Origin of the sequence: Spiroplasma corruscae, from assembly GCF_002237575.1 — a bacterium.
Taxonomy (GTDB): Bacteria; Bacillota_I; Bacilli_A; order Mycoplasmatales; family Mycoplasmataceae; genus Spiroplasma_A; species Spiroplasma_A corruscae.
Genome location: NZ_CP022535.1, coordinates 461,371 through 519,041 on the forward strand (window position 1 = coordinate 461,371; position 57,671 = coordinate 519,041).

The following is a 57,671-nucleotide window of genomic DNA, read 5'->3' on the forward strand; positions in this document are numbered from 1 at the left end:
AAGTAAAAAGAATGCAAAAAGAATATTTAGAATACAAAAAAATAGTCTAGATTAATAGGTATGATATGTTAAATAAATTAGTAGAACAAATAAAAAAACACAATAAGATAATTTTATTAAGGCATATTTTCCCTGATTTTGATGCTATTGGTTCTCAAATGGCTTTATATCATTTTATAATAGATAATTTTGAGAATAAGATTATAAAAATCGGTGGAAAAGTTCCGAATGAATATAAAAAAATTGCTTTTAATCATAAACTTAGAAAAGAAGATTTTGTTGATGCATTAGTTATAGTAACCGATACCGCGAATAGACAAAGGATTGATATTGATGATATTGATTATTTAAAAGAAGCGAATATCATATTTAAAATTGATCATCATGTAAATGTTGATAATTATGCTAATTTAGAAATAGTGGATTCTACTTTTCCTGCTACTTGTGAACTATTAACTATTCTATTTAAAAACAGTAATTATATTTTTTCAAAAGAAGTTGCATTTAAATTATTTCACGGATTAGTAACTGATACAGAAAGATTTTTGTATAGAAACGTAACGAAACGAACATTTGATAGTGCATCAATTCTAATATCAAAAGGGATTGAAATTAAAGATGTATATGAAAATGTCTATAATCTTAGTGAAAGTGCACTTAGACTAAAAGGTTATATATTATCCAATTTTGTTTTATTAAATAATAATTTAGCATATATAAAGTTGGATAAAAATATATTAACCAAGTTTGGAATTTATGATGTGAATCAGGTAGCTTTATGGGTTAATATACTTGGTGAAATTAGCAGTGCAATGATTTGGATATTTTTTATAGAAACTGATGATGGTTGTAGAGTTGAGTTAAGATCAAGATATATTTCTGTTAGAGAAATAGCTACTAAATTTGGTGGTGGGGGACATGAAACAGCTTCAGGAGCTAAGTTAAACAATATAGAAGAATATAAACAAGTAGTTAATTATTGTATTAAAGTATTAAGTGAAAATAACACAAATAGTAATATATAAGTAAATAGAAATTGAACCTTTCGCACTGGTTATATTACATTTATACTGGGTTTTTGGTATAATATTACTATATTTTCCAGTTAAGAGGTGTTATTATGAAAAAAGAAGTTTATAAAATTCCTAATTTTGATTTACCTGCCCCAATTAGGAAGCGAATAAATGATCTTGTAAAACTAAATATCAACCCAACTACAATAAATTTAATAACTGGAGAGTTTTCAAAAGCTAGTGATGAAACTAAAGAGAATATTGGTAGATACATTGCAAGATTAATAGAAGTTCAAAACGAAATACTTGAAAAACACTATGAAGATATAAAATTAAATGGTGGAGTTTTGAACCTTAAACAGGAACTTAATATAACAAAAACAAAATCTAATCTTTTAAGAATTCAACAGATATTTATGAAAAAAGATATTGAAGAAGATAGAATAAATAAGCATAGAATGGCTTCAGCTGCAATTAACTCTGAACAAACATTAGAAAATTTAAACTTTAGGGATGCTATGTTTATAGACAATAGTTTTTCATCAAAAGAAGATGAAAGAAAAGAGTGACTTAAAAAAATCTCAATACAAAAAACAAGAATTGATAATGCGATTAGTTTAGAGAAATCGAAACTACGTAAAGCAAAACTTTTATTCATGGATAGTGAAAAAAACAACGATTTTGAAAAATCTGAAATAATAAAAGAATATATTAAAAAGACAGTTAATAGAATTAAAACAATATTAGATGCTAAAAAAAGTTACAAAAACATACTTGATATTCCAGATGAAATAATAAATGGAGAAATAGATACAGGTAATTCATTTAAAACTAATAGTGATAATTCAAGTAATGCATTTTTAAAAATAAAAGAAACTATGAAAAAATCAACTAATAACGGAACATTAAATATTGACTTAAAAACTTTTTTTGAAGTTCCAGAATTTGATGAAAAAAAAAATCTTTTAACTAGTGATTCAAGTTTGTTAGATAAAAAATTTTCTAATAATTCAAAGGAAAAAAATTTTCATAATAATCTAGATGATGATCTAATAAAATTAAGAGATATTAAGAAACCAGAAGGCTTATCTAGTAATAAAAAATCCTTAGTCAAAGACTTAGATGATGATTGAAAAGAAAAAGTAATTCAAAAGATTAAAAAAAAGTCTAAAGCTAAAGATAGAAAAATTGAGCAAGTTGAAAATGATAAAAGAATGATTGAAGAGCAATTGAAGCAATTAAAAAAAGATCTCAAAGTTGAAGAGCTTCGTAATCTTGAAATGCATAGAAAAAAATCAATCGAAAATACAGAAAAAGTTATTAAAAGAGATAGACAGAAATATGAAACATCATTTAATATTTTAGAAAAAAAATGAAAAGCATCAATTATTAGTGATTTTTTATCTTCTAAACAAAAAGCATTTAATGTAATGACAAATATTAAATTAAAAGCAAAAAAAGATGTTAATAATGATGAAAACAATAATTAAATTTTTTAAGACCCTATTATTGGGTTTTTTTTATAGACCTATTGTCATTAACTAAAATTTTATATAACATATTTATATGAATAAAAACAAAAGAACAATTAAAAGTATGTTTACAATAAGTAAAAATACAAAATTGAGAATGAAGTCTTTTTTACAAAAGTTATCCTCTTCATTTGGATTTGTCATAATCTTGATGCCGATTTTTGGTATCTTTTACTCAATTGGTTCATTATTTGAGAACAATATAACAGGAGAGCTTTTTAAGAACTTTGGAAAAATATTGTTTTCAAATATAGGGTTATGATTTTGTTTATCGATTATAATCGGCTTTACAAATAATAAAGGTGCGGCTGTTTACAGTGGAATAATTTCATATTTTGTTTTTAATATTTTTATTTCGGTATTTATTGTTAGTGAAAACTACTACTTTAACATATGATTTTGAAAAAGCCTTGAAACTAAAATTTTTTTAACAAGCTTCTTATTTGGGAATATACAAACTTTCAATACGGGAGTTGTTGGTGGAATATCAATAGGTGCTGTAATTACCATTTTATATAATAAATTCAAGAACCAAAATCTAATAAAAAGTCTAACTTTTTTTTCTAAGGAAAAATTTGTAATATTGCTTACTCCTTTTGTTTCAATGATTTTGGCAACGATATTTATTATAGTTTGACCAATTATTGGTTATTTTATGATGGTGATTGGTAAAGTAGTATCAAAATCACCAATTGGTTTGGACGCATTTATTTTTAGAACGTTCCAAAGAATGTTGATTCCATTTGGCTCAAGTTTATTATGACAAGCACCGATGTGATATAGTTCAATCGGAGGAAGTGTCTCAGATTATGAATTGCCTTTATTGGTTGAATATATCTATAGAACAAATCCAAATCTATCCGCTGATGCAATAGAAAAGATAAGAGGTGCTTTATCACAATATAAAAATTATGCAGATTTCTTTGATTATTTAAATACTAATTTATCAACAGAAATAAATAATTTATTAGATATTAATAGTAGTTGAAAACCAGCTTTTGATAGTTTTTCTAAAATAGAAGGTGATCAATTTCTTTCTTATGCGGCATTGAATAGTAAGTATATAACAATTGATGATTGTTGAAATGTTGGACTTAGATTTTCGAGATTTATTACTGGCGGATTTATTAATTCAATGTTTACATTACCAACTATCGGATTTACAATGCTAATTTTTGTAAAAAAAGGTGAAAGAAAAAAAGAACTAGGTGTATATTTAACTGCTGCATTAACCGCCTTCCTATTAGGGATTACAGAACCAATAGAGTATATGTTTTGTTATACTATGCCATTATTCTTCTTTGCTATTTATGCACCATTTAATGGAATTATTGCTATGGTTACATCATTATTAAAAATTAAAGTAGGGACTATGTTCTCTACTGGTCTATTTGATTTTACATTTAGTGGTATTATACCAACTGTAAATGGTCAAGAAACTAATATATGATTGTTACCTATAGTAGGGATATTTGCATCAATACTAATTTTTATAATTACCTATGTTTATATTAAATATTATTCAAGTAAAAAAATAAAAAACGATGTTAATAAAGAAGAAGGTTTAAATTCTTCCACTATATAATATCGTTTATTTTTTCAATTATTTTTAAAGCAACATCACTTTTATTTAAATTTTCATATTCGTATAAATTATTATCTTTTGTCAATATTTTTATAGTATTACTATCAGAATTTAAGGCATTTGTTAAGTTAATAACAATCATGTCTAAATTCTTTTCTAATAGCTTATTTCTTGCCTTATCTAAATTAAAGTCGTTTGCTAATGAGAAACCAACTAAGAACTGTTTTGTTTTTTTCCTAGATAGTTCTTTTAGTACATCTAATGATTCTTTAAATTTGATTTCATTAATATTTTTATCAACTCTTTTTTCTATTTTACGATCTAGGGGATTTGTTACTTCAAAATCAGTTAATGCCCCACAACATATTACTATATCCATATCATTAAAATGCTTTATCATTTCTTCATACATTTTAACATTTGTATTTGCATAAATATTGTTTGCATTTTGAATCACATTAAAATCAGTATCACCGAATATACTTACTAACTTATTACATTTACTTATTAAACTTTTTTTAAGTTCATTACCCATCTTACCACTACTGGCATTAGTGATATATCTCACCTTATCAATATAACTTCTTGTTCTACCAAAATTAAGTAATATGTTTTTGTCTATTAAATTACTAAATTTATTAAAATAGTTATCTACTATACTTACAACCTCAATTGGTTCATAAGCTCTACCAATGCCATAATCTCCACTGGCAAGTTTTCCAAATTTTGGTTCAAATCATTGCGTATTACTTAAATTAGTAATTATTTTCTTGTTTTTTTGTAATATTTCATTATTGTACATATTTGTATTCATGCTTGGAAAAAATAAACTATCGAAAGTACATACAGCAAGTAATAATGATGGTAAATCATCACTTATGCCACTAGCAACTTTACCTATAAAGTTATATGTGGCTGGGTAAATTATGTTTAAATCACTATTAAAAGCAAGTTTAATATGATCGGCATAATGATGCCCATTTTCATAAAATTCCTTATCGAATATTTCATTGTAAGTAATAAGTCCTTCGGTATCTACAAATTTATAAGCATTTTTAGTCATTATTATATTTACTTCATATTTTTTGATTAACAAATTATATAATTCTTTTGCCTTAGTAGCAGCAATCCCTCCTGTTATAATTAAGTTAATTATCTTCATAAATACCTCCAATATATCAAATATAATGCTATTTTATAACAAAATATTATAAAATAAGGTTTAGTTAGGTTATTTATCATATATTTTTATAAAAAACTTTTACTTTTTTATAAAAATATATAGACAGAACCAAAAACATTATTTATAATTTATATGAATTGGAGTTGAAAAATTAGATGGCAAGCATCGTTGTAAAAGAAGGAGAGCCTATTGAAAAAGCTCTTAAGCGTTTCCAAAAAGTAGCTGCAGCAAATAAATCTGAAGCTAGAAGACGTGAATATCACTTAAGTAAAAAAGAGAAACGTATTTACAAACAAAACCAAAATAAAAAGTTTGGTTAAATTATAAATAAATACTTATTATTTGTGTCAAAATTCCTTTAAAAGGGTTTTTTTATTTTGGACATATTTTTTATTTTTATTAGTTTATTACTTTCTAAAATTATCTATATATTATATAATTAATTTAATAATACTTTGAGAGGAAGCACAATATGGGATATGATGATAACCAATATTTTAGTTCAAATGTTGAATTTAGTGATAATGTAGGGACAAAAAATGATACAAAGTTAAAAGCTGTTGTAAGACCAAAAATTCTTGCAGAAAACTTTAATAAAACTGAACTTATAAAACAAGCAAGGGTAACTATGTCTAGTAAGGCTGGTAAGGCAAACGTAAATGAAATGCCAGCTGGTATGAGAATATCATTAGCTAATAAAGACAGAATTGAGAAAATAATTCATAATAAAGAACAAAATTCAGCTGATGAAATTAGAAAAAGACTAAACATCGAGGGCAAACCATTAAATAAAAAAAGAGCAGAAGAATTAAAAGTTGAAAGATTAGCATTTTTTCAAAAAAATATTAATAAAAGTAAATCAGGATCTTTAAATAAAATATCAGATTTATCAAAACCACCAGCAATTAAAGCTAAAACAAATACTGTTAGTTTTAGAGATAAAAAAATTGATGATATTAATAAAGCAGAGATAAAAACTGTAAAAAAAGAAGTAAAAGCAACTAAATCTGCTCCAACTACTAAAAAAGTGTCAGTTAAAGCAGAAAAAAATGTGCCTCAAAAAAATAAAAAAACACCTTCAAAAAACACTTCAACTACTAAAAAGTAACAAAATAAGAATGTAACCATTATTTAATTAATAATAAATATGGTTATTTTTTATTTACTCATTAGTTTATGTTTGTTAGAATAGTTATATAAGAGGGTATTATGAAAGAAAGTATTTATAATAAAATAGATTTTTTATTTAAAAAAGATGTAGATTTTATTAAGTCTATTAAATGATATTCCAATGTTTTATTAGCCTTTAGATTTTTCTTTTATTTTGGCACACTATGTACTTTATTAGGAGTTAGTTTATTAATAGTATTTTTATATGGGTCAGAATCATTATCTAATTATGTACTTATAATAATTATTTTTATTAGTTTTGGTGTTATTTTTTTATTAACGTCATATATTCTAAAGTTATTAATAAGTAAAAAAAATAGAAAAAAAAGACTAGTTGGTAAGCAATTTTCAAATGATAAAATGAAAATAATATACACAGAATTATTTAATGAAAATTACACTAATATAGACATAACAGATTTTGACTTAGTTTTTGATTTTAATACAAGGGTTCTTAATAATCTACACTTAAAATATAAAGGTAATAAGATTGTCTTTTATATTGAAAAACCATTAATAATAAATAAAAAGGATTTCTTATTATTAGATTCAATTGGAGATGGATTTTTATTTGGATTAGTAATTGTATTATTTTATTGAATGTTCAAGCCAAGATATAAATGTAATGATACAACATTGGCAGAAAATAAAAAGTTTGATAAAACATTTAATGGTTTAAAGGTCACAAAAGGTAAAAAAAGGGATAAAAACTTTCAATCGGAGTCAATAGAATTTAATAAATTGTATGATATTAATATTGATAAAGATGACTTAAGAGCACCATTATTTTTATCTCCAAAATTAATTGATAAGTTAGTTGATTTTAACGAACCAGAATTTGTCTCGTTAGGTATCGATGATAAAATTTATTATAATAGATCTAGAGTAATTAAAGGTTTTCCAATGGATGAAGTTGGTATACCAACTTATGAAAGAATTAAAAATTATAAAACTTTTAGAAAAGAACTATATAAAAAAATAATAGAAGATTTAAATTTATTATCAAATAGTTTAGCAATTTTATTCACTACATTAGATTAAAAAAATCAACATTTAATGCTGATTTTCTAAATATGTTAATTGCTTTTATTTTCTTCTTTTACTACTTGATTTTGAACTATGTCACCTTTATTAACTAAGTAATTATTAGATAATTCTTCTGCTCAAGTACCTTTTTTTGAACAAATCATGATCAATTGGATAAAAGCTATTTTAAATAATAAACAAACTAATCCACCCGATATTCTATTTAAGAATAATGGTGCTTGATTTCTTGTTAGATAATCAGTGTTGTTGCTTTCATCCCTAAACTAGACTTAGATTGAAAAATCATATAATTAAAAATATTACGTATATTCCACTTGAAACAAAAATTAATGGTACATTAACTAAGTTTATTAATACTCTTCTTCAAAATCCAATTGCTTTAACGTCTTTAATATATTTACTCCGTGTAAAATACAATTTTGTATTATATTATACTTACTTTAAGTTTACTATTGATGTTTTCAACTAATTTTATAAATAAATAACAGTTTTTTAGTCAAAAATTCATTTTATTTATATTTGTGATTTTATATACTTGAAAATATTATATGTTAAGTACAAATATGCTTATAAAAATAAAAATAAAAATATTGTTTTTATACTTTTTTAAGTTTATAATTATATTAGTTGGTTAATCCAACGAGGAGGAAAAGAAAGATGAAAAAATTATTAGGTATATTAGCAGCTACGGGGTTAGTTGCAACCACTGGAGCAACAGTGGTATCGTGTGGGGACAAAGCTTCAGCATTTAGTGAAGTTAAAGATTTATCAATGAAAGTTGGAGATGCTGATAAAGTAGTTGAAGTTACTGTAAGTAACCCAGTTAAAGATACTGCATTTAGTGCAACTTCTGCAACTGTTGCAGCTGCAACAGTAAGTGTTGCACCTGCTAAAGATGATGGTACAGGTAAATTTAAAGTAACTGTAAAAGCAGTTGCTGAAGGTACTTCAGACATTACTCTAAAATATGGAGATAGTTTAACTAAGACATTCAAAGTTGCTGTATCAGCTGCAGAAGCTGCTGCTAAAAAAGATTTAAGTACTACAATTTCAACAAAAGCATTAGGTGAATTTAAAGGTGCTGGAGATAATCCAACATTAGAAGAATTGGTTGCTCAAGTTAATTCAAAAAATAGTGATTTAGGTTTAGCTGCTAGTGATGTTGAACTAGATGGATCAGCTACAACATCAGCAGCAAAACTTAAAGCAAAATCAGAATCAGAAAAATTTACTGGTAGTGTTGATTTAACATATTCATATTCAAAAAAAGAAGCTGTTGCTAAAAAAGATTTAAGTACAATTACATTAGCATTAGGTGCATTTCAAGGTGCAGGAGATAATCCAATAATTGGTGAATTGGTTGATCAAGTTAATGCTGTAAATGAGGGTTTAGGTTTATCTGTAAATGATGTTCAACTAAATGGATCTCCTACAACATCAGCAGCAAAACTTGATGCAAAAGCATTATCAGAAAAATTTACTGGTAGTGCTTCATTAACATATACATATACAAAAAAAGAAGCTTCAAAATAATAAAATATTATTAATAACAATTATCAAATTTAATATAAAAAGAAACTAATTTATTTTAGTTTCTTTTTATATTAAATTATCATTAAAATATATATAATAACTTTTATTATTAATGAATAATATAATCACTGTATATATAACTTGTCATTTAGTAATATAATATTAATGTTAATAATAAAGTTAACAAGGAGGATTCTCGAATGAGTAATATTTTAAAAGAAAAGTATAAAATGAATAATGGTATTATGATACCAAAAGTTGGTTTAGGTACATATAAATTAACTAGTGAACAAGAATGTATTGATGTAATAAAAGAAGCTATTAATATTGGTTATCAATTAATAGATACAGCTAAAATTTATGAAAACCATAAAACAATTGCTAAGGCATTAAAAGAATGTAATTATAAAAGAGAAGATTTATTTATAACTTCAAAAATATGAAACTCAGATCACAAATACGAAGATACTAAAAAAGCAATAGATTTAATTTTAGAAGAGTTAAATCTAGATTATATTGATTTATTATTAATTCATTGACCTACTGAATATCGTTTAGAATGTTATAAAGCACTTGAAGAAGCTGTTGATGATGGTAAAGTAAAATCAATTGGTGTAAGTAACTTCCAAAAACATCATTTAGACGAATTAATGCAAAATTGTAGAATTAAACCAGTAATTAATCAAATTGAATTGCACCCTGCATTAAGAAACAAAGAAGTTGTTGATGCTTGTAAAAAATATAATATATTAGTTGAATCATGAGGAACAATGATTCGTGGTAAATGTTTTGAAATAAAAGAGATTCAAGATATAGCAAAAAAATATAATAAAACAGAAGCTCAAGTATGTTTACGATGAGCATATGAATTAGGTTATATAATTATTCCAAAATCAAGTAAATTAAAAAGAATATTAGAAAATATTCAAATTGAAGACTTTAGTTTAACAAAAGAAGATTTATTATTAATTGAAGGTATTGAGGAATTTAGAGACGGTCCTGACCCTGATAATTTTAATTTTTAATTTGTATTTATTGTAATATCAATAATATAGATCATAACTTTAGTGATATAAATCATATATTAATGAACTTATGAGAAGTTAGTTTATTAGTTAAAGTTAATGGTGGTTATTTATCTAAGGATAAAATAATTAGCATAGCTTTTGAAAATGTTGCAGTTATAAAAGTATGTGTATTAATTGCTAAAGATGATGTTACAGGAAATTCAAAGCAACTTTAACACTATTAAATAATAACCAATAAATGATATTTATAATTAAAATACTGATGTTGCTAAATAAGATGTAAGGAACTAATTTTAGTTTAATTTCAACTATCACAACATTATTACTTTAATAATTGTTAATAAACATGTTGAAAAGGTTACTAGCTTAGTTTTAGTAGTGGTTATAATACCAAATGTTAACATTTAACCATTATTGAAGTAACATTTGATTTATTAACAAAGTGGTTGAAAACAATATTAAAAACTAAAGTAGAAAATAATAATATCTTATTATATAAATGTTGACACTAACTAATGTTAGTGTTTTTTTGTAAAGTATTTAAAAAATTTAACATAAAATTTAATTAATATTTTGTAATCTAGTAGCAATATATTTTCATATTTATATGATTATCATTATTTTATTAAAATTAATTAGTTTTTAACATATGTATCAATATGAAATTTATTTTACTTCATAAAACTAATTTCAAAATGTATTTATTGATCAAAAACACCATAAAAATAATGAAATTATTTATTGTAAAGTTTATAATTTACTTAGTTGGAAATTCCAACGAAAGGGGAAAAAATATGAAAAAATTATTAGGAATATTAGCAGCTACAGGGTTAGTTGCAACCACAGGAGCAACAGTTGTTTCTTGTGGTAATGATACAAAAGAAACTACAAAAACAGATTTAAGTAAAATATCTACAAAAGAATTAGGTGATATTAGTGGAGAAGGAATAACACCATCACTTAGTGATTTAGTTAAAGCTATTAATTTAAAAAATGATAAATTAAGTTTAACTGATAATGATGTTACTTTAAATGAAGGTGCTACTACTGAAAAAGCTACTATAACAGCTAAAGAAGAATCTACTAAATTTACAGGTTCAGTTGAAGTAACATATAAATATACAAAATCAGAAGCTGTAGAAAAAAAAGACTTAAAAGATTTAGAAGTAAAAGAATTAGGTGATATTAGTGGAGAAGGAGTAACACCATCACTTAGTGATTTAGTTAAAGCTATTAATTTAAAAAATGATAAATTAAGTTTAACTGATAATGATGTTACTTTAAATGAAGGTGCTACTACTGAAAAAGCTACTATAACAGCTAAAGAAGAATCTACTAAATTTACAGGTTCAGTTGAAGTAACATATAAATATACAAAATCAGATACAGTAGAAAAATAAGACTAAAAATATTTAGATAATAGAATTAAATAATATTATTAAAAATTATCCACTTTAATAAAAGTGGTTTTTTTTAATATTTATATTAATAAAAAATAACTATTTATAAACTATATTTTAATGCCTAGAAGAATTTCATTTTGATAATAATTTTGGTTATAATAACTTATATTAATAAAAAAGGGGGATAAAATGAAAAAAATATTAACATTTTTAGCTGCAACAGGGATTGTAGCTTCGACAGCGTCAACAGTAGTGTCATGTGATGATGATTTTGGATATAAAGTTGATTCAAATTTAGTGGTCAGTTCAAAGGATGAACTAATTGGATATGATGATCAAATTGCACTATTTTTTATTATACCAAATAGCTTATACTTACAAAAACTATTAACTTTTGAAGTTAAAGCAACTATGTATGTAAATGATTTATCCACTACTGCTGTCAATTATTTTAAATTAGAAAATATAAGTAAAAATAATTCAGATGATCACATATATTCAGCTAATTTAGTTTTAAACTTTTCATCAAATGATGAAAAACCATCTAATGAAACAAAATATGAATTAGTATTTAACATAAAGGATGATACAACAACATTTGGAAATTTCACAATTACTTATAAAGACAAAACAGTATAATTGTTAGAATAATTAATTATTAGTTTTAAATTACTGTAAGGAGGTAATGAAAATGAAAAGATTTTTAGTAATATTATCTGGTTTATCAATTGTTACAACTACCATTTCAACAGTAGTATCATGTGGTGATGAAATTAGTAATACATTTCATACTTATAATAACATGGCATTTACTGATAAAAATAATTTAGTAGGTCTAGATGATAGAATAAATGTATTATTAGTTCTAGGAAACGATTATGTATTAGGTAAAGATATTAATATAGATTACGTATTAAGAGTTTTTGAAGAGAATAGTGGTTGATGAGTTACAAGTACTAAATTATTTAATTTCACAAATCCAACTAAAAAAGAAAAAAACAATAGGTTATACACATTAAGCTTTAGTATTAATGAAGAAGAGTTTAAAAATTATAAATTTGATGATAGTAAAAAATTTAAGATTACTTTTTCAGTTAAAGGTTTATTTGAATTTAATGATTTTGAAACAGGTGTCATTAATTGTAAATTAAATATATAAAAAAATGAACAATATTGTTCATTTTTATGTTTAAATTTAATACTATTCTAGGGTTTTTTATTTAATCTATGATCAGAATCTTCGTTTAAATTATTATTAGATGATTCGATATAATCAATCTTTAAATCTTTAGTTATAGGTTTATCAATATGAATTTCATTAATTTCACTACTATTATTATCGATTGAACCACCATTTTTTCTTTCTTTTCTTTCAACATTAATTCAGTAAGCTAGCATTCCTGTTCCCATAAAGAAGACACAACCTCCAAAAATAAATACAAAGTTTATTGCAGCTTTACCTGGATCTTCTTGTCATTTATTTGGACTTGGAACACAACCAAAGAAGAATGCTATCAAAAGAATAATAAGAGTAATCGAACAAATAATAATTGGAAAGATTTTATTTTTAAAGAATCGGGTTCCTCTTTCCGTATCATCCATTTTTAGTCTTAAGCGGATATATCCTCAAAAGTAGAAAAACATTTGTACAATCGCTAATGTAGTTGTAGCATCAATTGATTTTACTAAGAATTCACTTGAACTTTCTAATTCACCATCTGTACTTGCTGTACTGGTAACACCAACAATTGTAAGTATTACAGTAACAACAATTGCTTGTGCAAGCAATGCGTTATGTGGCATTCCATTTTCATCTGTTTTAGATAATCATTTTCCCATTACATTTTTTGGTGTTTCAGAGAAAAATACTTTTGTTGGCGCGGCAGTTCAAAAGAATAGGGAACCAATCCCATTTAAAGCCGTAACTAAACCGGCTATATGGATAATTGCCTTACCACCTGCTGAATTTTCTGATAATCCAATCATTTTAGGGAAAACTAAAAAGTCAGCGTTTGGTATTTTTCAATCACTAATTTGTTGTTGATCAATTGTTAATGATAGCACCAATCCACCAATAACCATTAAACTTATAACTATACTCATACCAATAATTGATGCTATTTTAAATGCTTTTATTCCTTTTTTAGTATCTTTTATGAAAACACTCATTGTTTCGATACCATTATAACCAAATAATAATCAAGGAAATGCTGATAAGAATGATCACCAATCACCATCGAATCCATTTTTTGAATCAACAGCATTTAAATCTGATCAACCTTTAAAATTTGATTGAATTCCATTAACAGGTATTGTGTAAAATAATGCAAATAATATGAATACTACTCCAAGTATTAAACTAGCAGTACCACCTATATTTGTAACTCACCCTAATCATTTTGGACCTTTTTTTGAAATAAAAGTTCCTACTCAAAATAATAAAATTGCAAACATTGCTAATACACATGCACTTGCCCTTGCAGATCCATCTGCTGAAAGCATATTTTCATCAACGAAGTATCTTGTTAATTCATCAAATCCATTAGCTCCATATAATCCATAACTTAATGCAATTATTGTAAATGGTGCAAGTGTAGCAAAGAAGAATAAGTTACCAAAATAACTTGATCAACTTGCAAGAAATCCTCCTTTTTCGCCTAAAGCAAATACACAGAAACTTCCTAACCCAGCTTCTTGATTTTTTAATTTTTTTATACTTCCAAACTCTGCTGTGATAAGAACCATTGGTATTGCATAAATTGCACCTCCAACAAGAAATAACACACAAGCTAGTAAACCAAATTGATTTTGATTATTTACAATATTTCTAAAACCAAATATGATTGCAAAACTCATAAATATTATTGTCATTTTGGTTAAAGACTTAGCCCGAGATCTTTTCGACGACATTTTTTTCACCTTCTTTTTCTTTCTATTAATTGCTATAAAAAAAAATAATACAAAAAGTATGTAAATACTAAATTATATTATTTTAAATGCACACCAAAATCCTCTAGCTCAAGATTTTTTTGTGCTAAAGTTTTCGACTCCCACGTATTAAATTTAAATTTATGATATTATTCATAACTTCCTCACTTTTTATTAAAAATATTATATTTTAAAATACAGTAAAAATTCACTTTTTTTTAAATATTTCAACTACTATTTTTAATTATTGTATGTAACCAAACCTGTAATTATAAATACGCTAGTTAAAGTGTTTTAAAATATAACTATTTATGTTATAATATATGAGTTATTGAGATTTATCTCGGTATTTTTTTTATAGGAGGTAATTTTTGAGCAAATCTAAATTAACAGTTGTATCATCATCGGGTTGTATTGCATTAATGGGATTCATTTTAGCAATATTAGTTATATTTACAGGAAGTGCATTAACTATAGTGATACCTTCATTAATATTGGGGTTATTAATAATTGCATTTTCATTAATAAATATATTATTCTGCTTTAGAGAAGTTTCGAAATTGAAAGTTTCTTTAGTTTTGTCAGCATCTTATACAATATTGGTGATTATATTAACACTTGTATATTTAAAACTTACATCTTTCTCATCAGAAAGTTTATACATTTTATCAGCAATTCTATTATTTACAATAATATTCTATACAATATTAATTGTTGTGAATTTCTCAGATAAAATCAGAACACTTGAATATTAATTTGAGTTTATTTTTTCATAAAAAATCATTTAAAATAATGATTTTTTTTTGTTTAAAATTTAATAATTAAATTACTAATCAATATGTAAAATATATAATAAGAAATTGTTTGATTTAGTTTTATATCAAAATAAATTAGCTCATATAAATAAATTGATCTTTTTTAAAAAAGTTTTATATTTTTTAATTTAAGCAGTACATATATATATTTTTTTTATAAATATAATAACTTTATAAAAAAAATTAATAAACTTTTAGTATATAAATGAAAGAATAAAATTATATATAAAAAAAATAAATTGAAAGTAAGTTAAATTATTTTGTTTCATAAATGAACTAAATAAGTTCTTAAAAAAACTAATAAAACTTTAAATAATAAATTAAAAATTAATTTATTGATTTTAATCAAAAGTATAAAATAAAATAGTAAATAATAATAAAGACAAAAATTATTAAAGAAAATCTTTAGTATAAAAACAATGGCCTTAATTGATTTATTGATAATGTTATTTAAATTTTATTTTTATTTTTAATAATTATTAGTTGTGAAGATGGTTTTAATGAACCAACTATGGTTCTTATTTTATTTATTAGACTAAGTTTTATTCATTTGTTTATTATAATGACAAGTCATGTTGGAATAACTCATATTAGCAGTTATAAATTATATTTAAGAAATAATATATGCTTAAACAGTTTTCTTTATTATATGTTGGTGTTATTATTGTGTGTGGTTCACAATATATAATTGTTTCTTAGATTAATAAAAAATATTAAAAGTAGATGAGATTTTCATTAAATTGGATTTAAATGATTAAGTATATTTGTAATCTTATTTTTTTGTTTTTTTTACTAGTTACATTTAATTATATTTAAACAAAAGAAAACTAATTAGTAAGTTTATATAGCAGAAAGGTATTTTAATATAAAATTTCGAATAATTATCTTTAACATATTTTAATAACAGTATATTAACTAATAATAATTAATTAATACTGATGTGAACTTAAAAGGGTATAAAAATTTTAGAATATATTAAGATTTTAAAATTAAATGATATAATTTTTAAAGCAAAAGAAAGTGGAGTAAGAATATGGAAGATTATCTTTCGTTAGACGCAAAGAAAATTGAAAAAAACTATGATGTTAATTTAGAAGATGGATTGACTGATAAACAAGTTGAAGAAAATTATCAAAAATATGGTAAAAATGAGATTAAAACAAAGAAAAATGAACATTGATTCATAATTTTTTTAAAAGCACTAGTAGAGCCAATTTTATTGGTATTAATATTGGCTGCTATATTTTCAATTACTGCACAATTAATTAGTAATAAGGGTAAAGTAGAACCCGAAGAATTTATTGATGCTATTGTTATTGTTACAATAGTATTGATTGACGCTATTTTAGAGACAGTACAAAAGATGAAGGCCAGAAAATCAACTAATGCTCTAAAGAATTTATCCAAACCTAGGGCTGTTGTAATAAGAAATGGTCAACAACAAGAAATCGATGCTAGTGAACTTACTATTGGAGATGTTGTAGTTTTAGAAGCTGGTAGATATGTTCCTGCAGATCTAAGAATTATTGAACAAAGTGATTTATATGTTGATGAGTCAATTTTAACAGGAGAATCAATTCCTGTATTAAAAACACATCATCCATTAAAACAAAAAACAGATATATTAGCAGAAATGAAAAATATTGCTTTTATGTCTACTTTTACAACTAATGGTAGAGCAATTGGTGTAGTTGTTAGAATTGCAAAAGAAACTGAAATCGGTAAAATATCAGAATCAATTACTAATAATAGTGAGGAATTAACTCCATTAGAAAAAAAACTTAATAAATTTACTTACTGAGTAGCTGGGTTAAGTTTTATAATTGGGATTATTATATTTTTAACATTGTTCTTTAGTGGTAACCAAGAAGCTTGAGCAAACTATTTAATGGTTGGAATTACTTTAGCAATTGGTGTAATACCCGAATGTTTAGCGGCAATCGTTTCTATAACTTTAAGTTTAAGTACAAAAAAAATGGCTTCAGAAAATGTTATAGTAAAAAAATTACAAGCAGTTGAAACATTAGGAAGTGTAAATTATATTTGTACTGATAAAACTGGAACACTTACTCAAAATAGGATGACAGTTAAAAGATTAATTATTAATAATGCTATCCAAGATGCAACCAATTTTGAATATAAGAGTAGTAAACAAAAAGATTTATTCTTAAAAGCGATGGTGTTGTGTAACGACTCTATTGTTGAAGGTGGAGAAAGAATTGGTGACCCAACTGAATTAGCTTTAGTTGATTATTCAGAAATACACGAGTATGACGATAAAATAGTACGTAAAAAATGAAAAAGAGTTTTTGAAGTACCTTTTGATAGCGAACGTAAAATGATGACAACAGTTAATATAATTGATGATCAAAATCATGTATTTACAAAAGGTGCAATTGATGAATTATTAAAAAAATGTAATAAAATAATGATTAATGATGAAATTAGACCAATTACTCCTGAAGATATTGACTCGATGATGTCTTTATATCAAGATTTATCAGAACACGCTTTAAGGGTGCTTGGTTTTGCATATAAAATAGCAGATAGTGATAATAATAAAAAAGAACTTGAAAATAATCTTACTTTTATTGGAGCGGTAGCAATGATTGACCCTGTTAGAGATAGCGCTGTAAGAGCAGTTCAATTAGCTCATGATGCAGGTATTAGAGTTGTTATGATAACTGGTGACCATGCGTCAACTGCATTAGCAATTGCACGAGATCTTGATTTAGCGCATAGTAAAGACGAAGTTTTAAGTTCTGATGATCTAAACAAAATGAATGATGATGAACTTGCTAAAATAATAGAACAAATTAGAGTTTTTGCTAGAGTTAATCCAGAACATAAAGTAAGGATAGTGGATGCTTTAAAGAAACACAATTACATAGTTTCTATGACAGGTGATGGAGTTAATGATGCACCGAGTTTAGCAAAAGCTGATATTGGTGTTGCTATGGGTATTACCGGAACTGATGTTGCAAAAGATGCTGCTGATGTTATATTAACTGATGATAACTTTGAAACCATTATAAAAGGTGTTAATGAAGGAAGAAATGTTTATCAAAAAATTAAGCGAGCAATATCTTTTATTATTGGAGTTAATTTAGCAAATGTATTATCAATATTTATTCTTTCATCAATAAATACAATTTCACCATTAGATGCTACAAATATTTTATGAATGAATTTAATTGTAGAATCAATTATTGCATTAGCAATTGGTATGGGTGGTAATGATAATACATTAATGAAAGTAAAACCAATAAAAGGAAAGAATCCTATATTGCAAGGTTTATGGTATACATTGGCCAAAATTATTTTTTTTACTTCAATAGCAACAATTGGTGGTTTCTATTTAGGAATGATATATACAACTAATCAAGAAGTTAGTGATTTAACTGACGGTAAGTATACTTCATGATTTGAAGCGCTTAGAGCAAAAGACATAAGTTATAGTACTAAAACTTCATTACAAAGTCATGGTAGATTAACAATGTTTATTACTATTACAAGTGCACCTTGTTTCTTTGCTAATTTTATAAAGTTATCTAATTGAAAAGCAAGCAAGAAAATAAATTTAATATTTAATAAAACACTTTGAATTGCAAGTTTTTGTTCAATTATGATTAATATAATTATTATATTTATACCTGTATTTAATAGCGAAGTTATGAAACTACCAACACTTGATGAATACACAACTAAAAATTGATATTTAATTGCATTTTCAGTGCTTATAGCTATGCTACCTGGTATTGCGATGTTAATACTTGATGGAATTGTATTCTTTAGTTATCATTACTTACCAGATCCTTGAAGAAGAAATCAACTAATTTCTAGTGAATTTGTAAGTGAAGATATTAAAGCAAAAAAATTGAAAAAGAAACAAAAAAGAAAAAGTTTATAGATTAATTAAAAACTATACATTTATAACAATTATTGTTAATTAATTTGTATAGTTTTTTATTATTTTTATTAGAAAATAAAAAATGTTTTTTAATAACCTTATAAAATTTAATTGTTACACTAAAAAAGTAGTATTTAATTTTTATACTTTTCTGTTTTTATTAAAAAAAATTAATTATTATATTTCAAAACTTTCTATGTTTGGAAGTATTATCTTAATAAAGTGTTTTTTATCACTATATAATTTATTTTCTTTGATTACATAGTCTTTAATTTCATTAATATTATAAAAATAATTTTAAATCAAAATAATAGTAATTATTATTTTGTATTTTCATAATTATAACTTTTAATTTAAGTTTCAAATATAATGGTTCAATCCAAAAAACACCGTTTATTTTATTATTGAAATAGATGCTTGACCCATTATTAAAGATATTGTTAAACTATATAAGAAATTATTATTAGGTACTTTACTAAATTTTAAAATAATATATTTAGAATAATTAATAGAAGCAGAAATGATTAATTAAATTTTTAAATTAGCATTATAATATGTTTTTCATATCTTGAGTCACTATAATATTTTTTACTTTTAATTTTTTTGTTCATTATCATTAAAGTGAAAAAAATAATTTACTAATGCTTTCTTTTGTGTTGTTAAAGTTATATTAGACAAAAAAATATATAGATGTGTTTTGAACATTATATTAATTCATGAAATTTAATATTTTGTTTCTTAACATAATTTTTTTATTTTTATTAATTATTAAAATAACTTTGTTATATTTATTAATAATGATTAACTGACTTTGTTATTAAAATATATTTCTTAATACTTAAACACGATGAATTATGTTACATATAGTTTTAAATTCCCGTTTATTAGTACTTTAATATATTTCATTTCTGGTTATTATCTTTTTTTGAACAATAATACTAGTAGCAAATTTATATTTTTTACTTGCTTTTAAATGTATTTAATCTAAATTAGCCAAGTTTTTGAGTATATTTTATATATTTTTATTTATTAATATATAATATTATTAATAAGGATGAAATACACAATGAAAAAAACTAATAAATATCCATTAACTAAATTAGGAAATTTAAAAATTAAAAAGAAAATCACTTTAAATAAAAAGGATTATAAAATTGACATCGATGAATTTAATAATAGTTCTAAAAATGACGGATAAATCTTAAAATTATTATTATAATTATTGAATTATAAATATTTGTATATAATAATTAATTTTTTGCTAATTATTTTTTTTGAGTATTAATTTTATTACTTTACTTACAATTTAATATATAAGGATATAAAATTTAATATAGATTGTAGGATAATACTCATAGCTCTTATTTTAGGTTCTAAATAAGTATTCCAAACACAAAACGCACAATTCATTTTTATATTAAATAGGTATTTGAACCATTATTAAAAAATATTGCTATCTAAATGATAAAGAATAATAGGATTTTCTGTAAATTTTTAATAACCAATTTCTAATAATTAATATGAACTTAAAATAATTTATTATATTTTAAATATTAATTTAAGATATTTACTAAACATTTCGATTTTTATACAATTTAAAATAATAAAAATAAACTTCATTTGATTTTAAGAGCTCGATAACTTTCTCGTTCTCTATGTATTTAAGATCTAAGTACATTTTATTAGCTATTACATTTTTATTGGAACACCTTATTTAATAAATCATTCTCTATTTATTTGATTATAACTTTCTGTAGTTTGTGCACAATTAAATAATCTACTTATATTTTTACATTATATTTGTCAATCACACTGTTTAGATGTTCTATAAAACACTTTATTAATTTATTATTATAAATATTACTTAAAAATAAAGTTAGAAATTTTATTATCTTTTTGAGATTGTTGAGTATGTTTTATAGCAGTAAAATCGGGGAACTAATTATTTACAATTTATATGTGAAAATTAAGGCATATTTTTAATATAATTTTTTTTTATAATTAAAATCCTTAGGAACAATATTTATATACTCATAAGTTTACGATTTGTATGTCTTTTATATCAACTAAGTTTCAGTTTACTGGTATTAATATCATTTAATTTATTTTATAAGCCACTAATTACGTACAATTTTATCTGTTTCATTATGTCTAAATTAATCGTTTCTAAGATTACCTCTAGGTAAAATATACTTGTGACATAATCGCTTACTACTCATAATTTTTTCAAAAAAAATATAAAAATAGTATGTAAATGTTAACTTATAGTGTATACTTTTATTATTATGAGGGTTCAATAATGATAATTAAAAACGCAAAATTAATTAAAAATAATATTAATAAAACTATGTTTATAAACATTTTTATTTTTTATTAGTTAAAGTTTTCTAAAAATATGATATTTATAAAAGCTTCTAACTATAGAAGCTTTTTTTAAATAAATGTAATACATTATTTTGTTTTTAGATAATTATTAATAAATATTAAAACATTAATAAGGACCAGCATAATAAAATTAAAATATATGAAAGGAAAATATGAATTTACGAAAAAAAATATCAGTTATATTAGTTTTTATATTTATAACATTTTTATCAACACTTTTTATAAATATAAGTAATACTAAAAGTAATAACAAAAATGAATTTAATTTTGAGAATGTTACTTTTAAGGATTCTGCGTCTAATAATAAATATATAATGTGAAGCGGAAGATCACTACAATATTTTTTGTGAAAGCATTCTGACATATCTCAAAATAAGTATGTACAAGAAATAGAACAATCTTATATAGATAGTTATAAAACTGAGGACAATAAAAATCAGAAGTTGATGGAACTTTTGGAAAATAGTAAAAGTTTATTTGAAATAAATCTAAGCTCAAGTATAACAAACTTATCTTTATATGGAATGTCAAATTATAAAGAGTTTTTTGCTGAAAGTTATGCAAGATGACAATCTACTAGTGATAAAATGAAAAACAAAGCTTGAGAAATTATAAATTATTATTTTTTACATATTTATAATAAATTAAAAAATAAATTTGATGGTGGAATTTCAGAAGAAGATTGACCAGAAGTTGAATCAATAATAAATGAAGATTTTAACAAAGAAAGTAATAAAGATAATTTAATTTTAAAAACATCTTTACAATCAAAACCCACTGACCTTACAAATGAAGATCTATTATTTGATAATGATAACTTTGGAATGTTAGATTTAGAAGGTGTTAAAAATAATACAGGTTCATATGGAGCTAATGCATTGTATTCTTCATTACAAGCATGATTATTTACTTTAAGATATAGTGGCGTAACACAAAATGACTTTAGTTATTCTAGCGGAAGATTTTCTGAACAAGTAATAACTCAATTAGAAAATGATGTATTTAATCTTAAAAGTCCGTTTGATAAAAATGAGTTAGCTAGATTAAACTATGATTTATACACTAAGGCTAGTGAATCTTCAATTTTAGAATATTCAAATCTTATAGAAGGTAAAACTGGTAAACTATCATTTAATTCATTTGATGAATTAAGCGATTATTATAAAAAAGAAACAGAATTTGAATTAAATAATGAAAGTATTTCTACAATTGATTTAAAATCTACATTTAATACTTTTGGGAAATTTTATAGTTTTACAGATAGCAAACTAAATTTAATTAAAAAACAAGTTTTAGATATGTTTAATACTTCTTTGTATATTGGAAGAGTAAAAGATAGTGATTACTTGTTGCATTATCTAACAGCTTTTATTATTACACCAGACTATCCATTGGCCGATAACAAAGAAGGGGTAATGGCTTACACTTCAACCGTAAATGCCGATACATATAGTACAAGATACTCTTATTTAGTTTACACTGGTAAATCATTAACTATGTATAAAAGTGATTCAGAAAATAGTGAGTATAAACAAAATTGGTGAAGTACAGCAAATATATGAGGTACTTTAAATCATGAGTTTGGTCATGTTATGGATGGGTTTTTAAGTCAATCACAAAGTCAAGCTGAGTTTTGTGAGAATAATTATTCTGATATAATGCCTTCAGTATATCCAAAAGATATTTATAAAGGTGTAGTATTTGGAATTGATATTAAAGATAACGAAACTTCTAATCAAAGTGCATCAACTCCATCATGAGTTTTACCTACTTCAATAACACTTACTGCTGTTTTATGTTTAGGAGTAGGACTAGGTGTTGGTATATTAATACAAAAAAAATTTTTAAAATAGCATACAGTTAAAATTAAATATTTGAGTGAGTATAATAATTAAAACCAGTTCAAAATACTGGTTTTTTATAATTTTTAACCAGAATTTATCAAGTATTTTTGCAAACATTATAATTACAGTATCGTTGTATTTTATTAAATAAAAGTAATGAAAATAATATTTTGACGTAATTATATTTGATAATTTAAATTCATTATTGGGTTTATTTTGATCTTTAAAATAACTAAAACAAAATTACTCACTAGATTTTTAATGACATCTATTTTTATTTTCTTGCATCTTAATAATATTTTCTTTATTAATAGTAAATTTATTTCGAATTATTCAATTTTTAAATCCAAAAATGCTATAAACATAATAATTAATAATAGTTAAATTAATTCAACATATTCATGAATTAATGTTGAATTATTTTTATTAAGTTTGCCAAAAGTATTTTCATCAAATTTTTTCTTGTGTTATTAAAGTTTTTTTTGATGCAGTTTTTAAAGAATAAAAAATAAATTGCAAATGGGTATAAAACCATAAATTATCTTCATATTATCTATATATTTTAGTTAATTTCATTTTGATTATAATTTACATTTTTAATTGATAGTATATTTAATAAAAGCCAATTTCTATATTTTATAATATCTTGTGTAGTTGCATAGTCTCTAAAATAACCTGCTAATATTTTCAGCATATTTGACAATTACAATTCTAAATAAGTTATAAATACTCTACTAATTATTTATTTAAGTATTATATTAAAAAAACAGTACGAAATTTTTGTTATTTTTTTTAGTTATAAGTTGCTATTACAATATATGCATCGGGATATAATATTATTATTAAATTCACTCATGAAATTTAAGTTTTTATCACTTAATTTAATTTATCTTTTTATTTTTTGGTATATTTTTTAATTATTGATAACTAACTTAATTTTTATACGATTTCTCATAATCAAAGATAATAAAGACAAAAATCTTTATTTATAAAGCTTATAATTTATCCTTAGGACTTTGATTTATTAAATTATTTGGTATTGTATTACCACTGTTTTTATATATAGCAACATCAACACTGATTTTGTGTTATTTATATAAAAAATAAAAAAAGCAAAAAAAACTATACAAAACTTAAAAATTTTGTTATTATAAAAGTGTTATGGAGGAAACGATAATGTATAAAATGTGTAAAAATTCTACCAAGTTTATTTTGAATAATAATGATAGATACATTATTATTTTTGCATATTTAAAAAGCATTAAAGTTTAACAATTATTAGGTATAGAATGACTATAATAAAACCCTATTGTGAAAACTTCATAATAGGGTTTTTTATTAAAGTCATCCTTCATACAAAGAAAGGAGTATAGTTCAGTTCCGATAAGAGAACTATTTATTGAAAAAAAATGAGAAAAAAGACATATTTATTTAAATGTGAAAATAAAAATTATACTAATAATTAGTAAAATTAAAGAAGTAAATAAAATTATTTTAATAATTCTTCTAAATAAACCTTCTTCTTCTGTCATAGTAGTCTGATATCTTCTTCTTTTATCATTAAAGAATTTGGCTACAAGATTATTCTTAAGTCATCCAGTTACTATTGCGGAAAATAAACAAATTAATGTAAAAGCTGATGTAACTCAACTTACCATATTAATATCTTTTATAATAAAAATTGAAATTATAAAAGATAGTCCAATCATTAAAAGTGCAAGAGTTACAATAATAAAATAATCATATAATCTTAGTTTTCTAGATTTATCAAAGTTCATTTGCCTTTGAATAGGATTTTCAAACATTTGATCAATCTTATTATTTACATATTGGTTATGTTCATCTTTTATAGCTTTTCTTACTTCTTTAATTTGACTTCTTGTTTTTTTACTCATAATACCCCCTAATAAATAGTTTATATTTATTATATCTTATTTATAACTTGTGAATATAGAAAGAAAATATATGAAAAAAAACGGTTTAAGTTCTTCAGAAAAAAAATTTCAAAATAAAAGTTTACCAATAATTGAAGAATTAAATAATAAATTAAATAACTCTTACAAAAAGCGTGCGCATTTTGAGAGATTTAAATATCTTTTTAGTAAGTTTAATACTATAAATAGAGATTTTATAAAAAAAACACCATTATTGACGTATTCTTTAAAAAGAATAATATATGCATTTATAAGCTTATATTTAGCAATAGGAACAGTTTATATACTTATTGCATTATCTATAAATGATATTTCAATAATGAATGATTTTGATTTTCAGAAACCAACTGTAAGGCCTTACAGTCCTGAATGAAATGCTGTTGTAAATAATAGAAAAGAAGCGTTAGGGTTAAACGGACCAATTTTAAAACAGGTTTTAATATATTGAAGAAATATAACACCATTTATTCCAAAGCAAATTCAGTTACCTTTATCTGTTAGTCAAGTAAAGGTTGTCTGAGGTGAACCACAAACTAAGTGGTTTTGATTAGGTTTAATAATGAATAAATCAAATGGTATTATTAATTATCCTGTATATGATCAATTTAAAACTGCGATGCCAATTTCATTTACAATTGGTTTTAGTTCAATTATCTTATCGTTTGCATTAGGAATTCCATTAGGTATAATATGTGCAAAAAATAAAGAAAAGTCATTAGATAACTCATTAAGTTGATTATTTTTAATAATGATTTCAGCCCCAGCAACAATATTGATATCGGTATTCTGACTATTGTCAGTACAGTATTTAGGAAATGCTGGTATTTGAGGTGTTGATGATTGAACGAACTTTATGGCTGTTATAGCTTTATCGATTATTACAATTCCAGGTATTGTCATTGAAACTAGAAGATATATTATAGATGAAATGACCGCTGACTATACTAAGTTTGCTGAATCAAAAGGTTTAAGCTCAACTTATATTTTCTATGTACATATTTTTAGAAATGCTGGAGTAAGAATTATTAGAGTTATACCAGGTGCATTAATTCTATCATTATTTGGTTCAAGTCTTTTAATTGAGAGGTTCTGAGGTGCGCCAGGAATGAGTAAATATATACTAACTGGTGTCGCAACAAATGATATATTCATTGTATTAGGTTTTATAACATTATCAGCTGGTGTTGGTGTATTCTCATCACTGGTAAGTGATTTAATACTTGTACTAATGGACCCAAGAGTTAAATTAAGTTAGAAAAGGAAAATTATGAAATTTAAATATATAAATAAAAATTTTGATATTAGTAAGATCGATAAATTATTATTTAAGTATATAGATAATGAGAATGAAAAAAAGGCTGAAGTTATAGATTCAAAACCTTACAGTTATTGAAAATCAGTATTTAAGTCTTTATTTACTAAAAAAATCTTTATGATTACACTCGTTATTATGATAATTTATATAATTATGACAATTACAGTTGCAAGAGGTGAGGTACCCGTACCTTCTGATAAAACAACTTCAAGACCAGCTTCTCCTAGTAGTGAACATTGATTTGGATTAGGTTTACTTGGTGAAGATCTTTGAAATAAAATTTGAATTGGATCAAGAACTACATTAGTTTTTGCAGCAGCTATTTCATCAATAGAAATAGTAGTTGGTATTATATTAGGATTAATTTGAGGATATTTTTCAAAACTTGATATTATATTTATTGAAATTATTAGATATATCTCATTAATACCATCAATTGTATTATGATTATTAATTATATTGTTGTTTGGTGGTGTTGCAACTATGCCAATTTTAATTCTTGCAATATCTATAACAAGTTGAATGGGAATTGCTTCGGTAATTAGAGTACAAACAATTTTAATAAGACATGCAGAGTATAATGTTGCATCTAAAATCTTGGGAACAAGAGGGTTTAGAATCATGTTTAAAAATATTTTGCCTAAAATATTACCAATAGTAGTACAAACTGCATCATATTCAATTCCTGGAGCAATTGCATTAGATTCAACATTAACTTACTATAATTTTGGATTTGTTAAAGATTTAATAAGTGAAGCTTCATTAGGTTCTATTTTAAATTCTGCATTAATTGATACTACTTGACAAGTATATCCTCACTTATTATATATTCCAATTGGAATTATAAGTGGAATGTCCTTATTGTTTTTCGTAACTGGTAAAATAATTTCTGATTCACTAGATCCAAAACTACATAGATAATGAAGAATAAAATACTATCATTAAATAATGTTGAGGTAAAATTTAGAATCAGAAAAAATATTTTAACAGCTATTAGAAATGTTTCTCTTGATGTTTATGATCAGGAAATATTAGCTATTGTTGGAGAATCGGGTAGTGGAAAATCAGTTATAACAAAAACCTTTACAGGAATGTTGGAAATGAATGGTTATATTTCAGATGGTTCAATCATTTATTTTCCAAACGAAGAATCTAAAACTACGAATGAATCTTATTTTAAAGAACCAATTGATTTAGTTAGATTACAAAAAAATATAATTGATAAATATACAATTAAAGCGGTTACTAAATCATTTAATAAAGAAATTAAGTTAAATAGAAAGTATAAAAATAAGTTAAAAAAATTAAATGAAATTAAATTAAACAAAAAAATTAATTATTTTCAGTCGAAGCTAGAAAATTTAATTAATTCTAATAATAAACTTGGTTTAGATTTTTCGAAAAAATCAAGTATTAAAATATATAAAGATAAAATTGATATCTTAAAAGATGAATTAAAATATATTAATAATATTGAGTATAGAAATAAAAAAAATGATGATATTGAATATGATTATTTTCAATTATCTTCAAATAAAAGAAAAATAAAAGGACCTAGTTTATTTGATAAATATAATCTTTTTAAGATAATAAGATTTTTAAAACTTTTAAATAGATCCAATTTGGTACTTAATATAGACAGTCTAATAATATTTTTTAAATTAAATCATCTTAAGTTATTATTAAAAAATGTAAAAAATAAAACTTTTATAGAAAATCAAAGTCTGTATATAAAAAATACTTTTATTGAATTTTATGAAGAAATATTTACAGAGGAATTTAGCAAATCTTCTTTAAAAATACTTATAGAAAAGTACACTTTATTATCGAAAAAACTTGTAATCGATGAAAAAGAATTAATGTTTTATAAAAATAAAAGTTTTAATAGTTTTATTTGTTATTATGCTTCAAAAACATATAACTTTGAATTAGAAATTTTAATTGAAAATTACATTATAAATTTATTTAATAATAAAACCCTAGATTTAGACAAAATATTTAAAGTTTGAAATACAATTAAATCTATAAATATATTTAAAAAGTTTAAAGCTTTAAAAGATATTAGAAACTTAAGAGGGAAGACAATTTCTACAATATTTCAAGATCCAATGACTTCGTTAAACCCATTGCTATCAGTAGGTTTTCAAATTTCAGAGGTTTTAAGAAAAAAAATAAAAATGTCTAAGAAAAAAGCTAAAAAAGAAGCAATAGAACTCCTAAAAAAAGTAGGTATTCCAGATGCTGAAAGAAGGTATAAAGATATACCTGGTCAATATTCTGGAGGGATGAGACAAAGGGTTGTTATTGCGATTGCATTAGCATGTAGACCAAAAATATTAATATGTGATGAACCAACAACTGCACTAGATGTTACCATTCAAGCACAAATACTTGATTTAATAAAGGAACTACAAGAAGAGTACAGGTTTACTGTTATATTTATTACACATGATTTAGGAGTTGTTGCAAAACTTGCTGATAGAATTGCTGTTATGTATTCAGGTCAAATAATTGAGTTTGGAAAAACAGATGAGATATTCCATGATCCAAAACATCCATATACGTGAGCTTTATTATCATCACTCCCACAACTAGGAGAGAAGGGAAAAGATTTATATTCAATAAAGGGGTCTCCACCTTCCTTGTTTAAAAAAATAAAAGGGGATGCATTTTCTTTAAGAAGTGATTTTGCACTAGAAGTTGATAGAGTGTATGAACCACCTATGTTTAAAATTAGTGAAACTCACTATGCTAAAACTTGATTACTTGATGATAGAGCACCAAAAACTCTTAAACCAGAAATTCTTAATGATTTAAGAAGTAAGATTGAAGATTAATAATAGAAAGAGAATTATTATGACAAATATAAAAAAGAGTAATCCTTTTCTGAAAATTCGAGATATTAGTATTGTTTTTAGGAACAAAGGAAAAAAACTTAAGGCTGTTAATGAGACAACAATTGATATATTTAAAGGAGAAATCTTTGGATTAGTTGGTGAGTCTGGTAGTGGTAAAACTACAATAGCAAGATCTATAGTTGGTGTTCAAGGTTTAAATGATGGTGCAATTTATATGGATGACGTGATAGTTGCAGGAAAAGCGGAAAGTTTATATAAATTAAACATTTCGATTACGAAAAAATTACAGGACTTTGAAAACAAAATCTATTCCATAACAAAGAATTTAAAATATTTGTTTGAAGATTTAAAAAAAATATATTCAAATAATGATGCATCTAAAAAAATAAAGAAAGAAGACTTTATAAATAAATTAAATATTAATAAAATAATTTACATTGATGAAATGTATAAGTATAGTTTAGAAATTATTAATAGAATGAGTAAAAAACAAGAAAGAATAGTAAGATTTGTAAAAAATATTACGAAACAAATACCTGAGATTTCTTTGGAACTTGAAAACTCAATATTAACAAAGCAATATCAAATAAATAAATTAATATTTGAGCTTAAAAAAAATGTTGAAGAAATATTTCTATTAACAAACGGAATCTTAAATAAGTCTAAAGTTGATCTGAAAAAACTGTACGTATTTTCAGATTTAATAGAACCATTGTTTAATAGTTTAGATAACGTAATTACAAAGAATTTATATTTAATTGATTGCATTGAAATATGTAAGAAAATTCAATATGAAAATACATTATTAGTAGCTCCTTCAAAAATTAAAGATAAAAAATTACCATTATATTACAAAATGATTTATATTAAAAGAACAGATTTCATTAATGAATGTAATAACCAACTTAATATACTTTATAGTCTAGGAGAAGAAGCTGATAAGAATTATATTGAAAAACTTGAATATTTTAAAAGAGACTTTTGGTCTAAAAAAAATATGAACATAAGTGTTTGTAAAAGTATATTGGATTCATTTAGTAATAATAATTATGATTATAAGAAGTTGGATATTTATTATAAAAAATTACAAAATACCGACTTTGAAAATACATTAAAGGAGTTGATTACAAGTAGAAAAAAATTGGATGATGAAAGTATAGATTCATTAAAAATAGAATTAAACTATATTAAAAAAATTGTAAAAAGAAATATTGTAAAAGATGCCGAACTGATTGAGCACTATTATAAGTGAAAATCAATTGAGAATAATTATACAAAAAGCGACTATGAAAATATAGTTGAGTTTATTGAATTCTTAGAATTACCTTCTATAGATAATCTGGTAAGAAAGTCATTTTTCTTTAAACCAATGAGTAAAAAAGATGTAAGAGAAAATAGAAGGAATATTCAAATGATTTTTCAAGATCCAGGTTCATCTTTAAATGATAGAATGGCAATTGAAGAAATTGTAGGTGAAGGATTATGTAATTTCAAAAAATTATATAAATCAGAAGAATCTAAAAAAGAATATATGGACTATTATAATTTACATAATTCAAATAAAATAAGTGATATTAAAAGTATAAAACCAAAAGATGTTAAAAAATACTTAATTCTAAAAACTATTAAATCTGTTGGTTTGTTACCAGAACATTTATCAAGATATCCACATGAATTTTCAGGTGGTCAGAGGCAAAGAATTGGTATAGCAAGATCGCTTATAATGAAACCTAAAATTATTGTAGCGGATGAACCAATTTCGGCATTAGATGTTTCGATTAGAGCTCAGGTTCTAAATTTATTTAAAAAGTTTCAGCAAGAACAAGATATTACATTTATATTTGTAGCACATGATTTAAGTGTTGTTAGATTTATAACTGATAGAATAGCAGTTATATATCACGGGCAAATATTAGAAATGGCTGAAGCTGATGAACTATTCAAAAACCCTATTCACCCATATACTAAATCTCTATTATCAGCAATACCTCAACCTGAGCCGTCACTTGCAAGAAATATAAAGAGCTTTGTATATGAGCCTGATAAAGAACATTATGACTATATTTTTGACTTACCATCATTTAAAAAGTTGGAAGAAGGACATTATGTTTATATAAACAATAGGGAATATAACGAGTATAAAGCTAAAATAAAAAATATAAAATAGAATAAATGAAAGGTTAAAAAAATGAAAAGATTATTAATATCATTAATGTCATTATCATTGGTATCTACACTATCAACTGGCTTAGTTGTTTCTTGTGGTAAAGATATAGACCCTGACAGTACATATAAGACTGTATTGACTAATGTCGAACATTGAGTGACAGCAAAAACAATGTCTGAAGGAGATTATTATACTTTAGCCAATACTAACGCAACACCTTTAGCGGGTGATGAGTATGGTAGAGTATTTGGTGATTTATTTTTACCTAAAAAGGAATATTCAAATAGTGATCCAACAATAGGTTGGCATGATGAAGCTAAAAAGGAATGAAAATATCAATTAAGATCAGATGCAAAGTGATATAGATATAATGGTGAAGTTGTAAGAAATATTACTGTTAATGATTTTGTCAATACAGCAAGATTTGTTTTAAATCCAATGAATGCATCACCTGTATATAACTTATGAGCTGACTTTATTAAAGGTGCTAAAGAGATAAATACAGAAGCGCTTGCACAAAAAGATAAAGATGATTATGATTTTGATAAAATATTTGATAATATGTCAAAATCAGGAGGATTGGGTATAGAGGCTAATTCAAATGACAATACTGTTAAGTTTACATTAACTAAAAACACTCCTTATTTTGAGTCATTATTAACATATGGTGTTTTTGCTCCACTACATGATGAAGTATTAGTAAATCCAAATATTGATAAAGATTATAAATTAGGGTACTACTCAGGGGCATTTTTACCAACAAACTATGTACAAGATTCAACTTTAATATTGGATAAAAATAATGATTATTATTTCGCAAATAAAACAGAAGTAAACAGAATTAGAGAGTTAAAAGTGTCTAACGTTACACCTTCAACAGCTAGAACATTGTTTGAATCAAATCAAAAAACATTAAGTGGTTTTGTGGTTAGTATAAATGATGCACAAGGTTGAGAAAAATATGTAGGTGATCCGGAAAATCCTAATAAGTCTGATGGTATGACTAGATACCCAGATAGAGGTGGAGGTTTAGGTTCTTGATTCTTAATGTTTAACTACTTAAACCAAGATTATTATGGTGCTGATCCAACTAAACAAAAAGAAGCAATTCTAAAATCTAAATTACTTCAAATGAAAGAAGTTAGAGCATATATTTCTGAAACATTAGACAGATCTCAATGAGCAAAATATTACTCTTCAATATATGATGGAACTAGTGATATTTCAAGTCAATTAAGAAATACTTTTGTTCCACCTACTTTTGTTAGTGGTGAAGATGGTAAAGATTATATCGATTATTTTGTTGATTCATTAAATAGTCAAGAAGGATTCGATGCTGATAAAACACAAGAAGGTAAACAGGAGGCTACAAGAGAATTGCTTCTAGATGGTTCTGATTTTACTAGATCTATGGGACTTGGTGCAAGCTCACTTAAAGATGCATCAAAATTAAGTAGTCAATTAACTAAAAAAGCACAAGAGCTAAGAAAATTACTAAAAGAAAGTAAGGATGAAGATATAAAATCATACTTTGCAAACGATAATGCCAGCGTTCAATTAATTGATTATGAAAGTCCGGATATAAAAACTTCAGTTGGACAAAACATAGGGTTAATGTATCAAAAATTTAATGATATAGAAAACAACCCACTTAAAGTAAATGTAACTTATGCAGCTTCTGATCAAGAATATACATCAAAATCTACATCAGGTTATTCAGATATTTCTCTAAGTGGTTGAAACCCTGATTATGCAGATCCTATGACATATTTATCAACTATAAAAATGGATGGTGATTATGAAGGATATTTAAGAATGGGAAAACTATTTAATTATAGTACTTATGAAGAAGCTTCAAATGGTGGAAAACTAGATGCTTCTGCAGCATTCCAAGCATTATCAAATGCTGCAAGTTTAAATGTAAATAGTGCAATTAAAGAATTATATAGTAAAGTAATATTGAAAGATAAAAATGATAGTGGTAGTGGGCAAGCAATTTCTTCACTATTTGAAGACAGATTTAATTATACAAAACAGTTAGTTGAAGCTGATAATAAATTAACTAGTGTAAACTCTGATAGATATAAAGAATTTAGTAAATTAGAAGCACAAACATTCTATAGTGATTATTATGCAATTCCATTATTAAAAACTAAACCAAAATATCAATTCCAAGTAACTTATACATTACCATATCAATTATCAAGTTATGCATATGGTGTAAGTTCAAATAAATACTTTAACATGAAAATGACATCTGTCTTATTACCATATGACGAGTTAGCAAAAAAACAAGAAGTATTCTTTAAAGAACTTGATGAAGTTAAATCAGATAAATTATCACACATAGACTCATATGTATGAGATAAAAAAGCAGATTTTTAATATTATTTAAACCTATTCAAAATTGAATAGGTTTTTTTTATGAAACTTATAATCATAGGTATATAACTTTCTAAAAATATGTTATTAAATATAAATAACATATTAGACTAAATAATCAATATCTTTTATAACTTATTCATTAATGTATAATTATATTAATATTAAGGATAAAACGGTATGGATAAAAAATGAGAGATTGTTTTTGATTATTTGATGTATTTAATTAGAGAAAATAAAGTACATCCTGGTGAAGTTCTACCAAGTCAAAATATGTTAAAAACAAAATTTAAGTACTCAGAACAACCTATAAGAATAGCATTTAATAAATTAATTGAATTAAAAATAGTAAAATCTGTTAATGGAAAAGGATTTGTAGTTCAAGATAAAATTAAAAATAATTTATTATTTAGTTTTAGAGAGTTATTTCCTGATTCAATAAACAAATATACTTATTTTAATGAAATTAATTGTGATACTAAGTTTTCTAAAATAAGTGGGTATCAAGAAGGTAGTGTTTTATTGGAATTTCATTGTACTAGAATGTCAAATGATAAAAAAGTAATATTATTCCAAATTAGCTATTTATTAAAAGAAAAGTTTATAGGTTTAACCCTAGAAAAATTAAATAATAACGGCTTAATGCATTACATTGAAAATAATACTAATTCTATTGTTAGTCATGCAACAAAAAAAATTAATTATGTTAAAAACGTTGAAGATATATTAGATAAGTTTGACCATTTTGATGAATCAATCGATGCATTGATTCTTGATGAGGGCAAAGTTTATGATATTTTCGGAGAAGTATTAGAGTATAGAAAAAGTTATTATAAACCAGAAGAGTTTGAGTGAAATTTTATAGAGTGACGAAAATAAAATTACATAGAAAGGTATATTATGAAGAAAGTTAATTATGCAATTGAAGCACAAAGGTTTTATGATGCTGTTGGTGGTAAAGATAATATTGATAATTACTTACATTGCGTTACTAGACTTCGTTTCAATATTAAAGATAAAGAAAAAGTTAATATTAGTGCGATTAAGGAGTCTCCGATTGCCAAAGGTACTAATTGAACACAAAATCAATTACAAATAATATTGGGAACCGGTGTTGTTGAATCAGTTTACGCTGAGGTACAAAAGATTTATAATAAAACAGAAAAAACTTCAACAGAAGATTTGCAAAAAAGTAAAAAAGAATCATTTGAAGAATTCAAACTTAAAGCTAAAGAGTCAAAAGAAGCAATTAGAAATAGGGGAGGAAAGTTTGCTTGAATACAATTAAGTATGAAAGCATTAGGTGATATTTTCTTACCAATTGTACCAGCTATAGTTGCTGCTGGACTTGCAATGGGATTTGCAGCGTTATTTCAAAATATATTTCATTATGATACAGAATCTTTATTAGGAAAAATACTTGATATTATTACTAAAACAGCTTTTAGCTCGTTATCAGTACTAGTATGTTGATCAACTGTAAAAAAATTTGGTGGAAGCCCTGTTTTAGGGATAATAGTAGGATTAATGTTAATAAGTCCTTTGTTACCAGATAAGGGTTCAATTGCAACTTGAAATGCTCAACAAGATTTTGCAAGTTCATTTGACGCAAGTAAATTTGATGGTAAAGATATGCAAACTGTTTGAAAAGAAGCAACAGGATTGGGTTGAATGACTAATCCAGTTGTTCCAATTAAATTGTGAATTATTCCAATAACAGGTTATCAAGGATCTGTTTTACCTGCATTAGTAATTGGTATAGGAGTTGCATATTTAGAAAAATGAATAAAAACTTGAATGCCAAAGGCTGTTAACATAATATTTACACCATTTTTAACTATTGTAGTTTCATTATTAGTAGCTTTATTTGTATTGGGACCAATATTATTAATGGTTGAAGAAGGTATTTTAATAGCAACACAAGCAATTTTAAGTATTCCATTTGGTTTTGGTACAGGTTTAATAGCTGGTATTTTACAAGCTATCGTCATCACTGGATGTCATCAAATATTACAAGGATTAGAAATGCAACTTGTAATTAAAGGTAACACACCAGATGCAGCAGGGCACTTAAGTGGTTCAATCTTTAATGCAATATGAACAGCATCAATTATTTCACAAGGTGGAGCTGCAATGGCTGTTGCGATAAAAGCGAAATCTAAACAACAAAGAAACTTAGGTATATCATCTGCAACTTCTACATTTTTCGGAATAACTGAACCAGCAATATTTGGTGTCAATTTACCAGCAATAAAACCATTTATATTTGCATCAGTTGGTGGATTCGTTGGTGGTTTATTTGCTGGAATATTTAGTGTAACATGCAAAGGAATGGGTGTTACAGTAATACCAGGACTTATATTATATACAAATGATATTAAAAATTTATTATTAATGATTGCATTAAATGTAATTTCATTTGGAGTAGCTTTCTCTCTTACTTTCTTCTTTTATTGAGAAGCTGGTAGAAAAGTTACACAAAAAGCATTAGATGCATTTAATAAAAAAATAAATGAATTCAAAGTAAAATTAAGTAATATTAAAAATCAAGTATCTGAAGTAAAAAGCGAAGTAATTTTAAAAAGAATGGAAATAAGACTTGAAAAACTACACAAAAAAGAGGATAAATTAAAAGAAGATAAATTAAAGTATGATAATTATTTAATAGAAGTTAAAGAGTTAAGAGCGAAAGATAAAGCAGAAGCTCTAAAATTAAAACAAGAGAAAAGTGATCATAAAAAAATGATAAATGATTTAAAATCAGATCCAATTAAATGGAAAGAGTACAAAGAAAAAATTAAACAAGAAAGTAAGTCTAAATAGTTTAGATATGGAGTTGAATTATGAAATGAGAAAAACACGATAAAATTGATTCAAGTCATCTTAGATTCTTTGAGGATTGACATGATAAAAAAGAAAGTGATTGATACAATAACCAATTTCATCTATCTGGCTTTTGTGGTTCGGTAAATGACCCAAATGGACTAGTATTTCATGATAATAAATATTTTATTTTCATTCAGAATTGTCCATTTAGTATCTTGCATTATAATAAGTCTTGAGCTTTATACACAACTACTGATTTTATAAATTATACATATGAAGGGATTACACTAACTCCTTCAAATAAATATGATAAGGATGGTGTGTTTTCAGGAAGTGCAAGAGTTAATGATAAAGGCGAAATGGAAATATACTATACTGGAAATATTAAGTTTAATGATATCGATAGAACAAGTTATACATTAAAAGCTTTTATTGATTTAAAGAAAAAACTAGTTACTAAAGAGTTATTATTTGAATGTGATAAAACAAAATATACAGGTCATTTTAGAGATCCAATTGTATTTGAAAAAAATAATAAACTATTTATGATGAATGGTGCTCAAACATATGATAAAAAGGGAACTTTAAGCATTCATGGATTTGAAAATAATCAATGAAAATTTATTAAAGATGTAAATCTAGATGAAGGTTTCGAACAACATTCTTATATGGTAGAATGCCCTAATCATTTCTATATTGATGATAAAGAGTTTGTATTTGCTTGTTTCGAACAAGATGCAAAATTAAAAGATGGTAGTCACTTTGTTAAATATAGACAAGTTGAAATTGATAATAATCTCAATATAAAATTCTTAACAGATTTAAGAAAAATAGATTTAGGATTCGATTTCTATGCACCTCAGGTTTTTTCAAATATTAAAGATAGAACTATTATGCTTGGTTGATTAGGTAACTCAAAATCAAACCCATTCCCAAAAGAACTTAATACTTGAAGTAATCATTTAACTGTTCCAAGACAATTAACAGTTAAAGGTGATAAGATGTATCAATATCCAATAAAAGAAATGGATGAATTAAGATTTCAACTAATAAAACCTTCAAAAGATTCATATTTTTATGATAATGGTATTGTTGAAGTTTTAGCTTCAGATATTAATAATAATGATTTTAATTTATCAATTGGAAATGAAAAAAAATCAATTTTATTAAAAGTAGAAAACAATAAGTTTATAGTTGATAGAACTAATATGGATTATAAAAGCGAAGAAGATTTACCATCAATTTTAGATTTTGGAAATCTCAAAGTTAATGATTTAAGAGTTCTTATCGACAGAAGCTGTTTAGAAATATTCGTAAATAGTGGTGAACACGCAATATCTGTTAGATTCTTTATAAAAGATCATAGTAAAATTAAAACTAATTTAAATAAATTGAATGTATATCAATTAGAAGGTTATAATTATGAATGACATAATAGAATTTTCAAAAACGAGTTAAAGGAAAAATAAAACATGAAAAATATTGTTTCAATTGGTGAAGTATTAATGGATGTATATCCAAGTGAAGATGGCATAAAAGAAGAAGTTGGTGGAGCTAGCTTTAATGTATCTTGTTCAATAGCAGCATTAGAAACAAATAATAGTTATTTTATGGGTAGTATCGGAAATGATGACTATAAAGATAAAATATATAATTTTATTAATAAATATAATATTAAAAAAGATTTTATACAATTATCAAATAAACCAACTACTGTTGCAAAGGTAACTTTAGATGAAAACAAGGAGAGGTTCTTTAAGTTTATTAGAAATAGTGATGCTGATTTTAAATTAAATCAATTTAGTGATGAAAAACTAAACGAAATTGATTTTATTCATTTTGGTAGTGCAACAGGGTTTTTACCAGGAGATTTACAAAAATCATACTCTGATTTATATGATTTTGCATTGCATAAATCAATTAAGTTCTCATTTGACCCAAACTTTAGAGATAAGTTGTGATTTACTAATAATGAAGTGGATTCATTTAAGAAATATTGTGAAAAGTATTTATTAAATGCGGATTTAATAAAATTAAGCGATGATGAATTAAAACTAATAACAGGTATTCCTGATCAAGAAGAAGCATTAAAATCATTAATGGTTCAAAATACTAAAGCACTTATATGTATTACAAGAGGTTGTGAAGATACAATGTGTGCCTGAAATAATGAAATAATTTATGTACCAGTAGTTTTATGTGATAATTTAGTTGATACAACAGGGGCTGGAGATGCTTTCATTTCAAATCTAATTAATGAATTTGTTAATGAAAGTGTTAACCCTAAAACTCCAAAGAGCGAAATAATAAAGATTGTAAAAAATTCAAATAATTTTGCAAATAATGCAGTAAGATATATTGGCGCTATTAGTTTCCTTGATCATTTGAAAAAATAAAGGTTTTAAAACCTTTATTTTTTTATGCTAAAATACCTATATATGAGGAGTCTACAACTTGAGAATTATTCCCCCTGAAATATTTAAATACACACCTGATAATTCCTTAACAGCATTAAGAAAAGAGTTTGGTATGTATGATTATTGTTTAAATGTAAATCCTAATAATAAAGCCATGCAATTATATTTAGATTTAGGAAGAAATTATTTTAATTATTCATTATTTGAATGGATAAAGGAAATGATGAATAGAAATCATTATGTAAATACTTTTCATTATTTTTATGCAAAAAATAATAAATTTAATGTAGTTGATACAGATACATTTTTAATTATAGAATGTATTATTCAATGAGATTTGAAAGAGTTTGAACCATATAATACAGATAAAAGTTGGTATGATTTAGCAAATGTATATTTATATAATAGTAAATATAAAATTGACCTGTCATTAGATATTTACAATTTTTTATGTGAATATTATAAAGATAATTATATGAATTTAAATGATAAAGGTAAGTTAAAAACTAAACAATTAGATATAATTAAAGTAATTGAATATTTTAAACAAGTTGTTTTAAATAAATAGCGAAATTATAGAATAAGGTTTAAATGGTAAAATACAAAGCAAATGTTTCTAAGTTAATAAATGACATTGGTTGAAAGAATTTCTCTACAATATTTGGTGAGTTATTTTATGAGGCTCAAAAAGGAGAGATGAAATCTTGAGATGTTTCGTTAAAGGAGTTTTGAAAGGTATTATTACTAACTAATTTAAATGATAATGTTGATATTTATTTAGAGTATACTTTTGATTTTGCTTCATCTAGATGTGATGTAATAATAACAGGTAAAATAAATGGTGTTGATAAAATTATGATTATTGAACTTAAGCAGCATTCAAGAGTTATAGATATAACTAATAAAAATGATTTATTGATTTATAAGAGTAGTAAATCATCAGGAACATTATCAAATCAAATTAAAAGGTATATTAACTTTTTTCAGGCTTTTATTGAAATAAATAATATTAAAAATACAAATATTATTGGTGTAGGATTTCTTCATGATATGTGAGATATAAAACTAGAAGAAAAAAAAGTTATAGAAGATAATAATGATTGAATTGTTGATAATCTAAAATTTAAGTTATTTATAAAAAATCAATACATTGAATTTGCCAATTATATTACAGAAGAATTTAAAAATGCTGAAAATAGTAATTTTATCGATGATTTTGAAAAAAGTTTAAGTATACGTGGAATCAAAACAATCGATGTAATAAAAAATAAAATATCTGATAAGGAATTAATATTAACAGATCAACAAAAGCTTTTCTCAGATGACATCAAATATAATATAAATAGTAAAAATGCAGAGAAAAAGTTATTTATTATTGAAGGTAATGCCGGAACTGGTAAGACAATACTAATATATTCGTTGTACTTATACTTAAGAAATTCATCTAAATTCAATAATAGCACTCATATAATGGCAAGAAACTCGACATTCATTAGAAACATAAATTCTTTTTTAAATGATGGTTATAAATTTAAGCAATCTAGCTCAGTGGTTAAAAGAAAAACGGATAATAATCAAGTTATTTTATTTGATGAAGGTCAAAGATTAACCATGGAGCAAATAATTAAAGCAATTGATAATTCAAAAGCAATAATTATTTGCATAGATGAAAAGCAAAAGATAAATTATACTGATGAGGTTAGAAAAAAACTAATAATTGATTATTTTAAAGCAAAATATCCAAAAGGAATTCATAAAAGTTACTTATTAGAAAATAGTATTAGATTTTTAAATAACAGAAATTATATAAAATTGGTCTACTCTTTTTTTAATAATGATTTTATCCACTGTGAAGAAAATGCTAATATTTATCTATATAATAATCAAAGTCAATTACATCAAAAAATTATAGAGTTAAATAATAATTCTGAAAATCTAATGATTAAATCTTTTAAGCTTGATGATGATGCAAAAAAATATAGCTATAATTGAATTAATTCAAGTTATAAAATGAATGAAATTGCATCAATTTATTATGTTCATGGTTTAGAAGTTGATTATGTAGTTATTTACATTCCAAAATATATTGAAGTGAAAGATAAAAACTATGTTGAATTTGTCGATTCTATAAAAACTAACAGGTTTTTAACTTTATTAACAAGAGCTTTAAAAGGTGCTTTTATTTATTGTGAAGATGAGAAATTATATAATATTCTTTATAAGAAATTAAATTATTAATTATCTTTATAATCTTTATTAACATTTAATTTTAATAGTTTTCTAATAAAAATAACAAATATTATAGTATTGACTATTGGTATAAAACAAGTTGTAAATAATTTCTTTTTATAATTATTAAATATATCTTTATAATTTAACATATTTTCAATTTTATTTAATATATAAAATTTTAAAAATATCGGTAAAAAGAAAAATAGAAAAGATCCGCCAAAATATGAAGTTGGTACTAAAAAATTTTGTATTCTAAATGCATCTTTAAAATAAATAATACCAAAATATAATGTAACGATTGTTAAGGGAACTGATACAATATCTAATATTATTTGTAATATTGAAAAACCCTTAATATTTGATTTGGACATATTATCCTCCAATTTAATAACATATTAATTATATATAAAAATTAAAATATAGATTAATTGCATGTTATATATTTAAAAATAATAAAAAATAATTTATTAGTGTTTAGGAGTATGAAGTATAATATTAATAATAATTACATAAAGAAAGAATAGTTATGTCGGAAAGCTCAGATAAAAAAATAAATAAAGAAAAAAGAAAAATAAATAAGATATTTAGAAATATTACTAAAACAAATGTTGATGATTATGAAGATGTTAATCAAGATGATGAAAGTGTTGGATTTTTAGATTATGACGATGAAATATTTGAAAAAATCCATTTTAATAAATATAGCTTTATAAACAATCGAATTAAAGAAGAAGATTCTAATTTTGGATATTTAGAATATTTATCAAACAATTTCTACAATAAAACAAGAGAAGTGTATTTACATTATAATTTTTTAAAAACCATTGATATTAAGAGTTTTAAAATTAAACTTAATAATCATTATTTTAGTATAAATAGATTTCCTTGTTTAATATCTCAAGATAATTTAAAAATATTATTAAATAATTATAAGAATCTTGACGATTTTACAATAAATCTAATCAAAGCTTGTGTATATAAATTTACATACTTTATTCATAAAACAGTAACTTATGGAATTAATGAGAACATAGTTAATTTTAATAATTATATTAAAAACAAAATTTTAATTAAAGATACTATTAAAATAGTTGAATTCTATTTAAATGATCTTTATATTAATCTTTTTAATGAACTAAATAATCCAAAGGTAGATTTTAAACATAAATATTATGCTAATTATCTTTTAAATCATTCGTTCATTATTTCAAACTATAATCATTTTGTTAAATGGTATAAAATTTATTTAGATAATTTTGTAAATAGATATAATATCAATAATATCAATAATGAAATAAGTTCTGCATTTAGTTTTTTTAAGTTAGATGATGATGCTAGTTATGAAGATTTTAAATTAAGATATCGTAGCTTATCTAAAAAATTTCATCCAGACTCACTTGGTGTTAATAATGAAGAAGAAATTCTAAAAGTAAATTATTATAAACTTATCCTTGAAAGTTATTTCAAAAATAATTAGATACAATATAATGCATACTTCATTATATCTTTTTTGTTATAATAACCCTAGTTATTCATTAACTTATTTATCAATATCATAGATCAAGAGTAAGGAGCATTAAATTGATAAAAGTAAAAAACCTTGTGAAGGTTTATCAAAATAAATTAATTATAAAAAAATTAAATATAAGCATCAAAAGAGGGGAATCGGTAGCTATAGTAGGGCCACCTAAGTCGGGTAAAACTACTTTATGTAATCAATTGTTAGGATTAATAAACCCAACAAGTGGTGAAATTATAGTCAATGGAAGTATGGCAATAGAAAAACCTGAAAACTTCTTACAAAACTTAAGACTTGTTTCTGAAGAGATGAATCTTTTTAAGGATATAAGTATAAGTAAATTTTTAAGTATTTATTCAAGGTTTTATTCAGATATTGATGAATCATTTTTTAATTATGCAATTAATTTATTTAATGTTAATTTAGATAAAATTATTGGCGAGTTAACGACTGAAGAAAAACATTGTGTTTCTTTAGTGTGTGCTTTTATGCTAAAACCAACTGTTTTAATTTTAGATGAACCTAAAAAAATATTAGGCTTAAAAAACCAAGTTAATTTTGACAAAGTAATTAAATTATTACAAAGTTATGGGTCAACAATTATTATATTTTCAGAAAATCTAAAAGAAATTAAGAGTATTTGTAATAGAGTCGAGTACATCAAGAATGGTAAATTAATAAATAAGAATGAAAAAAACAATGATGATAAACATGATATTTCATCAAAATAAAGAATAAATCAGTTTATTATGATTTATAAGGTTAATTATTAATAAGATAGAAATATTATTGATAATATCACGTATTTATGGTGATAAAAAGTTTAGATAGCTTATTAGGAAGAACTTATTATGAGCAATTTTAAAGTATGCTTTAGTATTTTTGTTAGTTAAATCATTTGGTTTTATTTATATAGTACAAAAAACTAATGATAAATTAAGTGTAGAATTATTAAATTATCAATATTTAACACTTAAATAAAATAATAGATTAAATGGTATTAAAAATGATAAAAAACTTATCGAAATTGGTACATATAAAGAAATTTATGTATTTAAATGATATTAACATAAAGAGAGTTAACTTCCATTAGGTGTAATCGAATATTTATATTATATTTATATAATAAATTTATTAAAATACTTATATTAATAGTTTGAGGAGATAAAAATTTCTTAATGAACTAAATAGAGTATTTAGAATCAGTTTATTATTTTTGGCTTTATATAATAAAAAAAAATATTTTTATATATTTAAGAATATTGGAATAAAATCTATTTGTAAGTAAGTATTTTGATATTTAATGTATATACAAAGTTACAAATTAATAAAATATAACACTTTATGTTTATTTCATTTATTTGGTTATATAATTAATTTGTATTTAAGAAGGTAGGAATCATATGTATATTTATAAAAGTAACTCTTTTAATCCAAAATATAATCTTGCAACAGAAGATTATTTAACAAGAAGTCAAGAGTATAAAGACCCAATATTATTTTTATGGCAAAACGATAATACAATTGTTGTTGGTAGAAATCAGAATTTAGCGTCAGAAATAAATTTACAAACAACAGAAGCTGATAATGTAAATATCATTAGAAGAAATACTGGTGGTGGAACAGTATTTCAAGATCTAGGAAATATGAACTTTAGTATAATATATACCGATGAAGACAATAAAGGAGTGTCGATGTTTGCTGAAACATTAGAACCTGTTATTAAAACATTGAATAGAATGGGTGTTGATGCAAAATTTTCAGGTAGAAATGATATTGTATTAAATGGTAAGAAGATATCAGGAAATGCAATGTTAAAGTATAAGAATCGTTTTCTACAACACGGAACAATACTCTTTAATGCTAATTTAGATAAATTAGCAAAGTACCTTACAGTTGATAAAGCAAAAATTCTTTCAAAGAATATAGCTTCAATTGTTGCTAGAGTAACCAACATAAACTCAGAAGTTGAGAATAAAATTGAAATACAAGATTTTTGAGAAGAACTTATAAAGACCTATGAAATGCAAGGTGAAATAAAATATTTAACATTAAACGAGAAAGATTTAAAAGAAATTGATAGATTATTTAATGAAAAATATAATGATCCAAACTGAACTTTTACAAAAAATGCTACATTCGACTATGTTCATAAAACAAGACTTGAAGGAAAAGGAAGTTTTGAAATTTATCAAAATGTTGTTGATAATGTTATTAAAGATATAAAAATTTATGGAGACTTTTTAGGTTATTCTGGTACTGAAGAACTTGAAACAAAACTTAAAAATACACCATACAAGGCTAGTGAAATTAGAAAAGTTATTGAATCAGTTAATATTAAAGATATATTCGGAGAAAATATTGAAGTTCAAGATATATTAGATTTATTAATTCAATAAAGGAGGATTTATGAAAACAAAGTTTTTAAATGTTTTTGATCCATTGAAAAACCAAAGAGTTGAAATAATGGATAAAACAGGGAAAATAATTAACCCCAAATTAATGCCTGATATAAAAGATGCTAAGTTATTAGAGGCTTATAAATTAATGAATTTATCAAGAAGGCAAGATGATTATCAAAATAAATTACAAAGACAAGGTAGATTATTATCATTTCTATCTTCAACAGGTCAAGAGGCTACAGAAGTTGGATATACCTTACCTTTAATAAAGGGTAAGGATTGATTTGTACCCGGTTATAGAAATAATGCAGCATGATTAACTATGGGAATGCCAATGAGAAATATAATGTTATATTGAATGGGTAATGAGTATGGAGCGAAATCACCAGATGGCGTAAATATGCTACCACCAAATATTATTATTGGTTCACAATATTCTCATGCTGCCGGAATTGCTTTTGCAGAAAAGTATCGTAAAACAAATGCTGTAACTGTAACTTCAACTGGTGATGGTGGAATGAGTGAAGGAGAAACTTATGAAGCAATGAACTTTGCAAAACTTCACGAATTACCTGTATTATTTGTTTGTGAAAACAATAAATGAGCCATATCAACTCCATATTCAAAATCAACAAAAGCTTTAAATATTGCGGTTAAGGGTATTGCATCGGGTGTTCCTTCAATTAAAGTTGATGGTAATGATTTTCTTGCTGTATATTCAGTTGTATCTGAAGCTATAGAATTTATTAGATCAGGTAATGGACCTGTTTTAATTGAGTTTGATACTTATAGATTGGGAGCTCACTCATCTTCAGATAACCCAAAAATATATAGACCAGAAGAAGAATTTCAAGAAGCATTAACAAGAGACCCATTAATAAGAATGAAAAATTATTTAATTGAAAACAAAGGGTGAACTGAAAAAAAACAAGAAAAACTTGATAAGGAACAAGACGAATTTATAAAAGCTGAATTTGAATATGCAGAAGCAAATAAAGCTTATCCTTTAGAAGATGTGTTCAATTATGTATATGCTGAAAAAACTCCAGAGCTAGAAGAACAATACAAAGAAGCAAAAGAGTTCTTTGAAAAATACCCAGATGTATTAAAAGGAGGTCATCACTAATGCCAAAAGTACTTAATAATGTTAAGGCAGTATCAGAAGCACTTGATGTTGCAATGGATAAATGAAAAGAAGTAGTAGTATATGGTGAAGATGCTGGTTATGAAGGTGGTGTCTTTAGAGCAACTGAAGGTTTACAAGCTAAATATGGTGAGGAAAGATGTTTTGATGCACCTATTAGTGAGGCTTTATTTGCAGGTCTTGGAATCGGAATGGCTTTAAATGGAATGAAACCTGTTGTTGAATTACAATTTGAAGGTCTTGGTTGAGCATCACTACAAAATATTCTTGGACATATGGGTCGTATGAGAAATAGAACGAGAGGAAAATATCCAACACCGTTAGTAATTAGAATGCCAATGGGTGGTGGAATTAGAGCACTTGAATCTCACTCTGAAGCAATGGAGGCAATGTACGCACATACCGCTGGTGTAAAGGTTGTTTGTCCTTCAACACCATATGATACAAAAGGATTAATATTAGCAGCGATTGAATCACCTGACCCAGTTATAGTATTTGAACCAACTAAATTATATAGAGCTTTTAAACAAGAAATACCTGATGGATATTATACTATTCCAATTGGAGAAGCTTTCAAAATACAAGAAGGTAATGATTTAACAGTTGTTACGTATGGAGCACAAACTGTTGATTGTCAAAAAGCTATTGAAGAATTAGAATCAAAAAAACCTGAGTTAACAATTGAATTAATTGATTTGAGAAGTATTAAACCATGAGATAAAAAAATGGTTTGTGAATCAGTTAAAAAAACAGGTAGATTACTTGTTGTTCATGAAGCAATTAAATCATTCTCAGTATCTTCTGAAATAATAGCATCTGTTAATGAAGAATGTTTTGAATACTTAAAGGCACCATTATCAAGATGTACTGGTTTTGATATTGTTATTCCATTTGATTCAGGTGAAGTTTATCATCAACCAAATCCAACTAGAATTTTAGATAAAATGGAAGAAGTATTAAATTTTAAATTTTAATGCAACAGAACTAAAATATGTATAAAGTTAAGTTTGCAGACATTGGTGAAGGTTTAACAGAAGGAACAGTCACTGAAGTTTTAGTAAAAGTTGGAGATAATGTAAAAAGTGGGGACCCTTTATTCAATGTAGAAACTGATAAAGTTAGCTCCGATATTTATGCACCAGTTGATGGTGTAATTGCCAAAATTGCAATTGAACAAGGACAAGAAATTAAAGTAGGAGATATTGTTATAGAAATAGAAGATGGAGAAGGTGGTAGCGTGGAACCAAATAAAGAAATTCAAAAAGAAAAACCAGTTGAGGAAAATGCATCAGTTGTGGGTTCAACTCCAGTATCAGATGAATTAATTACAAGAAATCAGTCAGCTACTAAGGCTCAACAAATAGTAGATTTTTCAAATCAAAGTAGTTTAATTGATAACAGCAATGCAAATGTAAAAGCATCACCATTAGCTAAAAAAATGGCTGCTGTTATGGGAGTTGATTTAACAAAAGTTACTCCAACAGGACCAAATAACAGAATTCTTGCAGCTGATATTGAATTGTTTGCAAGTAGTCCTAAGATAGAACCTGAAGGACCAAAAACAGTTACGCATATGTCACCATTACCACAAGTTCCTACGCCATTAGGTATTGATCCAATGAATAGAACTCAATTGCCAAAACAAGGATCATTTGAACAAAAAGTTGATTATGCAAATCCTTTAATTTCAGTTCCAGAATTTAACGATCCTTTATTATTTGATTCTATTCCTATGAATCCAATAAGAAAAGCAACTGTTAAAGCAATGGATGTCGCGCATACTAAGGTCGCTGGTTTTACAGGTTTTAGAAATATTGATATTACAGATTTAGTAAATCTAAGAAATAAACTAAAAGGGTATGCTGATACTCAAAGGGTAAAATTAACATATCTTGCATTTATTATAAAAGCTGTAACTTTATCATTAAGAGATATGCCTAATTTAAATGTAAGAATAGATGAAGAAAATAAAGCAATTAAATATGCAAATCAAATAAATATTGGTATGGCTTGTGATACACCGGACGGATTAATGGTACCAGTTATTAAAAATGCAGATAGATTAAGTGTTCTTCAAATTGCTGTCAAGATTAATGATTTAGCTATAAAAGCAAGATCAAAAAAATTATCAATGAATGAAATGACAGGAGCAACATTCACAGTGACTAATTTTGGTTCAGTTGGATTAGATTTTGCGACGCCAATAGTTAATCACCCTGAATCGGCAATACTTGGAGTTGGAACAATTACACGCGCTCCTGGAGTAGTTAAAGATCAAATAGTAATCAGAGACTTTATGCCATTTTCACTTACAGCAGATCATAAAGTAATTGATGGTGCTGATGCAGGTAGATTCTTGCAAAGAATTGCATTTTATCTACAAAATCCAGAAATAATATTAGTTTAAAGGAGAAAATGATATGTTTAAAGTTAAGTTTGCAGACATTGGTGAAGGTTTAACAGAAGGAACAGTTACTGAAGTTTTAGTAAAAGTTGGAGATAATGTAAAAAGTGGGGACCCTTTATTCAATGTAGAAACTGATAAAGTTAGCTCCGATATTTATGCACCAGTTGATGGTGTAATTGCAAATATTTTAATAAAAAGTGGTCAAGAAATTAAAGTTGGAGAAGTAGTTGTCGAAATTAATGATGGTAAAGGAGATAATCCAACTCAAAAAACAGAAAAACCAGTTGAAGAAAATGCATCAGTAGTTGGTTCAACTCCTGTATCTAACGATTTAATTCAAAGAGGTCGTAGTCGACCTGTACCTCCAAGAAAAGATATCGTCGATAAAGTATTAGAAACATTAGATGGTACACCACCAATTTCTTTAGTTAAAGGTAACTCAAAAGATTTAAAACCCGCACCTAAATTTGTGCCTAAAAATATCGAAAATCATTTTGATGTAATAATGGTTGGTGCAGGTGTAGGTGGTTATATTGGTGCTATTAAGTGTTCTAGGTTAGGATTAAAAACATTAATAGTTGAAAAAGCGAATTATGGCGGAGTTTGCTTAAACATTGGATGCATTCCTACTAAAACATTATTAAAATCAGCTGATTTATATGAACAAATGATAAAAGCTGATAAATACGGAATTAAAGTAGATCCTAAAAATGTTAGAGCAGATTGAAAAGCAATTCAGGAACGTAAAGAAAATGTTGTTTCAAAACTTACAACAGGTGTTAAAGGTTTATTGAAAAAAAATAATGTTACAGTTGTAGAAGGAAATGCAAATGCCATTGATAAAAATACAATTGAGGTAAACAAAAAACAATATACTTGTGATAATTTAATAATAGCCACAGGAAGTATACCAAATTCAATGAACCTACCTGGTGCTGATGATGCAGTTAAAAGGGGATTTTTAATTGATTCAACAGGTGCACTTGCATTACCAAAAATACCAAAAAATTTAGTAATTATTGGTGGTGGTGTAATTGGTGTTGAATTTGCCTGTGTTTACAAAAGATTAGGCACAAAAGTTACTATATTACAATTTTTACCAACTATTTTAGAAATGCTTGATAGTGATGTTTCAAAGGAAATGACTAAGGAATTAATTAATAGAGGTAATTTGGAAATAATAACAGGAGCATCAACAAAGGAGTTTAAAGATAATACGGTAGTTTATGAAAAAGATGGAAAAACATTTACTATTGAGGCCGATTATTGTTTACAATCTGTAGGTAGAAGAACTGTAACTACAGGATTTGATAATATTGGATTAGAAAAAAATGAAAGAAATCATATAATTATTAATGATCATTGCGAAACAAATGTTGACGGAGTCTATGCTATTGGTGATGTTACTGGAAAAATGATGCTTGCTCATGTAGCATCATATCAAGGATTGATTGCAGCTAATAGGATAGCAAAAAGATTAGGTAATCCTGAAGCAGAAGATTTAATCATGGACTATAATAAAGTCCCAAGTTGTATTTATACGCATCCTGAAGTTGCTATGATTGGAAAAACTGAAGATCAACTTAAAAAGGAGGGTGTTGAATACAAGGCTTATAAGTTCCCGTTTGCAGCAATCGGAAAAGCATTAGCAGATGGTAATACCACTGGATTTGTGAAGTTGATATGTGAACCTAAATATAAACAAATTATTGGAGCACATATAATATCTAATACAGCAACTGATATGATTTCAGAAATAACTACATTAATTTCTTCAGAAGGTACCATTACAGAACTTGCTAAAGCAATACATCCACACCCTACATTAAGTGAGGCCGTTTGAGAAGCTGCGGAGGCTTTAGAATATGGAAAACCTATAAACTTTTAATTTATAATTTATTATATTAAATAAAATAATATTTTTTTAAGGTAGATGAATACTACATTATTTTTAAGAAGCTCATTAAAACCCAATAATTATGGGGTTTTTTTAATTTGGAAATACTTTTTAAATATTTGATATTTATTAAAAAAAAAATTATAATTAAAGTGTATCAACATTTATGAGGTTAAAATGAAAATAAATAAATTAATGTTATTTAACTCATTTTTATTATTTATTACACCTTCAGTTGTTGTTTCTTGTGGTGAAAATCAATTATTAAAAGATCCAGCCATTGATAACGAGTTGCAATTTAATGGACTTTTGAAAGGTTATTTAGAAGAAATTAATAAATTAGTTAATAATTGATCTTCTATCTATTTAAATGCTGAAAGTCTTATCGAAAATGATAATAATAATGATTTGAATAATAGATTTTTTAATGCATCATTATTAAGAGAATATAGTAAACTAGGTGTTATTATTAATTCTAAAACTTCTTCAAAAGTCGACTTAAACAGTGAAACATTTAAAAATTATTTATTAAATTATAATACAGATATAAATAGAATAATTAATTTTGAGGCATTAAAACTTGAAATTAATAAGATAAAAGAAAAAACTAAGTATAAGATTTTATTTGAAGGTATTGATAATGTTTATAATGGTATAAAATATATCGATAACTCCATATATTTGAAAATGTATACAAGTACAAATTCTAATATAATTACAAAAGATACAATTAATTGTGAATTTAATTTTAAAGTTTTAATTAATTATAAAGATTTTAAAAATAAGATACAGACAAAAGAGTTAAATACTAATTACAATGTTTCTTACATTTATACTAAAGATACTGCAATTAATGATTTAGTTAAAAATATAGTTTTTAATGTTGAAAAAACCATTAAAGGTGATGTAAAAAAAATATTTTCAAATGATATTGAAACATATAATGATAAAGAAAATAAGTTTTATCAATTAGACTTAATTCTGAAAAATTATTTCGAAAAAAAAATTAAAAATAATTATATAAATTATATAACTAATATTATAAAATCTTATGACAATAATGCATATTATGCCACTGTAGAAAATTCTTTTGAAAGTATCTATGGGAACTTAAATTGAATAATTGAACTTAATGCAAATAATAATCAATTAGAATTTAATTGAAAAGATAATTCAGTAGGTCAAAAACTATATGATTTTATTTTTAGAATGAAAGAGAATTTTAAAGATTTTAGTATTCAAGGAAAAAATTACTTGTTAGAAGAATCTATAAATGATTACTTATTAAGAAATATAATTAATTTTAAAGATGATTATAAAATACAAATAAATAAATATATAGAAAGTCAAAATAGTTTTGATTATAAAGATTTTACAACATCATCTAAGGTTGGTGTAATTGAACTAAAAAATTTGTGTATTACAAATAACGATATAAAACTTTCCTTACCTACGTTAAAATCAATATTCACTTATTCTGTAAATAATGAAGAAATATTAGAGTATGATTCAAAAGAAAAATGAATGAATTCTATGTACTATCTTGCAATTTATAAGGGGTTGTATTTAGGAATTAAAGATTTTCAAGAATTTTTTGGAATATATGAAAATATTGATACCGAAGATTACACGATTGCATCAATGAAAGGTTCATATCATTTTGGAAATATTCTTGATTATTTTATAAAATCATTTGATGAAAACGATCCAACTAATTGAAATAATTTTAATGATTGTTTATCGGGTAGTTACGGTAATTTAAATCAATATAGAAATAATTTATTAATTAATCAAAGTCAGTTTTTGTGAAGAACAGAAAATGATATCAATCAAGTTTCTTTAAATTTATATGACATTAACTATGGTAAAGGATTTAGCATTAAAGAATATTATAAAAACGACACAATACCAAGTGGTGAAAGCAATAAGTATGGTGAAAGTTATATAAATTTCTTATTTCAAAATGATTTTTTAAATATAAAATTTAAAACTGATAGAATATGAGGGCTGTTTAAGGATAAAGAAGGAGAGTATAAAGATAAATTAATATTTGAAATAAATAATAAAATAATTGGTTAGGAGATACTTTCAAATGGTTTCTAGAAAAAATAAGAATAATATTTTTAAAAAAGAAGAATTTAAAGATAAGTTAGATAAAAATTCTCATAAGTTATTAAAAAAAGTCGGAGCCTTAAAATTAATATACTTTTGCATAAAAATTCTTTTATATGAGAAATCATTTCTTATATATATTTTAATCATTTCATTATTCTCATTATCAATTGCTTTTACACTACCATTTTTTAACAATCAAGCATTAGTGGTAAAGGTTTTTGACTTTTACATACTTATATATATTTCAAGCTTTTTATTTATATTAATTTTAAAGACAAGTAATTTTTTTCTTGGTAGAAAAGTTGAAGATAAAACTATATTTATAGTGTTGTCTAATCAAATATCACGTAGCAAATATTTTATTACACAATTTATAATAATCATATTAGTTTCCTGAATAAACATTTTATTTTCTTATACAATAATTAATATACTGTACCTTGCATTCTCTGAGTTTAGAACAAGAAATGTATTAGTTTTAAAAACCGCAACTTTTTTATGATTCTCTTTTATTTTCTCTTTTTGTTTAGTTAGTTTAATTATATTCTTATCAACAATTGCATCAAGTCAAGTTTCGTTAGTAATTACTACATTAATTTTATCTTTCTCTTTTATTGCAAATTTACCTTTACAGTTTTTAAAGTCAAAAGAAGAAAGTGAAAATATATTATTTTCAAGATATTCAAGTACTCAAGCTTATAATATTTCAAAGTTATATGAAGCTTTTGACTTACAAAATTACATAAAAAACAATAAAATTAAGTATAATAATATCTCATATAAGTTAAACGATTTCTTATTAAATAGTAGTGCAACAAAAGATGATTTTTCTTCATTTGACGAAAATGGTAATCCATCAGAAATCGTAAAAGAAAGATTTAATTTTTGAAATGATCTAGGTCTCATATCTAAAAATAATGAAAATTATAAATATAAATTAACAAATATAAAAGTATCATTATTTCCAAAAATAAATGATTTTAATAATACTACTTATTGAAATTCAACAGATAATTATGATATAAGTTTTGAATTGAAAAATAGATTTATTAGCATTGATGAATTATCAAATTTAATATCAAGTACATCAAATGAATCAAATAAAAAAATATTAAGTGATATTTATAATTTTACTAACAATATAATAAAGCAACTTTATAATTTACAAAAAACTATGGTTACAGAGTTTAGTGACTTTATTAGGTATTTATTTATTAATGATATAAAAAACTCATTTATTATAAATAAAAATAAAAGTGCAGATACAGAGTCTATTAAGCAGTTTAAAGCATCATATTTAATATCAATTTATAAACAGTTTTTCTTAAAGGATGGTTTATCTAGTTCCAACCCCACAGAATATTTTGTTTTAAAAGATAACCAAGAAGTAGTGGATAACTTTATTAAAAATGACATGTATTTTCCATTGATGCTAAGCGCAAGATTACTTGAAGAGTATTTAATAGATCCAGTTAGTATTTATAAAATATCAACTAATTTCCCTGTAATAAAGAATGAAGCAGATTATTATGAATATTTATCAAGGAGAAGTTTGTTTAACATTTTTACATATTTAAGTCCATTCTATAATATTTGATCTAATTACACTTTATATTCAGGTTATTCATACAATGACTTTTGATTTTCACCATATAGCGAAAGTAATATTGATTTAACATATCAAGAAAATATATTATTACCTTATATAACCTATAAGTTTGTAATAAATAATAATGGAATAATTGATAAAGAATCTTATTTAAACTATATTGACCCATACATATTTTTAATAATAGCTGTACTGTTATCAACTATTGTAGTTATTTGTTCTTATTACAAGTTTGGAAAAAAAGATTTAGATTAAATTTACTTAAGAAGGGGTATGTTTTAAAAATGTTTAAAAAAATAAGTTTTATATTCATAGGCTTTATAATAACTCTAATATTTTTATTAAGTACTTTTTCATGTGCAAAGGATTCACAAGATAATTCAACTAATATTGAAAGTGATAATCAATTTTATTATAGTAATTTATTAGATAGTTATAAAAAAGATGTGTTATTAATAATAAAAAATCATCACAATATTTCATCTATGGATTGAATAGAAAATGAGGAAAATGCAAAAAATAATAGTTTTTTTACTTCTGATAATATAATTTATCAAGTTGAATATTATAAGAAAAATAATAACTATCAACTAGACGATATGCAAAAAAAGTACTTTTTAAAAGATATGGAAAATAAATTATATATTGACAAGTTATCTTATGAACTTAATGAATTAAAATCAAACTCTAAATATGATGTATTATTAAATAATATTAACAATTTATATAACGGGGTTGACATTGATTTTTCTTCATTAGAAATTAGTTATGAAAAAATTACAAACACCTTGCCAGGCCAAGAGCAAATAACAGAAAATTTTTATTCAAATATCTCTTTAAAATTTAATTATTGGATAAATTACCTTGATAAAAATAAAAAACCAACTAAATTTAATACTATTGATTATAATTTTAATTATAGTCTAAACACAAATACCTCTTTGGAAAATGCATGAAAAAATTTAATTAAGAACCTAGAGTTTAATTTCCTTGGATTGCCAAAAGAAATATCAAATGGTTTTGGCGATCTTGATGCTAAGAAGTTAAAAATTAACTCTGATGATAAAACATTTTGTATGTATCAATCAAAAAATATTAATCTTGGATGTGATCAAACAAAAGAATTAAATGATTATTTTAATAATAAAGAACTAGACCAAATAATTTCAAAATTATTGCAAGAAAACGTGAATTTAAAAGAGTCTATTAGAGCTAATACTTTTAAACCATATAATTTTGTTGAGGATTCAATTGACTACAATAATATATTTAGTGCAGATAAAGATCAAGTTAATTATTCATGAAATGATGGAGGAGAAGGGCAAAAATTTTATAATATAATTTTTAATAATATTGATAATGAAATGGAATCTGAAAATAGCGATATTTTATCAAATTATGTAAATAAAAGCAGTTTAGATTGAAAAAAAACATTTAATAATGGTTTAAAAAATATTGTTGATGATTCAATTATTTTAAAAGATAGCGAGAAAGAACTAATTAAAAGTAAATATGATAGTTACTCAGTTTTAGGTACATTAAACATTGATAATTTAGAAGTTGTAGTAAAAGGTGATAATGGAAATGAATATTCACAAAAGTTACCGCAGTTTAAAATTCAATTTAGTTATTCTGTTGATTTAAGTGATAAGTATTTAAAACAAGAATCCAACGTTAATAATTCAGCTACATTAAAAAGTACATTAATAAATCTAAAACAAGGGATAAATATATATAAAAATGCAATTGGTATTAGCAAAAAAGATGAAAAAGATCCATTAAGTCCTATATTAACATTTACAGGTAATGCAAAAAAAGTTGAATCTAATGATTTCATTGAAAAGGAATTTAGTATATGAGAATATTTAAAAAAATCGCAGGTTAAAAAATACGACCTAAATTTTATAAGTGATTTTTTATTTTTTAATATACTTTCAACCGATTTTGTAATTAGACAAGGGTACTACATAAAGGTTGCTAGGCAATTTATATTTGATGTAAAAATTAAATCAATGCTTAATGAAGAAAATTTTAATCTAAATTACTCTAATGGACAATTATTATTTCCTAGTACTAATTATGACTATAAATTTAATTTGATTTTTAAGATTAATTTTATTAATATTAGTTTTAATTTGTCCATTAGTAGTGCTCCAAATCAAACCAAATATGTCGCCTTACTATCAAGCTATTAAATTTAGATAAACTAAAATATAGAATAATCAAAATAAGTATTATAAAAAAGTGGTAAAAATATTGAGTAAAATTAAGATATTATGATGTAAAAATTAAGTCAAACATTCAAATAAGTAATAAAAAAAATGTTATATCAAGTCCATGGTAAGTATATATAATACTAAATTTAGTAAAAAAATAGAATGAAGTATTTAAAAAATATTAGTCTGATAGATATTAATATATTTATACTAGGTTATCATTATTTTTTTATTAAATATAAATATAGTATGGCAGTAATTTATTTTTAATTATATAAAATAATTTTTAATTGCTTCTACCACTATTGAAGTATATTGAAATAGAAAAGAATATATTGTATAATAAAACATACTCAAAGGAGTAAAAATGAACAAAGAAGTTAACATTATCAAATCTAAAACAAAAAAAATACTAGCTATTTCCATACTATTAATTATTTTGGCAATTATTGGAATGACTGTTTCTGTTATTTATTACAATAAGTATGGTCAAATGTATATATTGTTTCTTATATTTGTTTTTTTAATAGTATCAATTTGTTTTTTACTATCTTTAATAGGTGGTATAACATTTTTGGTAAAAAACAAAAAACTTGATCAATTAAAAAAAATAAAAGCCAAAACAGCATTAGAATGAGGAATATTTTACTTTAAAGTTTTATCGATTATTGATAATGTCACAAATAAAAATATTAAGTTAAATAAGGGGGATAAATATGAAGGGTAAAAATGATACTAATAGTAATTTATTAAAGGATTATAAAAAAGAAATTAAGAAATATATTAAATTTATACCTGTAAATTTTATAGTTTATATAGTTGATATTTGTGTATTTATTTCATTATTCACATTAT

The 57,671-nt window shown here is 24.2% G+C and carries 45 protein-coding genes (2 of these 45 only partly in view); 40 read left to right on the forward strand and 5 right to left on the reverse strand.

From position 1 onward, the window contains the following. The 4 genes from SCORR_RS02140 to SCORR_RS02155 form a co-directional block, all read left to right on the forward strand. A protein-coding gene (locus SCORR_RS02140) for a PhnE/PtxC family ABC transporter permease (RefSeq protein ID WP_094048663.1) crosses the window boundary here: on the forward strand, positions 1-55 show its 3' end. It extends 2,540 nt beyond the left edge of the window; 55 of the gene's 2,595 nt are visible here — the last part of the coding sequence; its start codon lies beyond the left edge, outside the window; the stop codon is at positions 53-55. Between the two features lie 10 nt (positions 56-65). Next, positions 66-1,025 (forward strand): DHH family phosphoesterase, encoded by a 960-nt coding sequence (locus tag SCORR_RS02145; RefSeq protein ID WP_094048665.1) that lies wholly within the window; start codon positions 66-68, stop codon positions 1,023-1,025. A gap of 95 nt (positions 1,026-1,120) precedes the next feature. Further along, complete coding sequence (locus SCORR_RS02150; protein ID WP_094048667.1) at positions 1,121-2,503, forward strand: hypothetical protein; 1,383 nt, start codon at positions 1,121-1,123, stop codon at positions 2,501-2,503. 76 nt (positions 2,504-2,579) lie between these two features. Then, on the forward strand, positions 2,580-4,130 hold the full coding sequence (locus SCORR_RS02155; protein ID WP_094048669.1) for a PTS transporter subunit EIIC: 1,551 nt from the start codon (positions 2,580-2,582) through the stop codon (positions 4,128-4,130). Here the strand turns inward: SCORR_RS02155 and coaBC are convergent. Continuing rightward, entirely contained in the window at positions 4,123-5,292 is a 1,170-nt protein-coding gene (gene coaBC / locus SCORR_RS02160) for a bifunctional phosphopantothenoylcysteine decarboxylase/phosphopantothenate--cysteine ligase CoaBC (protein WP_094048671.1), read from the reverse strand. The genes SCORR_RS02155 and coaBC overlap by 8 nt on opposite strands. Positions 5,293-5,468: 176 nt before the next feature. Between coaBC and rpsU the strand changes: the two genes are divergently transcribed. From rpsU to SCORR_RS02200, 9 genes are all read left to right on the forward strand, one after another. Further along, a complete protein-coding gene (gene rpsU, locus SCORR_RS02165) occupies positions 5,469-5,633 on the forward strand; it encodes a 30S ribosomal protein S21 (protein ID WP_094048673.1) in 165 nt (54 codons plus the stop codon). A gap of 152 nt (positions 5,634-5,785) precedes the next feature. Next, the gene (locus SCORR_RS02170; RefSeq protein ID WP_094048675.1) at positions 5,786-6,421 is read left to right on the forward strand and encodes a hypothetical protein; all 636 of its coding nucleotides are present in this window, start codon (positions 5,786-5,788) and stop codon (positions 6,419-6,421) included. Positions 6,422-6,522: 101 nt separating this feature from the next. After that, the gene (locus SCORR_RS02175) at positions 6,523-7,524 is read left to right on the forward strand and encodes a hypothetical protein (protein ID WP_094048677.1); all 1,002 of its coding nucleotides are present in this window, start codon (positions 6,523-6,525) and stop codon (positions 7,522-7,524) included. A gap of 663 nt (positions 7,525-8,187) precedes the next feature. Further along, positions 8,188-9,063, forward strand: a complete 876-nt coding sequence (locus tag SCORR_RS02180) for a lipoprotein (protein WP_094048679.1) — start codon at positions 8,188-8,190, stop codon at positions 9,061-9,063. Between the two features lie 200 nt (positions 9,064-9,263). Further along, a complete protein-coding gene (locus tag SCORR_RS02185; RefSeq protein ID WP_094048681.1) occupies positions 9,264-10,088 on the forward strand; it encodes an aldo/keto reductase in 825 nt (274 codons plus the stop codon). 62 nt (positions 10,089-10,150) lie between these two features. Beyond that, entirely contained in the window at positions 10,151-10,306 is a 156-nt protein-coding gene (locus SCORR_RS05375; RefSeq protein WP_157705338.1) for a hypothetical protein, read from the forward strand. A gap of 579 nt (positions 10,307-10,885) precedes the next feature. Next, positions 10,886-11,491 carry a lipoprotein gene (locus SCORR_RS02190; protein WP_094048683.1) on the forward strand — a complete coding sequence of 202 codons (606 nt, stop codon included), beginning with the start codon at positions 10,886-10,888 and terminating at the stop codon, positions 11,489-11,491. A gap of 192 nt (positions 11,492-11,683) precedes the next feature. Further along, positions 11,684-12,133: a lipoprotein gene (locus tag SCORR_RS02195; protein WP_094048685.1), complete on the forward strand. Its 450-nt coding sequence runs from the start codon at positions 11,684-11,686 to the stop codon at positions 12,131-12,133. A gap of 52 nt (positions 12,134-12,185) precedes the next feature. Then, positions 12,186-12,653 (forward strand): hypothetical protein, encoded by a 468-nt coding sequence (locus SCORR_RS02200; protein ID WP_094048687.1) that lies wholly within the window; start codon positions 12,186-12,188, stop codon positions 12,651-12,653. A gap of 47 nt (positions 12,654-12,700) precedes the next feature. On the opposite strand, the gene SCORR_RS02205 is transcribed toward SCORR_RS02200, so the two are convergent. Continuing rightward, on the reverse strand, positions 12,701-14,404 hold the full coding sequence (locus SCORR_RS02205; RefSeq protein ID WP_094048689.1) for an APC family permease: 1,704 nt from the start codon (positions 14,402-14,404) through the stop codon (positions 12,701-12,703). Positions 14,405-14,793: 389 nt separating this feature from the next. Here SCORR_RS02205 and SCORR_RS02210 point away from each other — a divergent pair, with 389 nt between their 5' ends. The 4 genes from SCORR_RS02210 (at position 14,794) to SCORR_RS02220 (ending at position 23,385) form a co-directional block, all read left to right on the forward strand. Further along, on the forward strand, positions 14,794-15,177 hold the full coding sequence (locus SCORR_RS02210) for a hypothetical protein (RefSeq protein WP_094048691.1): 384 nt from the start codon (positions 14,794-14,796) through the stop codon (positions 15,175-15,177). Positions 15,178-16,270: 1,093 nt separating this feature from the next. Beyond that, a complete protein-coding gene (locus tag SCORR_RS02215) occupies positions 16,271-19,147 on the forward strand; it encodes a cation-translocating P-type ATPase (RefSeq protein ID WP_094048693.1) in 2,877 nt (958 codons plus the stop codon). A 1,066-nt stretch (positions 19,148-20,213) separates the two neighbouring features. Beyond that, positions 20,214-20,345, forward strand: a complete 132-nt coding sequence (locus SCORR_RS05570; RefSeq protein ID WP_281251259.1) for a hypothetical protein — start codon at positions 20,214-20,216, stop codon at positions 20,343-20,345. Positions 20,346-21,684: 1,339 nt separating this feature from the next. After that, positions 21,685-23,385, forward strand: a complete 1,701-nt coding sequence (locus SCORR_RS02220) for a hypothetical protein (RefSeq protein WP_094048695.1) — start codon at positions 21,685-21,687, stop codon at positions 23,383-23,385. Between the two features lie 553 nt (positions 23,386-23,938). Here the strand turns inward: SCORR_RS02220 and SCORR_RS05575 are convergent. Then, positions 23,939-24,070, reverse strand: a complete 132-nt coding sequence (locus tag SCORR_RS05575) for a hypothetical protein (protein WP_281251260.1) — start codon at positions 24,068-24,070, stop codon at positions 23,939-23,941. A 733-nt stretch (positions 24,071-24,803) separates the two neighbouring features. Then, complete coding sequence (locus SCORR_RS02225) at positions 24,804-25,271, reverse strand: hypothetical protein (RefSeq protein WP_094048697.1); 468 nt, start codon at positions 25,269-25,271, stop codon at positions 24,804-24,806. Positions 25,272-25,341: 70 nt separating this feature from the next. Here SCORR_RS02225 and oppB point away from each other — a divergent pair, with 70 nt between their 5' ends. The 11 genes from oppB (at position 25,342) to SCORR_RS02285 (ending at position 41,513) form a co-directional block, all read left to right on the forward strand. Next, the gene (gene oppB, locus SCORR_RS02230) at positions 25,342-26,565 is read left to right on the forward strand and encodes an oligopeptide ABC transporter permease OppB (protein WP_094048699.1); all 1,224 of its coding nucleotides are present in this window, start codon (positions 25,342-25,344) and stop codon (positions 26,563-26,565) included. A gap of 12 nt (positions 26,566-26,577) precedes the next feature. Continuing rightward, complete coding sequence (oppC, locus tag SCORR_RS02235) at positions 26,578-27,546, forward strand: oligopeptide ABC transporter permease OppC (RefSeq protein ID WP_094048701.1); 969 nt, start codon at positions 26,578-26,580, stop codon at positions 27,544-27,546. Beyond that, a complete protein-coding gene (locus SCORR_RS05580; RefSeq protein ID WP_281251261.1) occupies positions 27,546-29,462 on the forward strand; it encodes an oligopeptide/dipeptide ABC transporter ATP-binding protein in 1,917 nt (638 codons plus the stop codon). Before oppC ends, SCORR_RS05580 begins: the two co-directional genes overlap by 1 nt. 19 nt (positions 29,463-29,481) lie before the next feature. Next, complete coding sequence (gene oppF, locus SCORR_RS05585; protein ID WP_094048702.1) at positions 29,482-31,650, forward strand: oligopeptide ABC transporter ATP-binding protein OppF; 2,169 nt, start codon at positions 29,482-29,484, stop codon at positions 31,648-31,650. Between the two features lie 21 nt (positions 31,651-31,671). Next, positions 31,672-34,035, forward strand: coding sequence for an ABC transporter substrate-binding protein (locus SCORR_RS02255; protein ID WP_094048704.1), 2,364 nt, complete (start codon positions 31,672-31,674; stop codon positions 34,033-34,035). 177 nt (positions 34,036-34,212) lie between these two features. Then, positions 34,213-34,911 (forward strand): GntR family transcriptional regulator, encoded by a 699-nt coding sequence (locus tag SCORR_RS02260; protein WP_094048706.1) that lies wholly within the window; start codon positions 34,213-34,215, stop codon positions 34,909-34,911. Positions 34,912-34,932: 21 nt separating this feature from the next. After that, the gene (locus tag SCORR_RS02265) at positions 34,933-36,855 is read left to right on the forward strand and encodes a PTS transporter subunit EIIC (RefSeq protein ID WP_094048708.1); all 1,923 of its coding nucleotides are present in this window, start codon (positions 34,933-34,935) and stop codon (positions 36,853-36,855) included. A 20-nt stretch (positions 36,856-36,875) separates the two neighbouring features. Further along, positions 36,876-38,327: a glycoside hydrolase family 32 protein gene (locus SCORR_RS02270; RefSeq protein WP_094048710.1), complete on the forward strand. Its 1,452-nt coding sequence runs from the start codon at positions 36,876-36,878 to the stop codon at positions 38,325-38,327. Positions 38,328-38,330: 3 nt separating this feature from the next. Continuing rightward, entirely contained in the window at positions 38,331-39,254 is a 924-nt protein-coding gene (locus SCORR_RS02275; protein ID WP_094048712.1) for a carbohydrate kinase family protein, read from the forward strand. A 58-nt stretch (positions 39,255-39,312) separates the two neighbouring features. Continuing rightward, positions 39,313-39,843, forward strand: a complete 531-nt coding sequence (locus tag SCORR_RS02280) for a hypothetical protein (protein ID WP_094048714.1) — start codon at positions 39,313-39,315, stop codon at positions 39,841-39,843. Positions 39,844-39,866: 23 nt separating this feature from the next. Continuing rightward, positions 39,867-41,513: a DNA/RNA helicase domain-containing protein gene (locus SCORR_RS02285; RefSeq protein WP_094048716.1), complete on the forward strand. Its 1,647-nt coding sequence runs from the start codon at positions 39,867-39,869 to the stop codon at positions 41,511-41,513. Here the strand turns inward: SCORR_RS02285 and SCORR_RS02290 are convergent. Continuing rightward, a complete protein-coding gene (locus SCORR_RS02290; RefSeq protein ID WP_094048718.1) occupies positions 41,510-41,878 on the reverse strand; it encodes a hypothetical protein in 369 nt (122 codons plus the stop codon). The two genes, SCORR_RS02285 and SCORR_RS02290, sit on opposite strands and share 4 nt — an antisense overlap. A gap of 155 nt (positions 41,879-42,033) precedes the next feature. Between SCORR_RS02290 and SCORR_RS02295 the strand changes: the two genes are divergently transcribed. From SCORR_RS02295 to SCORR_RS02350, 12 genes are all read left to right on the forward strand, one after another. Further along, positions 42,034-42,984, forward strand: a complete 951-nt coding sequence (locus tag SCORR_RS02295; protein WP_094048720.1) for a molecular chaperone DnaJ — start codon at positions 42,034-42,036, stop codon at positions 42,982-42,984. A gap of 104 nt (positions 42,985-43,088) precedes the next feature. Beyond that, entirely contained in the window at positions 43,089-43,757 is a 669-nt protein-coding gene (locus tag SCORR_RS02300; protein ID WP_157705340.1) for an ATP-binding cassette domain-containing protein, read from the forward strand. A 672-nt stretch (positions 43,758-44,429) separates the two neighbouring features. Beyond that, on the forward strand, positions 44,430-45,425 hold the full coding sequence (gene lplA / locus SCORR_RS02305; RefSeq protein ID WP_094048723.1) for a lipoate--protein ligase: 996 nt from the start codon (positions 44,430-44,432) through the stop codon (positions 45,423-45,425). A 10-nt stretch (positions 45,426-45,435) separates the two neighbouring features. Beyond that, positions 45,436-46,554 carry a pyruvate dehydrogenase (acetyl-transferring) E1 component subunit alpha gene (pdhA, locus tag SCORR_RS02310; RefSeq protein WP_094048725.1) on the forward strand — a complete coding sequence of 373 codons (1,119 nt, stop codon included), beginning with the start codon at positions 45,436-45,438 and terminating at the stop codon, positions 46,552-46,554. After that, positions 46,554-47,546 carry an alpha-ketoacid dehydrogenase subunit beta gene (locus tag SCORR_RS02315; protein WP_094048727.1) on the forward strand — a complete coding sequence of 331 codons (993 nt, stop codon included), beginning with the start codon at positions 46,554-46,556 and terminating at the stop codon, positions 47,544-47,546. The genes pdhA and SCORR_RS02315 overlap by 1 nt, the downstream gene beginning before the upstream one ends. Before the next feature lie 17 nt (positions 47,547-47,563). After that, positions 47,564-48,979: a dihydrolipoamide acetyltransferase family protein gene (locus tag SCORR_RS02320; protein ID WP_094048729.1), complete on the forward strand. Its 1,416-nt coding sequence runs from the start codon at positions 47,564-47,566 to the stop codon at positions 48,977-48,979. Between the two features lie 13 nt (positions 48,980-48,992). Beyond that, positions 48,993-50,867 carry a dihydrolipoyl dehydrogenase gene (gene lpdA / locus SCORR_RS02325; RefSeq protein ID WP_094048731.1) on the forward strand — a complete coding sequence of 625 codons (1,875 nt, stop codon included), beginning with the start codon at positions 48,993-48,995 and terminating at the stop codon, positions 50,865-50,867. Between the two features lie 186 nt (positions 50,868-51,053). Then, a complete protein-coding gene (locus SCORR_RS02330; protein ID WP_094048733.1) occupies positions 51,054-52,955 on the forward strand; it encodes a hypothetical protein in 1,902 nt (633 codons plus the stop codon). 13 nt (positions 52,956-52,968) lie between these two features. Continuing rightward, positions 52,969-54,855: an ABC transporter permease gene (locus tag SCORR_RS02335; RefSeq protein WP_094048734.1), complete on the forward strand. Its 1,887-nt coding sequence runs from the start codon at positions 52,969-52,971 to the stop codon at positions 54,853-54,855. Between the two features lie 29 nt (positions 54,856-54,884). Further along, positions 54,885-56,795 carry a hypothetical protein gene (locus tag SCORR_RS02340; RefSeq protein ID WP_094048736.1) on the forward strand — a complete coding sequence of 637 codons (1,911 nt, stop codon included), beginning with the start codon at positions 54,885-54,887 and terminating at the stop codon, positions 56,793-56,795. Positions 56,796-57,183: 388 nt separating this feature from the next. Continuing rightward, positions 57,184-57,543 (forward strand): hypothetical protein, encoded by a 360-nt coding sequence (locus tag SCORR_RS02345; RefSeq protein ID WP_094048738.1) that lies wholly within the window; start codon positions 57,184-57,186, stop codon positions 57,541-57,543. Next, positions 57,533-57,671 carry the 5' end (the start) of a hypothetical protein gene (locus SCORR_RS02350; protein WP_094048740.1) on the forward strand. It continues 734 nt past the right edge of the window, so the window shows 139 of its 873 coding nt (coding positions 1-139); the start codon lies at positions 57,533-57,535; its stop codon lies off the right edge, out of view. Before SCORR_RS02345 ends, SCORR_RS02350 begins: the two co-directional genes overlap by 11 nt.